The organism is Brotomerdimonas butyrica, assembly GCF_025567305.1.
Taxonomy (GTDB): domain Bacteria; phylum Bacillota; class Clostridia; order Peptostreptococcales; family Anaerovoracaceae; genus Lentihominibacter; species Lentihominibacter butyricus.
Map to the genome: position 1 here is coordinate 57,672 of NZ_JAOQJP010000012.1, position 42,627 is coordinate 100,298.

A 42,627-nucleotide genomic window follows, 5' to 3' on the forward strand; every position below is an offset into this window, starting at 1 on the left:
TCAAGTCTCTGGCCCGCTTCATTTTCAGTAATAATCAATTTCACCATGTTTATGATTATACAACAACTCCTCATCTAAATACAATTTTTTGTACCAATTATTATAAATAAATTTTATACCATTGTTTATAAAATGGTGTTAAAATCATAGCAGCAAATAACAGACTCAGGAGGTCATCATGTTCAGATCCATACAGACAAAGACAATGTTTTTTCTAGTTACGCTCGCCATATGCCTTACTGTGATCATAGGTTACATGACTGTGTTTGCAATGGACTACGCTATCGAAGGGCTGAAGCATGATGATATGCGCGACAAAGTCCTGACCGCATCGCGAGCCGTTTCACAGGAGCTGGAAGGCAGGACTTCTCCTGACACGTCAGTGCTCGACACCATCGACCGCGGCGACCTCGCCTGCCACTATTTTTTCATCAATGCCGACGGAACGATGAAAGGATGCAGTGACGAGGAGACGCCATATGACCTTGACTTCTCCGGAAAATCAAACGTCCAGAAAGTTTACAAAAACGGAAAGTACTATATATCCGCACTCGCTCCCGTACAGACCGGCGAACCCGGCTGGTTTCTATGTGCCGAAGAGGCAAAGTCCGACTACATGCAGACGGTGACCAATATCAAGACGATCATCATCATAGCCATAATAATCATCATACTGATACTCTGGCCTGTGGGCAAAAAAATATCCTACGAAATACAGGCTCCGATCAAAAAACTCGCAGAGGATGCCGAACGCATCGCCGACGGCGACATCAGCCGCGGCATACAGGTATCCGAGGGCACCGAACTCGCGGACATCGCGGATTCATTCAATCTGATGCTCAACAAGCTGAAGGACACTATGCAGCAGGTCCTCGACAAATCTGCTGAAGCAGTATCGATGCAGGAGATCATGGCGTATGTGGACGAGACATACAACAATCTGCCGACGGGGATAATCAGCATAAACAATATCGGCGAGATCACTACCTTCAACAGTACGGCTGAAGAGATCACCGGCATCCATCCCGATGACATCATCGGTATCAGCATCAGCAACCCTACGCCGCCGCAGATAAAGAAACTCATATCCGAGCTCAAGAGATGCCTGAGCCGCGGCTCGCTGCAGATAAAAACGATAACCGATATAAGAAATATCTCCGGCGAAACTATACCTGTCGAATACAGCATCAATATCCAGTTCGGACTCCAGGGAGAAGTCATCGGCGCCATCTGCGTGTTCCGAAAGATAGAAGACATACACAGCTTCGAGGAAAGCGCCAACAGAGTCAAGACCATGGAGACGCTCGGAGAGATCGCGGCAAGCATGGCTCACGAGATCAAAAATCCGCTGACGAGTATACGCGGCAATACACAGTATCTCGAAATGATGCTGAATGAAAAAGGTATGGAGTTCGACGAACTTGACATCATCATGCATGAGACCGACAGACTGACCAACATGCTCAATCTGCTGCTGAATTACGCCCGCCCGCGTCTGCCTGAGACAGAAAAGCTGCACATCGAGGAAATCATGCAGTATGTAGTCGATCTTACGAGCAAGGACAGGAGCGACAGTGTTTCCGTCAAGTGCGAATTCAGCAGGACGCCTCGCGTGATGATCGACAGAGAAATGCTGGAATCCGTATTCATCAACCTGATGCTGAACGCATCACAGGCTATGCCTGACGGAGGCTGCATACACCTCAAGACCAGCTTCGACAAAAACAGGAACATGGTCTGCGCGTCTGTCAGCGACACAGGCAAAGGGATACCGCCGGAAATATCCGAAAAGATATTCGACCCGTTCTTCACGACAAAGGATACCGGTACCGGACTGGGACTTCCTATCGCACTTCGCACGATCAAAGCTCACCACGGCATCATAGAAGCCGAAAGCATAGAAGGCGAAATGACAAAATTCACGATAATGCTCCCGGCTGTAATCGAAGAGGAGGATGACTGATAATGAACAACAAAACTATACTGGTCGTTGACGACGAACAGAACGTACGTCAGCTGATATGCAAAGTCCTTGAAAAAGAAGGCTTTACCGTCCTGACCGCATGCAACGGCAGCGAAGGACTGGAGATTTTCCATAAAAACAGCATCGACCTTATAATAAGCGATATCAAAATGCCTGAAATGTCCGGCATAGAATTCCTGCACAAGGTGAAAGAAGAAGAACCCGGCATCGGCTTTATCCTGATCACCGCATTTGCAACCACAGAAACTGCGATAGATGCGATACGAAGCGGCGCTCAGGACTATATCACCAAACCGTTCGACCTCAAAGAGATCGTCACGACGGTACGCAAGATCCTGCTGACAGCAGACAGCGGCGATGACCTCAACTACAGACTCAGCGACTCAGATGATAGCAAAACGACAAGCAACAGCCCCGTTATGCAGCAGGTATACAAGCTGGCAAAAAAAGTCGCAGTCTCCGACTCCACAGTCCTGATACTGGGTGAGACCGGTACCGGAAAAGAAGTCATATCGACAGCCATACACCAGTGGAGCCGGCGATGTGACAAGCCCATGATAAAAGTCAACTGCGGCGCCATCCCCGACAACCTCCTCGAAAGCGAGCTGTTCGGCTATGAAAAGGGTGCATTTACAGGAGCATCTTCATCGAAACCGGGGCGCTTCGAGATCGCAGACGGCGGGACCATATTCCTCGATGAAATAGGTGATATATCGCCCCAGCTGCAGGTGAAGCTCCTTCGCGTGCTGCAGGAGCGCACCTTTGAACGCCTCGGAGGGATAAAGCCGGTATCCGTCAACGTGCGCATCATCGCAGCCACGAACCGAGACCTGAAGGAAGCTGTAAAGGCCGGGGAATTCCGCGAAGACCTTTACTACAGACTCAATGTCGTCCCTATCCAGCTGCCGCCTCTCCGCAAACGAAAGGAAGATATCGAAGATCTCGTCAACGTGTTCCTCAGATCTTCTGCAGGCATCTCCGGATGCGCAGTCAAGAGCATGAGCCCCGAAGCCATGGCGTGCCTAAAAAACTACAACTGGCCGGGCAATATAAGAGAACTCGAGAACATCATTGAACGATGTGTCGTGATAACAGAAGACGACATCATAGGTGCAGACAGCCTGCCGCCTGAGATCATTTCATATGCGCTTGAAACCGAAAACAGCAGCGATGACATAGACAAAGAAAGCTCACAGTCAGTTCCGCTTTCTCACGCAGACGGCACCGCATCCACACCGCCATCTGCATCTGCCGTCAGCACATCAAAAACGGCCGACTCACTCAGCAGTGCCATCGACGACCGCGAACGCGAAGTGATCGTCAGAGCGCTGAAGGAACACGGCGGCAACAAGACAAAGACCGCGCTCGCTCTCGGCATCAGTCGCAGATCGCTGCACCGCAAGATACAGAAATACGAGATCACCGAAGCATAAAGTCATAGATAGCACAAAGATCGAAAACAGAAACGCCGTGCTGCAGCCATCATCAGGTTTTGCAGCACGGCGTTTCCGCTTCGCCATAATATTTATATCATCCAGTTATACACATGATCTCTGTGATCATCATACGCCAGACATCTGACATCGTGTACCGTTACGCGCCATATCTTATGCGTGTACGGGTTCACCCTTTGCTTCTTCATGCTTTTCGGTTTCATCATCGTCGAGTGTGCTTTCTTCATTTATCATAGCTTCGACTTCAGGGGACCAGAGATGTCCGAATGTAGTGTCGCCCTTGAAGAAATCTTTTCCGTAGCAGAGCAGGCATGCGAGTATACCTACTGCAAGTCCCCATGCAGAACCCTTTATAACGAGAACTCCTGCGATGACACCTGCTATACCGAGATCCTTGAAGCTCTTAGCCTGCTGCACACCGATACGGACACTTACGAAGCCCTGAACGACGAGCGTCAGTGACAGCGCTACCGACAGTATCGGCTGTACCAGCGATACGATAGGCATGAGCCAGTAGCCTGTGAATGTACCGAATCTGAAGCATGCAGCTCCTCCGAATATCGATCCCATGCTCTTCTTGCCTTTTTTGTATCTTTCACATACGACTACCTGCATTGCTGCCCACAGAGGTCCGCACATCGTCAGGTCAGGTCCGATAACGCCCATGATAGTGTTTCTGATCCCGAAGATCAGATGAGCTCTGTTCGGATCATAGTCGATCTTTTCATCAGGTCTTGTCACATCTGCATCGTGTACGAGAGATTTGCTCTGTACCACGTCACCGAAGAGTACTATGTAAATAGCGAGGACTGTAGGTATCGCGCTGATAAACATCTTTATGCTTGGCCATCCGAGTGTTCCCCATGGCACCCAGTCAGTCCAGAGAGCCGCAAAATCAGGATGTGAGAACCCCCATTCTATCGTAGGGAAAGCCGTCTCGCCTACGAGCGGAGCCACGATGACTGCGATCAGTACTGCAGGAAGGATCCCCAGGTTGGCTATAGTCTCAAAGAATTTGTTCTTAGTGCTCAGTCTCTTGAATCCGTTCGAGAACAGCAGGTAAAATGCTATTACCAGACAGATCGTAGTCGTATAAGGCATTGCCGCGAACTTCGTATCGTCGCTGAATATCATATATATCGCCGATATACCTGCCCCGAGTATTACGCCTGACTTGATTGCCGGCGGGATAAGATTTACGAGCTTTCCTGCTATCCCTGTAACACCGAGAACTATCGAGAACACACCGAGAGTTATCTCAAATGCGCACAGTGCCTGCATCCTGGCCTGTCCTTCAGGGAAAGTGAGGCAGTATGCGACCAGAAGAGGTATCGCCGGAGTTATCCATCCGGGAACTACCGGGTCACCCAGGAAAGTGTGCCATGTATACAGGAAACCATTCAATGTGACGATCGCCAGGGCAACGCTGAACGGCATCCCCAGGTTTTCCTGCAGAAGAGGTATCGCACCAAGACATACAGCGCACATCAGCAGCCCCTGTATGTAGTCTGCGATCTCAAAACGATAATGTATGAACGGAAGACGGATCTTGAACGGTCCGGCTTTGATATAAGGCTGTTCCTGCCCGTAAGGCATATACTCTTTCATCTCTGCACCTCCAATAGTAAATATGATCATTATTTCTCCTGAAACAACTGTACCTGATGTTTCACCGATATATAAAGCAACTTCTGTGCCATTATGGCATACTTTATTTTATTTTTTTATGCAAAGAGCCGGCACACTTCATTTCTCCCCTTGCATCCACTGCGTTTGAGTGTTTTGCAAAACGCAGACCCGTTTTGATCCGAGGGTCTCCATCATGCTCTGCACGTTCTGCCCACCGGGCGTGCACAGTGCGCGCCCGGTGTCTGAGCGCCCGCTTTTGTGCCACTTATGGCACACTGCGCGGGCGCCTGCCTGCTCCGCAGATGACCCGCTTCATTGTGAAGAAATTTTCATCAAAATCATATCGTTTGGATTTGAGAAAGATTCTGAAATATGTTAAAGTATATATGTATGCAATGACAGTAAATCTCAGGCAGATCCACTTTGCCCGTATTTTCGTCACTGCTGCATACTTGTCTTGTTAAGGAGTATATGGATGAAAAAATTAAAGGACTTTTTTTACAATAAAAATGATATAATAATCGTACTTATAATACTAGCAGTAGCTGCGCTGATAATATACACGAGGATCGGGGCCATCATGGACTATCCCGCAAAGCTTGCCAAACAGGCCGCGGCAACAGCAGAAACGACGACGACAGAACCGGCTTCTGCTGAAAAGGAGAAAATATCAGTGACCATCGAGGACTCAGACACAGCTTCGACTGTGGCGCAGAAGATATATGATGCAGGACTCATATCATCTAAGTCCGAATTTGAGGAATATATCACAAGCTCCGGCAAAGAATCATCTATCAAAGCCGGCACATACGAGATACCAATTAGCTCTTTACAAGAAGAGATCTTAAATATTATAACTGAGTAGAACCATTTAATAAGGAGGCAATCATGGCTCTAGTTACTACAAAAGAGATGTTTGAAAAAGCATTGACACAGGATTATGCAGTAGGTGCATTCAATGTCAACAACATGGAGATCATTCAGGGTATAGTAGAAGCTGCACAGGAAGAAAAGGCTCCTCTGATCCTGCAGGTTTCCGCAGGTGCGAGAAAGTACGCAAAACCCGCATATCTTTTAAAGCTGGTAGAAGCTGCTATAATGGATACAGGTCTTGACATCGCGCTCCACCTCGATCACGGTGAAGATTTCGACATATGTAAGAAATGCGTAGATGACGGATTCACTTCCGTAATGATCGACGGTTCGAAGCATCCTTTTGAAGAAAACATGCGTCTTACAAAGGAAGTCGTAGAATACGCACACAGCAAGGGTGTTGTAGTAGAAGCCGAGCTCGGAAAGCTCGCAGGTATAGAAGACAACATCAAGGTAGATGCAAGGAACGCTACATTCACAGACCCTGAAGAGGCTGCTGAATTCGTTGAAAAAACAGGTGTCGATTCTCTGGCTATAGCTATCGGCACAAGCCATGGCGCATACAAGTTCAAGGGTGAACCTTACCTTGACTTTGAAAGACTCAGAGAGATCCACAAGCTTATACCTGATACACCTCTCGTTCTTCACGGCGCATCGACAGTACTTCCTGAATTCGTATCAAAGTGCAATGAATACGGCGGAAACATCCCCGGAGCTCAGGGAGTGCCTGAAGATATGATCAGAACAGCTACAAAAGACGGTATATGCAAAGTAAACATCGATACTGACCTGAGACTTGCGATGACTGCGGAGATCAGAAAGCATTTCGTAGAGCATCCTGCTGATTTTGACCCTAGAAAGTATCTCGGACCTGCAAGAGACGCCATCAAGCGCATGGTACAGCACAAGATCAGAAACGTTCTCAATGCATCAGGCAAGAGATAGATCTCCGATCATAAAAAGATTTGAATGGATAATGAAAAAGCGTATGTATGCCTGTATTTCAGGCATTGCATACGCTTTTTATGATTCTAATGATCACATCTCAGGGTATGTCAGAGTTCATGATCAATTTTCCTCTATCCAGTCTGTCAGCTTTTTAATATCATCTATATTCCCCAGAACATAAATGACATCATCCTCCTTGAATTCATAATATGGATCGATATCACTCAGTATCTCACTGTTACTTTCAATTGCGATAAGCTTTACAGCAAATCTTGTTTCGATATCCACATCGTAAACAGTTTCCTCTTCCATTTCATATGCAACAGTTAGCTTCGCTATACCTACTTTGTCATTGAGCTGTGCAAATTCAGGCATATTAGCTTCTTCCATACGCTTTGCGAGCCTCTCGGCCATATCACGTTCAGGATAAACCACTTTCGCTCCAAGCTTTTCAAGTATTTCACCATGCTCTGCACTGGTAGCCCTTGCAACTACTTCCGGTATTCCCATCGATACAAGATGAAGTGTAGTAAGAATAGAAATATCCATCTGTTCACCTATACACACTATCGCAATATCGCAATTCTGTATACCCGTCTCCATAAGAGAAGCTTTGTCCAGATTTTTTATCACAAGCGCATTTTCTGTATACTCTCTCATATCTCTTATCTTTTCTTCATCTTGATCAAGGATCAGCAGATCTGCATCCAGTTCTGCCAGTGCTTTTGCCAGTGCATATCCGAATCTGCCAAGCCCCACTATGCCATATGAAACGTTATCATCTTTATATCTGCCAAACATTTTTACACCTCCAGCTTTATCCTATAGAAATATTTCCTTCCGGATAACTTGTACGTTCTCCTTTTATAAAATACCATACTGTAGCTATCGTCAGCGGACCGAGCCTCCCTATATACATTACTATTATAGAGAGCAGTTTCGCACCGATTCCAAGATTTGTCGTTATGCCTGTTGATAATCCTACAGTACCGAATGCGCTTGTGACCTCAAAGAGAGCATCCATTAGTGAAACATCCGGCTCCATGATCAGCATCAGATATGTTCCGACAAGGATCACACCGACAGCAATCATGGTTATAACCGATGCTTTTCTGAAAGCATCTTTAGGTACAGAGTAGTGGAAAGCCTCCTCCATCTTGTTTGTTGCAGACGATTTTATTCCCTGCAGCAGTACAAAAAATGTGCTGGTCTTTATTCCGCCTCCTGTAGAGCCCGGCGAAGCGCCGATAAACATCAGAACGATCAGTATAAGCAGCCCCGGGTCTGAAAATCTGCCAAGAGGATAAGTAGAAAACCCTGCTGTTCTCGCTGAAACACTGAAAAAAAATGCTCCCAGCCATGTGACGTCTTCTGTAAGCTTTATCAGCAGTGTCCCCGTCACGATAAGTATCAGACTCACTGAAATCACGATTTTCGTGTGCATAGAAAACTTTCTCCACCTGAACTTTTTTGTGATCATTTCTCTTATTACCAGAAACCCTATTCCACCGAAAAAGATAAGTATGCATGTAACCAGGTTAAGAAACACATTGTTACGATACGGAATGAGATTCTGAAAGCCGCCCAGTATATCAAATCCGGAATTATTGAACGCAGCAACTGAATGAAAGAGACTTATTCCTGCAGCCTTAAGCGGTGGATAATCCTGGATGAATACAAATGAACTTAACAGAGCTCCTGTCAACTCGAAAACCATTGTCGTTAAAAAGATGCTTTTTATAAACTTCACCATCCCTTTTCCTGTAGTCAGGTTCATCGCATCTTTTATTATATTCCTGCCTCTTAAATCGACTCGCTTTCCTACCGCTACTATCACACCTGCGCCTACAGCCGTAACACCAAGTCCTCCTATCTGTATAAGAAATCCAAGAAAAAACTGACCAAGAGGTGTAAATGTATCCCCCGCATCAACAGCAATAAGCCCTGTCACACATACTGCGCTTGTAGAAGTATAAAGGGCATCAATATAGTGAAGCGTGACCCCGTCTCGGATACAGCAAGGCAGCATCAGCAGCCCTGATCCCAGCAGTATCGCAGCCGCGAAACCGATAGCCACTATCCGCACGGTCGACAATTTTTTTATTTTATTAAACATATATATTTGTAATTTCTCCTGTTATATATTCAGTAACTTTAAAATTTGAAGCTGAAAAACCGCCCCTTATGTATACGCTATACCGATATCTGCAGGTATATCAAAATCCGGAAAACCAGTTCCCGTTTCTAGTAAGATGTGAATATTTTTAAAAAAACAAACCGCTGATCTTATAAGAGCTATACAGCAAAACGACAGCGCTGCTGCCCTCATATCAATAAAATCACTTTTGTCAGTTTCTTCTGCTTCGTTTAACATAAACCCTCCATCACGCCCATTATAGCACAGAAATTTGAGAAGTACAGTTAAAATAGTGTTAAAATTTTTTGTTAAAAATCGCGCCCGCCATTCAGGCGGGCGCTGTATATGCAAATCAAAGTTCCTCAAGCATGTCATGCTTCAGCTTCCACAGGTTGTATGAAAGATCGACATAGTATGTCTGCGGGTTTTCAAAACGCTTCATCTCGTCCCACATGGCATCGAGCTGCTGAGCGCAGTAAGCCTTGATCTCATCGATCGACGGTGACTCATACACACACTTGCCGCCTTCAAAGATCTGCTTCCTCAGGTTTCTCACATAATAGTTCTTGATCTTCTTGCGCTTCCACACTGCCTTGGGATCGAAGATCTCGTATTCATCGTTTTCAGGGATTATCTCTCCGTCAAGCACGATGACGTCAGCAAGCGCTCTGTGGCTGTCCTTGTCAAAAAATCTGTAAACGCTCTTGAATCCCGGATTAGTTATCTTTTCGATGTTTTCGCTCTTCTTTATCTTCGGTATCATCTTGCCGTTCTTTTCGAGAGCAGACAGCTTGTACACTCCGCCGAATACAGGCTCCGAGCCTGCAGTTATCAAACGTTCTCCTACGCCGAAGGAATCGACACATGCACCCTCTGAGAGGATATCTCTTATCAGATATTCGTCAAGAGAATTAGATACCACGATCGAACATTCCTGAAGTCCTGCATCGTCGAGCATCTTTCTCGCTTTCTTTGTGAGATACGATATATCTCCGCTGTCTATCCTTATGCCCATCTTTTCAGGCTTGACTTCCTTAAACACCTTGATAGCCGCCGGAACACCTGATTTAAGCACGTTGTAGGTATCCACCAGCAGCACGCAGTTCGTAGGATATATCTCGGCATATTTCTTGAATGCCTCGTACTCGTTGTCGTACATCTGCACCCAGCTGTGCGCCATCGTTCCCATAGCCGGCGTGCCGTACTCTCTGTCCGCGATAGCACATGCAGTTCCCGCACATCCGCCTATGTACGCAGCTCTGGCTCCGTATACAGCGGCAGACACTCCGTGCGCACGTCTCGTGCCGAACTCCATGACAGGTCTTCCTGCAGCTGCCCTGGTTATCCGGCTCGCCTTTGTCGCGATGAGGCTCTGATGGTTTATTATCAGCAGCAGCATAGTTTCGATGAACTGCGCCTGCATCACAGGGCCTCTTACCGTGATCAGCGGCTCTCCCGGGAAGATAGGTGTTCCTTCCGGCACCGCCCACACATCGCATGTGAATTTAAAATCTGCGAGATATTCGAGGAATCTTTCATCAAAAAGCTTCTTCGCTCTCAGATATTCTATATCTTCATCAGTGAATTCGAGGTTTTTCAGATACTCTATCAGCTGTTCAAGACCTGCCATGATGGCGTATCCGCCCCCGTCAGGTATCCTTCTGAAAAACATATCGAAATACGCTATGTCATCAGCCATATCACTGCAGAAATATCCATTCGCCATGGTTATTTCATAAAAATCAGTCAACATTGTCAGGTTCAGCTTCTCTATCATTTAACTGTTCCTCCATCTTACCTTTCTCTGTAATTACTATACATGATGACGCTATAACTATCGCTCCTCCTATCAGCTGCATCACTCCCACGGATTCTCCCAGCAGGATCCATCCGAAGACTGTGGCAGTAACAGGCAGGAAATTCGAAAACATTGCTGATATCGTAGGCCCCAGGACCCGCAGTCCGTTTACCATTATCATGAAACCAAGTCCGCCGTTCACCAGTCCGAGATATATCACCTCTAACGTCACAGCCGGCGTGAATGTATCCATCGGCGGCATAGTATGAACAGCATACGGTCCGACCAGCAGCAGCGTACAGAACAGCTGGTTGAACGCCATAGTAGTCCCTGAATAATTCGATGACAGTGATGCCGTCATGAAATTATAGATGTTCCACGAAATGACTGCTCCGAAAGCCAGCAGATATCCGGTCATTCGCCCGTGCAGCAAAGTCCTGAAATCAGCGCCGATCACTATCGCTACACCTATTATGCATATTATTACTCCCATTAACATCTTCCATGTGAATTTCCTTCTGAATATGATACGTTCAGCTATTATAGAAACGGCAGGAACAAACGATAATATTATAGTGATAAGTGATACCGGCAGATAATCCATCGCTGTGTATTCACAGAAGAAATACAGGATCTCGCCTGTCAGTGAACACAGTATAAAAAAAGGGATATCCTTCGGTCTTACGATCGTCTTCCGATCCTGCTTGAGCTTGATTCCAAATACAAGCAACGCACCTACCAGGTATTTAAGAAACAGCAGGTTCATCGGTTCCAGTATGTTCAGCGCATCTTTTGCCACTACGTAGTCGAGTCCCCAGAAACACACCAGAAGACACATCAGTAAAAATGCCGTGCTTTTTTCTCTCAAAAAATTCACCACCTAATCAACTAAATAAAAAAACACAAAATAAGTACGATTTTAAATACTTTTTTCAGCACGTCATTTATTATTATATCATCTATTTCAAGACACTACAATCTTTTATAAATTTTACCAGTCAAAACCCGATGCATATCTTCCGGTCAAAACTCGCCGCAGCTCTTCCGGTCAACACGACCTTAATGCTCACGACCGCTTCACAGGCACTTCGCATCCGATCCTGCACGTTTTCCCTTAACAAAAAGCGAGGCCGCGCAATGAAAACACTTTTTCATGCGCGGACCTCGCTGTACTATTCGCCGGCAAACCTGCAGCTTTGCATTATTCCGCAGGAACTCCTATTATCTCACCTGAAATGAATCCTTCTATTTCTTCAGGAGTATATCCTGCCTCTTTTAAAACATCTATGCTGTTTTCACCTAAGAGCGGAGACGGTTTCCTGATGTATCCCGGCGTCTTGCTGAACTTCACAGGTATTCCGAATGCCGTGAATCGCCCTACGTTAGGATCATCTATATCGATTATCATATTTCTTGCCAGCATCTGAGGATTTGTCATGTCATCGACAGGATCTACTATGACTGATGCCGGTATATTGAACTGCCAGAATCTTTCCAGAAGCCAGTCTGACGTCTTTTCCCTGAAAACGCTCTGCATCAGTTTTGTAAACTCTGCAAAATTGCTGCATCTGAGGTCATTCGTAGCATAAAGGGGATCGTCTTTGAGCTCAGGCATCTCAAGCGCATCGCAGAAATCAGGCCACATTGATTCATCGTTTATTCCAACTGCTATAAAATCATCTGCACAGTAGTATGTATCATACGGTACGATCTCTCTCGGTTTTGCGTTACCTGTCCTGCTTATTTCTTTCCCTGTAAGGGCATATGCCAGCACTGCATCTTCGATAGTCGCAAACATCGTGTCCAGCATAGCAACATCGATCCTTCGTCCTTTGCCCGTTCGCTTCTTGTCATAGCAGGCCAGTGTGATTGCAAGCGCCATTGTGAGGCCTGTATAACTGTCGGCTACTGAAGCTCCGGAGCGAAGCGGCGGGAATTCTGGAAATCCTGTCATTTCCATAAAACCGCTCATACATTCGATAACATTGTCATATGCCGTGTTTGCTCTCAGCGGACCTGTCTGCCCGAATCCCGTTATCGAGCCGAAGATTATCTCCGGATTGATCTTCTTCATCTCCTCATAACCGAGTCCCAGCTTGTCGAGTGTCCCGAACTTGAAGTTTTCCAGTACGACATCTACTTTCCCGTAAAGCCTCTTTATTATCTCCTTGCCTTCAGGAGCTCTCATGTCAACTGCGATGCCTTCCTTGTTGCGGTTGTATACTGCAAAATATCCGCTGTTTCCGTTTGCTGCATACGGGTTCCAGAATCTGGACTGATCACCTGTATCGATACGCTCCACTTTGATCACTCTTGCGCCGTAATCTGCCAGATTCATGGCACAGTACGGACCGCTGTATGCCTGTGTGAAATCAAGTACTGTTATTCCTTCTAATGGTCTCATTTTCTTCCTCCTTCACACATTACGATATTTTCTTCCATCAATCCTGCGATCTGTTCTTCCGTATACCCGATATCTGCCAGGAGCTGAGCTGTGTCTTCTCCCAGAAGCGGCGCTGAACCTGCCGGTACATCATCTATACCTGATATTTTTATAGGGGAACCAGGCATCCTTATCTTTCCGATCTGCTTATCTTCCACTTCTACTACCATGTTTCTGGAATTCAGCTGTTCGCTTTCAAATGCTTCAGGTACGGTGTATCCAGGTCCGCTCGGAATGTTATACGGTCTGAGCAGGTTTTCTATCTCCCACTTTGTCATGTCCTTGAATTTATCGGCGATGATCTTTCTCAGACTTGTATCATAATTCTCTCCGCGTGATTCATTAGTAGCGTACCTCGGATCATCGAGCAGCTCTTCCATATCCATCGCTTCGCAGAATTTCTCCCACTGAGCATTAGTGGAAACAGCTGTCGATACGATACCGTCCTTGACCTCGAAGGTATCATACGGTGCTATACTTCTGGAACGGTTTCCTTCTCTTTCAAAGCGTTTGCCCGACATTGCCGCCTCTACGACACTGTCCTCGAGTGCAGTGAACATGCAGTCCGAAGATGCTATGTCTATCTGCTGCCCTTCTCCCGTGACATCTCTTGCCATAAGTGCACTCACTATCGCAAATGCAAGGAAAACTCCTCCGTACTGATCCGCCATCCTCGATCCGTGAGCCGTAGGCTTATCTTCAGGATATCCCGTGATCTGCATCAGACCGCATAGTGCTTCTGCAGTGAGATCGTTGCCTGCGCTGTTGCTCAGCGGACCAGTCTTGCCGAATCCTGTGTGTGAAGCATATATTATGGCCGGATTCAATTTGCTCATCTCTTCATATCCGAGACTGCACCTTTCCATCTCTCCTGCCGGAAACGATTCGCATACTACATCAGCATGTTCTATAAGTTTAGCGATCACTTCCTGCCCTTTTGCACTATGTCTGTCAACACACACACTTCGCTTTCCACGATTCATATATGCATGATACGCACTGCCTTTTTCGTTTTTTGGAAAGCTGTTTCTGAGAACATCCCCGCCTGTTCTATGGTCCTCTATCTTTATGACCTCCGCACCAAAGTCAGCAAGAAGCATCGTTCCGTAGCTGCCTGTATGGCCCTGAGTAAAATCTATGATTTTCACTCCGTCTAATATTCTGGTCATTTTTTCCCTCCGCATTTTCTCCAGTACTGTTTTTCTATTCTAGTCCACAGGATTTGCTATAACGAATGTAACGTCACCCTTTACCGTAAGTACAGGTTCGTCGAAAACTTCCGAACGATCTGTCTTATGATCGTATTCGGATGTCTTATACATTTCATATCCGTATACTCTCGATCTGTTGCCCTGTTTCTTCAGCCAGCATACGATCTCAACAGCATCCAGCATATGTACAGGTCTGAGGATATTTCCCTCTGTGCGTACGAACAGTCCGCCGTCTCCGCCATCTCTGATGTTGCTGAGCTCAGTGCAGCAGTCGATGCATTTTTCCATGAGTTTGCATCCTGAGATCATTTCTCCCGGATAATGCATATCTTCACCATGGATGGATGTTCTGAATTTCAGTTCTGTAACATCACTGCCTTTTTTGACTTCACTAACGAGATCTCTTCTTTCCGCTTCAATTTTAGCCATTTTTTATCCTCCTTTTAATACCTTAAAAATATATTTTTTTACCTTTTAGAATATGAATCCGCATACCAGGAATCCTATCAGTGCGATAATTGCTGATAATACCGCATATGGGAACTGCGTGAATGCGTGCTCGAGATTCTCGATTCCGCATGCCTGCGATGTCAGTACCGTAGCGTCTGAATAGAAGCATGCGTGGCTTCCGAATGTACCGCCTGATACTATAGCCCCGAACACGATCAGCGGATTTGCTCCACCTGCCAGTGCCAGCGGGATAAGGATAGGAACTGTCAGTGCCGGTATGCCCCAGTTGCTGCCTGTGATGAATGACAGTGCTGCAACGACTACGAAAGTGATCGCAGGGAACAGGTCTGCATTCATGTACGGAAGCACTGCACTTATAACGAAATCCGGAAGTCCTATGCCGTTCATCGAAAGCTGTACTGTAAGCGCACCTATAGTTATGAACATCATCGGCACCATCGATGCGAAGCCTGATGCGAACCCTTCGCAGAATCCCTCGAACGAAAGTGCTTTCGTCGGCAGATACATTATCAGCATCACGATAATCGCTGCTGCCAGACCTATGAGTATGTCTCCTGTTACCAGTGAAACTGCGATAACGACAGCCAGAGGGATGACGAAGAACCATATGTTCCCGCCTTTTCCGTCCTGATCCATTCCTTCGGATTCCATCAGTTTATCGAATTCAGTTATGCCCTGATTGTATTTATCACTTTTTTCCGAATATACTCTGCCTGTCTCTGCAACTCTCTCATACGCTTTTTTCATTCCGAACATCTTTGGAATGACACCCAGGATAACGAGCGGCACCACCAGTACTGCGACCCATCCGTAAAGAATAAACGGCAGTGACTGAACATATATATCCATTCCACTTCCGTATGCAGCCATGCCGGCCTCATCTCCGACTACTCCCGCATAGAACACTGCCCATGTGGAAAGCGGTATCAGTACGCATACCGGAGCTCCTGTCGAATCGATAACATATGCCAGCATTTCTCTAGGCGATTTGTACTTGTCACATGTTTCTCTCAGCGATGTGGACACCGTTAAAATATTGAGATAATCATCCATAAATACGATGATTCCGAGCACCCATCCGATCATCAGCGTTTTCTTTTCTGAATTTGCGAACTTGCGGAGTATTTTACCGAATCCCAGTGCGCCTTTCGAGCGCTGAAGCAGGAATGTGAATCCGCCCAGCAGACCGAATACGAGTATCATCCACATATTGTCGGCTGCCGTAACTGAGAAGCCGTCAAGCGTAGCTCCCAGTACATTCCACTTGTCAGTCATAAAGAATCCGATCACTGCTCCCAGCAGGAGCGCTTCGAACGTTCTTTTGGTCGCCAGTGCGAATACAATGATCACTACCGGCGGTATCAATGTTAATAGCCCAAAATTGTCCATGACCTTTCTCTCCTTCTCTTCTTAAATTACATACTGTTGATGTAACGGCAATTCTTAAGAACTTTTTCTTGATTGTTTCGTGCACGCCTATATAAATTGCACAAACCATGCCAAGCATAAATATTTTTGAATTTCATTGAAATTTCAACAGTTTTTAAAATTTCTGAAATATCAGCCTATTGTTTCGGTGTTTTTCTGCAACGTTTTCTTGCTCTACTCCGATCACTAATTTGCCGCCGGTATAAAATATTCCCTAAACATCGCGTTTATGCCGCTTTTCGGGCAATAAAAAAGTTGCATTCTCGCACCTTTGCCGGTTCCAGAAATGCAACTATTGCAAATTCAGCTGTGTTTTCTAAATAATTTCGTCCTTTTCAGCTATACATTTATGTGCTGCTTCCTCAGCTTGCGACTTATCGTCGACTTGTCTACATGCAGTTTTCTTGCGACTTCAGCGGCATTAGAATATTTTTCGAGATAGCTCATCAGCACTTCGCGTTCATACTCATCCATCAGCTCACCGAGAGTCACATTGTCTTCCGCTACGATGCTGTTTGAGTTTCGGCTGCCGGAAAACAACAGGTTCTTGACCTGCCTGGCTGTTATGTGCTCGCCGTCATAGCTCACCATCAGTCGTTCTATCATGTTGCGCAGCTCTCTTATATTGCCGTACCACGGAGCATGCGCAAGCTCATCCAGTGCCTCCTGCGACAGAGTTTTTTTGATATTGTATTCGTCGGAGAATACACATACAAAATACTCTGCCAGTGCCTTTATGTCCTCCTTGCGTTCCCTGAGCGGCGGTATCTCGACAGGCACGACATTGAGCCTGTAATACAGGTCCTCTCTGAAATCTCCGTTCTTTACGGCTTCCTTGAGATTTACATTGGTCGCTGCGATTATGCGGACGTTGACCTTGATCGGTTTCTTTCCGCCTACGCGCATCAGCTCCCTTTCCTGCAGCACTCTGAGCAGCTTCGCCTGCAGTCTGAGCGGTATCTCCGTTATCTCGTCAAGAAACAGCGTTCCCTCATTTGCTATCTCGAACATGCCCGGCTTGCCATTCGAATCCGCACCTGTAAACGCGCCCTTTTCATAGCCAAACAGCTCTGATTCCAGCAGATTATCGGGGATCGCAGCGCAGTTTATCTTTACGAAAGGCTTGTCGACCCTGTTGCTCATGTTGAATATGTAATTGGCTATCACTTCTTTGCCTACACCCGATTCGCCTGATATCAGCACCGTAGTGTCGAGCCTGGCAACACGCCTGACGGTCTGCAGTATATCCTTCATCTTATCGCTCTTTGCTATTACGTCAGACTTCCTCGACTTGCTCTTCGCACGCAGATACTCGAGTTCCTTCGCCTGCTTTTCCGAAAGCTTTTTAGTCTCGTCGAGGATCTTTTCCAGGACCTTCGTCTCAGTGATATCTCTTTCTGTACATATCACCAGCTCTATATCATCATCGTTGAAATAGGGGACTGCTGTCAGATAAAGACTGCCTCCGTTTGCCAGTCTCTGTATCATGCGGCACTCTTTCCGGTCCTCTATCGCCTTGAGCACCGACGACTCGTCCACGTAGCCTACAGCCTGCAGCTCCTCCATATTCCTGCCAAGGATATCATCGATAGCCATACCGCCTCCGGTACGCTCCGACTCCTCATTTAGCATCAGCACCTTGCCTTCTCCATCCGTTATGAAAACGCCGACTTTGAGGGTATTCAATATATTCAGCATCTCCTGATAATGTTCGACGATAAACTGTTTTTCAGTAAACTTTCCCATATTCAGTTACCTCCCTGACATAGTGTTTCTCAGAATGATTTTTTCCAGAATTGATTTAGAATCGATAGAATTATATGAAGCAATTAATGTGCCAATGCAAAAATATGAGTGTGTGAGTCTTTAAATTATATCAACTTCCAATGCAAAATTGCAACTATTTTGTAACTCATAATGTGTTATAGTCTAGCGGTGCAAATCAACATTATAATGTAATCAGTAATAATGGAGGGATTACATTATGGAAAAATTCATCATCACACCGAAGGAAGACAAGACAGTTACAATGACAATAAGGATCGACAAGACTCTTCAGGAAGCGTACAACAGCTTATCGCTAAAGACGAACCGCTCGCGCAACGAGCTCATCAATCTGGCTCTGCGCTATGCGCTCAATCATATGGAGGTAAAAGACAACAGATAATTTACATAGCAAAAAGAGCAGCGCTGCCTATCTACCATGTGACAGGCTGCTCATTTTTTATTATGCATGAAAACAGACGACCGGATATCCCGCTCGCCCGTCTTCAGTTAATGTTTGTTTATCAGGAATTGTAAACTATATTTCCATTTACGATCGTCATGATGACCTTCATGTCGAACATAGCCTGTCTGTCTGTTGCGCATTCAAACAGATTATGCTCAGTAATCACCATATCAGCCAGCTTACCTACACCTATCGTGCCCAGCTCGTGCTCTCTGTGAGCTGCATACGCTCCTCCGAGTGTATATGCCTTGAGTGATTCGTGAATGCTCACTCTCTCACCCGGATTCCATCCGCCCTGAGGCTCACCCTCATTGGTAAGTCTCGTCACTGATCTGAATATCCCTCTGAACGGGGAAACATCTACTACAGGGCAGTCTGTGCCGTATGCCAGCACTCCGCCCGTCTTCCTTATGGACTCGAACGGCCACGAATACTTCATTCGCTCTTCGCCAAGTATCTTGTGGAACGGATGCTGATCGAAATCATATTTAGGCATATGCTCAGGCTGAACAGATGCTACCACTCCCAGATTCCCGAAACGAGGGATATCCGCAGGATCCATGGATTCGAGATGCTCTACGCAGTGTCTCAGATCCTTGCGTCCGTAAAGTCTGTACGCTTCCTCGACAGCATCCAGACACAGCCTTGCTCCGGCATCTCCGCAGGCATGAACTCTCGTCTGTATACCTGCCTTATGAAAATCGCATACTTCCTTTATGAAAGTCTCTGGATCTCTCATCGGCGAGCCTTTTTCTCCCGGCATATCTGAATAGTCATCCAGCATATAGCCTGAATATCCCTGCGGCGTGCCGTCTATGAATGCCTTTACGCCATTGCATCTCAGCATCGGGCTGTTATACGTTTTCATTCTCTCCAGTACGCTCTCCAGACCCTCATCGAACATAGGGTAAAAATGCACTCTTGCTGTCAGTTCACCTTTGTCCTCGAGTATCTTGTATCCGGCTTCTCTCACCGGTCCGGCGCCGGCAACATCGCCGAGCGCTGTGATGCCGTATCTGTTGGCTGACTTGATGAAGGTCTTGCTGTACTCAGCGATCTCTTCATCCGTTATCGTTTCGAATAACTTTTCCTGCATCTTGACAGCAGCCATCTCATGCACATAGCCGTCCGGCTCGCTGTCTTCATATCTGCTATATGAGCCATTCAAAGGATCCGGTGTATTCTTGTCTATGCCAAACATCCTCAGTGTCGCACTGTTGACCCATGCCCCATGGCATTCCTTATTGATCAGGAATACAGGAACATTCGGAAAATACTTGTCCAGGCTTTCCTTCGTAGGATTCTTATGACCCGGCCACAACAACGGATCCCATGCTCCACCCATTATGAGTCTCTTGTTCTTGTTATCCTTGTGCAGCTGGCACAGATATCTGGCAGCCTCTTCTTCTGATTTCATATATCTCAGTATTCCATCCATCTCGAGGAGTCCTGCACTTACAAGGTGAACATGAAAATCATTGAATCCCGGCATTATGAAATTGTTGTACACGTCGAATATCTCCGTGCTCGTATCGATATATTTCTTTCCTTCAGATTCAGTGCCTACAAAGATTATCCTGTCTTCATCCGTTATGACATAGCCGTCTATCAGCTGATCCGAGACTGCTGTGTATATGTTCTTACACCTAAATGCTTTTTTACTCATTCTTTATGGCTCTCCTATTCTTCTTCCTCTTCTACGGACAGTACGCCCTTCTTTATTTCCATCAGATAAAGGATACCACATACCGGCCCGAAACAAATAGCAATCGCTGCAAGAACTACCGGCAGCAGTACAGATGACTGCATGATAACACCTGCTCCTATTATGATCGATGCGATAACAGTTACTATCGTCCAGAAGTATGCAAGCTTCTGTTTCCTTGCTTCTGCTTTATTATCCATTACAGACCTCCTTATGCACTTAACTGCGCGTTTTCTTTATAAGTAGCCTTAGCAATAACCACATAAACTACGATGCTGAAGATGATACATGCAAGGTTCGTAGGTATGCCTGCCGGGCACTGAAGTATGAACTGCCAAACCATGTACATAACGATTGCAAGCAGCAGACTCCAGAAACCTGCAGCTGCAGTTTTCTTCTTGTAAAAGAGTCCGAACATGAGTGGTACAAAGAATGCTGCTACCTGGAATCCTCCGATGTAGTAGTAAGCCTTTGAAATACCATCCTGCCAGAAATACGTAGCGAATATGATAATTATTCCTATTGCTGCAATAACTACCTTTGTAGCCACTACTTCGCCCTTGTCTGTGAGGTTCTTGTTTATGAAGCCTCTGTAGATATCGTGAACGACAACTGCACCTGCAATCAGATAGTCTGCACTTACTGTAGACATTACTGCAGACAGCAGTGCTGCAACGAACAACCCTCTAAGACCGATAGGCAGTGTTTCGAATACGATAGCCCAGAATGCCTGTGAAGGTGACTCTGCCGCTACCTCAGGATACTGAACAAGGGCAGCCATTCCTGCCAGTACCATGATAGTGCTGAATGCTACACTGAACAGCATGATACACGAATATGAAACCTTGATGTCTCCTCCTGACTTCGATGATCCGAATCTCTGGTACGACTGTGAATTAGCGTACATAGCAACAGCGCCTATAGCCCACGAAAGCATTTCCATACCACTGAGACCGCCTGAAGGTGATGTCAGGTTTGGATCTATTGTATGAGCCTGCTCGAATATCGGTGCGAATCCGTCAAAATGCATGAACATACCTACGCAGAGCACGCCTGCTGCGATCGACATGATAACGAACTGTACCATATCTGTAACAGCAAGTCCGAACATGCCTGAAAGTGAAGTATATCCTACTATTATAAGCCCTAAGATTATGAATGCCACCCACATGTTTATTCCTGTAACATATGAGATGACCTGTCCGCCTGCTGTGAGCAGTGCAGCCTCATACAGTACCGGACAAAGCATTCCGATAGCCATGATCAGTTTAGTGTTTCTGCTGTACATGTATTCCATAAGGTCAGGCATCGTGATTACCCAGTCAGGCATCCTGTCTCTTACGAGAGGTCCGATCCACAGTGCCAGCGGCAGTCTGAGTATCGTATTAGGAATAACGTATATGAAGAGTATACATATACCCATCGTGGTACCGCACTCAGCCAGTCCTACGATCGACCATGAATCGATCCAGCTCGCTGCACCTACACCGATCAGCACCGGTATAGTCAGTCGTCTTGCTGCTACGAAGTAGCTCTTCATATTCTTGCTTGCACGTCTTCTCATCGTGAGTCCGACAGCAATGATAAAAACAAAGTATAGAACGATTACACCCCAGTCCAGTCCAGACCACATTTTGGTAAAATCTATCATATCATTCCCTCCGTAAATAATTCCTTGAATCAGGATTTGTGTTCGACACGGTATTTGAGCCCCAGGATATGTTCGCTCTGAATACCGAATTCATCGAGATACACATATCTCTTGTTTAAATTCTCGTTTCTGTAAATAACTCCAAGTTCAATTGCGGGTCTATAAAAATTCTGTCTGTTGATCAGTTTAAGGTCTCCCTGTTTACCGTAAAACCGTTTCATTATCTTCATCTGAATATGCTGCTCTGTCTGTCTGAAGATTTCTTCATCCTGCACATTCGTACGGATCAGTTGTCTGTCTTCGCTTTTTTTCCTGCTCACGAGCTTCAGATCTCCACTCTCGTAAATGTCGTACTGAATAGGATGCATCTCGTTGAGGTCAAAGACTACAGCAACCTTCCCCTCACGTGCAGGACCTTTCTTCCTAAAGTAAGCATTTCTGCTGAGGGTATAATGATAAACCAGATAGCAATACGGTACCCAAACGTCTCTCATGGAATCGATTTCAAATTTTATTAGAGGTTTGCCGAAGATGCTGCCGTGCAAAAGCTTCACCTTTTCTTCAACAGCATCCTCGCTGCTGCGTACTATGTCAGTATGCATGAAATTACTTTGCATCTTTTTTTCATTCAACCGTTTTACCATATCGCCACCTGATTCAACCTTTCCAGTTTTTGAAGTAAACTATCCTTCTATCACGCTTTCTTTCCACTTGTAAGGATATCCGGTATCCATCATTCTCTTGAGGAAATCGTCAGGATCAAGTTCATCCGAGAACACGATGCCTTTCTTCAGGTCTGTGTCTCCGAGGATCGTAGTTCCTATAGCGAGCGGCAGTGCTACATATACGAGCGCTGTTCCGTACAATCTCTTGAGCTCAGGGCCGGGAGCATTCATTTTAGGGCAGTTTGCCTTGTAAGTAACTTTCTTTCCGTCCTTTTCACCACTGACTTCAACAATAAGTTCTATGAATGCTCTCTTGTCGGCTTCTGCAAGCTCTTCTTCTGTTGCTCCAAAAATGTTGTTCTGCGGAGGCGGAACCATTGCTGCAACTACATCTATAGGTGCGACTTCTACATCGCCTACCTTCACTTTTTCCTGCGAGCATAACCCTGAAGCGTAGAACATTGCCGGCTGGTACATCATGTAATACTTGAAGTCCAGATCCTTTACGCCTTTGAAAGTAGCCGGCATGCTGTATATCTCTTCATGAGAATGGTGCGTAACAGGCAGTGTTCCTACCGGTTCAGGGAAATCGCACATTTCGATTCCTCCGAATGGCGGATACTTCACATATTTGCCGTCTTCCAGTGCATATGTCGATGATGCACAGTCAACGAGCGCCTGTTTTGGCGACCATCCCGGATTCCATGGGCGGAGTACCCAGTCATAAGGTCCTTCTCCCGGAACCAGATTAGCTTTACCTATTCTCATCTTGATGCTGTCTACTGTATCCAGCTTGTTTGCAAATTTTCTTGCCAGAACGTTTGTCATTCCCGGAGCGAATCCGCATCCGAAGAGTGCTGTAAGTCCTGCTTCTTTGAATTCCTTGCAAAGTGTGAGTTCATCAACAGATTTTCCTTCCAGGAACTCGTCCCAGTAAGGAGCATCGAATGCAGTATTGATATAGTTTGCTCCTGCCTTTAAAGCTCCCTTCATAACGTAAGTTACCATCCAGGGCATAACCATATCTACTACTACATCTACACCTTCAGCTGCTTTTGCAACGTCATCAGGGTCTGTTGCGTTTACTGAACCAGTCTTCACTTTAGAGCTTCCGATTTTATCTGCAACGGCTTTTGCGGTTTCTTCTTTTAAATCCACGAGCCTTATTTCTTCTACTGCTTCCTGTCTTGCGAGGATCGATGCACAAGCACCGCCCTGACCGCCTGCTCCTACGATCAATACTTTCATGTTATAAGTCCTCCTTCATATATTTGATAGGATCCTTTTTGTATCGCGATGCAAATATATAAAGCAAAAGGCGTGCCAACTTGTGAGCTGTTTTTTAGAAACGTTGAATTTCCAACGTTCTATGGGTTTAATTATACTGTAAAGTCACACTATTTCGCATATTTTTTCTTCAAAAACATCAAAAACAGGGTATTTCGTTTCATTTTTAAAACAAAATGCCCCATTTTTGGTTTTTTACCGTCTTTTTTGTTTCATTTTTAAAATACTGCAGTTCCATTTCTGAAACCATGCTATTCAAGGCCGTATTTCTTCATTCGTCGTGACAATGTTGATTTATTGACATTCAGCGCACGTCCGACTTCAGTCGGTCATTTTTTGCGGACAGTTCATACATGCTATCCTTTTCTGTTCTCTGCTCCTGCGTTTGCTCTCGTTTGATTTCTCCCTCCGTATCTTCTTGGCACAAGCAGGACAATACCTTGATGCACCAGAGCCCGGGACATATTCAACGCCGCACACCGTACAATTTTTAGCGGGCATTGCTGCCCACCGTTTTGTAGGTATGATATGTAATTCATCGACAAAGCCGATGAATTTATAGTAAATCTTGATTTCCTGCTTCACTGTTCCGTCTGCCATCTTCTCACGCTCCGAAACAAGTATCTTGTCTATGAGTGCGTTTATAACTGTTGCATCCAGTTCTTTTAAGCCTTGATAATTTCGGATAAGGGCGAGGAAGTCACGGATTCCCCGTGATTTCTCGTAGCTTTCATTAAGAGTTTCCGTCACCTCTTTCAGCCTTGCTTCAATTTCAAGCTGCTCTTTCTGGTATTTCCCCGACATCATCTCAAAATTCCGCTCGGTAATACGCTCCATGACCTTATCCTCGTAGAGAGAGGAAAACAGCCTGTCCAGTTCCGCAAGGCGTTTGTTCAGCTTCTTACGTTCTTTCTCTAATGCTTTCGCCCTGCTCTGGTCTGTTTCCGTGAGCCGCTTTTCTATGGCCCTGACCGCCTTTTCATCATTCACTGCCATATCCGCAAAACAGTTGATGTCGGCAAGAACGGCATTGAATAAATCCCTTGCTTCTATATTGTGGGCACTACACTCGCTTCTTCCGTTTCTTGCATAATTATTACATGAATACTGTACACAGTCGATAATCTCTGGGCGTTTCCTCCTGTGTACGTTCATTGCCCGCAGAGCACATCCGCAGTCCACACACTTGATAACGCCTGCAAAAATATTTACAAATCCTCCCTTGTTCTGTGGAAGCCTACGACTTGTAATAAGCTGTTGGACAATATCAAATTCCTCCTGCGTGACTATTCCCTCATGGGTATTGGGTATCACTTCCCATTCTTCGGGCAGCTTAGAGGGGCGTTTCTTGCTTTTCATATTGGCGGCAATCCGTTTGTAGCCTACAAGATTTCCCGCATATATCGGGCTTCTTAAAATGCTCCTCACGCTGTTCCCACTCCAAATATAGCGTTTGTCCTCGTTCCCCTCAAAATGACGTTCAAAGCCTGTTTCGCCACGCTCCGCCGCATAAGCGGCAGGGCGTAGGATATGCTGTTTATTAAGATGTCTGCAAATTTTGGCAACTCCATTCCCTTTTAATGCAAGGTCGAATATCTCTTTTACAACATGTGCCACTTTATCATCTATCAGCAGATGGTTGTGGTCGGCAGGGTCTTTGATATAGCCATAAGGGGCGGTAGTTCCCATGAATTTCCCCTGTTGAAACCTCGCCCGATATGCCGATTTTATCTTAACAGATATGTCAGCGGCATACATTTCGTTTAAAATGTTGCGGAAAGGCGTGATGTCCATAGCAGATTTATTCAAGGTATCTACGCCGTCATTGACCGCTATATACCTCACGTTATGCTCTGGGAAGAAAACTTCCAGATATAACCCACAATCAAGATAGTTTCTCCCCAGACGGGATAAATCTTTCGTAATCACGCAGTTTATCAGACCGCTTTCAATGTCTTTTATCATATTCTGGAAACTTGGTCTTTGGAAATTTGTACCAGAATAACCATCGTCCACATACGTTTTTGCTATGTGCCATCCCTGCTTTTTCACATAATCCGTGAGGATGGATTTCTGTGTCGCAATGCTCGCACTCTCGTTATCCGTACCATCGTCTTTAGATAAGCGGCAATAAATGCCGACTAAATAGATTTTCTTTTCTTCTTTGATTCCTGCCATACTGTAAAACCTCCGTATCTGTCCTATCTGTTTTCATGCCCCATTGCGTACATTCTAAGCGGACAGCCCCTCATTGTCGAAGGTGTCGCCCTCGGCAATCTTCTTCCGAATATCCTCGGAGATAATCGGGACAAACGCTTCTGTAACGGTCTGTGTGCCGACATATTCACGGCTGATTATCATCTGCACTGGTGCTTTTGGCACGATACGCTTTCTCTTTTTATCTGCTTTCTTATCCTCGCCCATACTTAAATCTTCCTTTCCAGACAGGGCAGGGAAGAGTTTGGAAATGTCCCCGCCCTGCCAATCAGATACCATTAATCCTCGCTGTTTAATTCTTTCTGTAATGCTTTAAGGAGTGCCGCCGCTTCATCAGCGTTCAGCGTGATTCCCTTGCCGCACTTTTCACGGTTCGGGGAAAAGCTGCGGATGTCATACTTCGGCTCTTTCCCATTCCATGAAATGAGATTGATTTCCTTTGTGTAGCCACTGTCGCCCGTAGACAATACTGCGATTTCCTTTACGATTTCATACTGGATTTCTCTCATTCTCCATACCTCAACTCTCTGTATTTACTTCCCGAAAAAAGAAGATTAGCGGCTGTCACGGTTGCGTTTCCTCTGCAACTCACGCTCCAAAAGTTTGATGATGGTTTCCTCCATCTGCTTCGGCGTTGTGTTCTTCGGAAAGTATTTTTTCAGCTTGCTTGTGTTGATTTTCAAGGTTTCTTTCTGGTTGCCCTTTTCCTCCGTCATAATCGCAAATATCGTATCCATGTCAAGCCGCCCGCTCTGGCTTAACTGTTTCATCCGCTGTGCCTGTGAGAGTGAGGGCGTTGCTTCTTCGCTCTCCATCGTGGCAAAGAGGTTTTCCTGCTCGTCTTTCTTCAAGAAGGACAGTTCCACCGCAGGCGTGAGGGCGATTTTCCCCTCGTCCACCATCTGCAAAATCGGCGGTATCAGTTCCGTCAGGCGGATAAAACGCTGCACGGTCATCCTGCCCACGCCGAAGCCCTGTGCCACCTTGTCGTCCGTCCGCAACTTCGTCACAACTTGTGACGAGGTTAAGTCTGTGCGGAAACCCTGCCGCTTCATGGCTTCGGATTTCATCTTGTAAGCAAACGCCCGCTCCGATGGCAGGATATTCTCACGCTGCAAATTGCTGTCTACAAGGGTGATGATGGCTCGGTCACGGTCTAAGGGCAGGACAAACGCAGGCACGGTATTTATCCCTGCAAGTTCAGAAGCACGGACACGCCGCTGTCCTGCAATCACTTCATAACCGTCCCCGTCCTCTTTCGGGCGTGTGATTATCGGCGTGACAATGCCAAATTCCTTGATGCTTTCCGCTAACTCTGACAGTGTTTCATCTTCTGCCACATGAAACGGATTGTCGGGGAACGGGTACAAGTCTTTGGTCTTTAACACCTTAAAATCCTGTTTCTTCATTCACATATCTACCTTTCTTTCGCTCTGCTTCTATGATTTTTCTGCAATTCTTCCAACACTTCGGGCGGTATTTTTGACAGCAGCCGCCCCATCTGCTCGTTGGTTCTCTGCAATTCAAATATCTTCTGATTCGCTTTCTGCACCTTTAGTTCCTGCTCGTACTTTTCATCACGCATACGCCCCGCATAGTCTGATTCCTGCCCAATTCTCTCTTTCAAACTGTCGATATACGCCTGCTGTTTCCCGATTTCCTTAGAGAATTTCTCCACGTCTGGCAGCCATGCAGAGAGTAAATCTAACGCTTTATCCCTTTTCTTCCCTGCGTTAAAGGCGTTGATGTCGGATAGGGCAGACACGATTTCTTCATACTGTTTATCAAGCCTGCCGCCTAATTTATAGAGCCATGTGGGGACGTGTTTCCGCTTGGTTTCCATTGAGGACTGCCCCCGTTCAAGCTGATTCCACCGTGAGGACATCCGCTCATGGTAGGCGGTCTGCCACTCGGATAATGATTTCTGGTTGCCTAAGATAGCTTTCGCTGACAGCTTATTGTCTGGCGTAATCGGCACAAAGCAGAGGTGCATATGGGGCGTTCTCTCGTCCATATGGACGACAGCGGAGAGGATATTCTGCTTTCCAACACGCTCCGAAATGAAGTCAAGAGCCGTCTGGAAATACGCTTTTTGTTCTTCGGGCGGTAACTGGTTCATAAATTCTGGTGAAGCTGTGATGAGCGTTTCCACCATCATCACGCTGTCTTTCCTTGTCCTGCACCCCGCTTCGGCTACCATGCGGTTAATCTCTTTCTTGTAGGTGTACTTTGGTGGTGCTATGAGATGGTAATTGTTTTTAGAGCGTTCCATATCTATATCTGGGTTGCTTTTGTAGGCTTCTTTCTTCCGCTCGTTGTGGCGTTCACAAGCCGCAACGCCGCCCGCTTTTCGTTTCTGGAAACGCAGGATTGCATAAGGCATAGGCGGATTCCTCCTTTCTTTCGGCGGGTGACCGTCCTTTGGGGTGACAGCGGTGACGGTGGTGACAGCAGTTTTGGGATACCCCTGCCGACTGCCGCAACTGTCACCCTCACCCCCTGCATGACGGTCATGTCGATGATGACGGTGTTTTTGGGATACCCCCCTCGCAAGAGCCGTCACCGTCATGCCGCCATTCTTTTATCCGAAGCCGTAAGGCGTAGGATAGCAGGGCACAGCCCTGCCTTAAGGGAGTCCAGAGGGAACGTCTGGCACACGACTTTGCAGGGCAAAGTGTAGTGTGTTACACCCTGTAAACGCAGTCGGAAAAATCGGAATGATTTTTCTGACCGCAGGGGTGGTTTTACACGACCGAAAAGGGCGAGTAAATCTCACGCCTGCATTTTGCGTTTACGGGGTGTTCTCCCGTAGGGATGACAGCGGCAGGGTATCCTAAAATCACTGTCACCACCGTCACTGCTGTCACCCGCAGGGCAGAGCCGCCAGCTTTACATGGCTTTAAGCGTCAATGACAGTAACAGGGGGGTATCCTAATATCGCTGTCACCACCATCACCGCTGTCACCCGCCCTCCTTGCAAGGGCAATCCGCCTGCCGTCTTTCCTGCGGCTGTACTGGTAGCAGATACGGTTCTCGCTTAAAAATGTGGTGCGGTATTCATTCAGCCATTTCGTAATCACCGTGGGTATGGTTTCCGTTTCCCCCATAGCGGCTAACAGTTCCGTTGCCGTGCCTATCCATTCTTCCTTATCCCTCATAAAATCCACCAACCGAAAAAGGACATCTGGTATCGTTTCTTTCGCAAGCTGCTCCTGCGTTTTCCGCTCCACAAGCTCCCAACGGCAATCACGGAAACGCAGCGTGTATTCCTGATAAGGCGTGTCCCTGCCCGTCACATACAGCTTGGCGGTGTCAGACGCACGTTTCTCCTTTTCCAGAACAAAGGTAGCGTCCGCACTCCCCGTTAATCCTGTCGTCCCAGACACCTTGTTGAACACGTCGCTGTCATTCTGCTTTCGGATGTGGTGTACGACAATGACCGCCAGAGAGTGCCTGTCGGCAAAGTCTTTGATGAGGGAGATGTCCCCATAGTCGCTTGCATAGGCATTGTCTTTTGAAGCTGTACGGACTTTCTGCAAGGTATCAATGACAATGAGCCTGCTGTCTGGGTAATCTTTCAGATAATCTTCAAGCTGCACGATAAGACCGTCTGACAGCTTGCAGCTTGCCACGGCAAAGTGGAGCCGCCCGCTTGCTTCGTCCGTCAAACGAAATAACCTGTCCTGTATGCGGCAGAACGTGTCCTCAAGGCAGAGGTAAAGCACATCGCCCTCCATTGTCGGCATATCCCATAAAGGGATTCCCTGCGACACGCATAAGCATAGCTTCAGCATGAGCCAGCTTTTGCCTATCTTCTGTGAGCCGCAGAACAGCGATAAGCCTGTCGGGATAAGGCTGTCCACCACAAAGGATGGTTTCTCAAGCGGTTCATAAAGGAGCGTTTCGGCGTTGACTGTCTGTAACTTCTGCATGGCTTTCCTCCTTTCGGGCGGTGTCTTTGTTTTCGTTGCACATAGGCGTTGACCTCCTTAAAAATAGATTTACTCCCACGGAAAAAAGTGAGAGTATGTAATGCCGCCAATCCCACACAAATAAAAAACAGATTTCTTTTTCGGGCGGTGTCGGTCACGGTTGGAGATATTTCTTCAATTTCCGCCTTTACTTTCTCCTTTGCAATCGCAACAGATTTCTGTATTGCCGAAGCGGTGCAATGCTCCATAGCGGCGATTTGGTAAAAATTGAACTCATACTCGTAGTAGAGCAGGAAACGCCGCCTTTGTATCTCTGGAAGGCTCCCAACCGCCTTATAGAGCGTTTCATTCCGTTCTTCCTCAACCATGCGTTCATCAAGGCTCTTAGGCACACGCAACGCCCGTCTGTAAAGGGTTTCGTCCCATACCTCGTTAAACTCCCTGTGCCGCTCGTCCCATTAGAAAAGATTCCTGTTCCTGCGCTCCATCTGCCGAAACTCCATAAAGAACTGTTCCGACACTTCCAACTCGTGGGATTTGCCCTGCCCGTCCTTAAAGCTGATAAAATACCTTGTGCCGCTTTCCGTGGATTCCTCCCGAAGCGTGTATGCCTTAACCCTGTATGCCATCCTGTTGTCCTCCTGCAAAAAATGAGTGAGGGGATTTCCATCCCTCACCCAGTAGCCCGCAGGATGGCAGGCTGTTTTAGAAGCTATAAAATTTTCCGCAGCTTCTTCCGCAGATGGTCTAACCTCGCATAGATGGCACCAGTCGTCAAATGCACAAGCGGGGCAATCTCCTTTGTGGAATACCCCTGCATTTTCAGCAGGACGATTTTCAAGGTACGCCCGTCCACCGTGACTAATACTTGATAGAGATTTTCGCTCTCAATCTCTTCCAGTAACTCCGCAACCGTACCCACTTCCGCCTGCCGCTCCCTGCCTGCCATGTCCTCAAGATATTCCGCAACGTCATTCGTCCATCGGTAAAACCGCCTGTTGGAATTGAAGTCTGCCCTGTCCGCCATGCGTATCTGCTCAATGGTCGCTTCATCAACGCCGCACTCACGCAGCAGCTTTTCCTCCGCTTCTTTCCAGATACGCCATTTCCTGTCCTCCCGTCCGTGGTTGTATGCCATTCTTACTTCCTCCAATCAGAATTGATTGAGAGGGCAGAGAAAAGCCCCCTCATCTTCCCAAAGGAAAAAACAAGGGGGCTGAACGCCTTAAATTTTAATTTTCTATTATCTTTCTTAGTTTTATTAGGATTCTGGCTTTGCGTTTGTTTACAACGCTCTGGGTTATGCCCAACCTCGCCCCGACTTCACGCTCGGAAAGTCCGTCAAAAAAGATTGCCTGTATCAGCTCCTGTTCACTATCCGACAGCAAAGGCAGGGCGGCTTTCAGCCTGTCCACCATGACCGCATTGACAACGGTTTCTGCAATGTCCACCGCTTCATCAGTGATAAAGTCCAGAGGATTCCCCTCGCTGTCCGTAAATCCGTCGAGAGATAGCAGTCTATTCTTTGTATCTAATTTTTGCAGATAACGCCACCGTTCCTTGTCACGGTAGAAGTCTGTGTATTGCTCCCTCACGACTTCAAGCAGACAGCCTTGAATGGGGATAAACAGCTTGTCCATATAGGTCTGGTCGGATTCCCTGCAACGGCAGAACTCCGTGTAGGATAATTCCACATAGCCGCCACTTTCTCTGATATATACCTTTCTTGGTGCATATTTCACCATAAATACCTCCCATCTGAATTTTTGAAATGTAAAAAATCCAGATGGAGAGGCGGAGAACGACACCGCATATCAGAAACAGCCCTACGGCACTTTCCAACAAAAATCGACAAAAGAAAAACCGCAAAGGCTCTGTGACCTTTACGGTTATAGGAAATAGTAATTCTATTGTATGGAGATTGTACTTCTACTTTCAAGGTGAGAAGTACCGTTGCACTGGCAGAAATTTTTTTAACTGGTTTCCTGCCGTTCTCTGATATGCTATGTATTGATAAATTTTGCTTCGTATGAGCAGATAGATAACTGCCCGAAAAAAGGACATAAAAAAATCCCTCCAAATTTAAAAACAAATTCAGAGGGTAATTTAGGGTATAACAAAATAACCCACCCGAATATCGTTTTTTTTATTTGGTGAGTTTGTTCTTTCAAATACGAAACAAAAAGAGCCGATGATTCGTGAATTGTTCCACAATTTCATCGGCTCTGCGTCTTAAGCGTCTGGCTCTTTGATGACAGTTATCTTCAAGTTGTCAACTTTAATCAATCTTTCTTGTCTGCATTTTGGACAATAAAGGGGATAATTCTCCAAAACAGTGTCCTTCCTAATTTTATTACGGGTTTTGCTCCCACAAACAGGACACAATATCCATTCGCATTTCATCATAATTAGTCTCTAATCCTTTCAAATCTCATTTTATATGACTTTTGCAAGCTGTTAAGCTAACTTGTGGAACATATGCCGAACCTTATCTATACGGCTATTCGGGCGGCGGGGTTGGCAAATAAATTTACCAATAGCTGGCTGGTATCCTTTTAACTCTGTCAAGCAGACTCCCTGCCCATTTGTGAAATAAGTTAAATCGTTCCTGTATTCTTGAATACATCTAGCAGGGATTTCTCCTTTCAGAATGACCTCGTCATTCTTTATCTGAGTACTTACAATATCTGCACAATACCTTGGAGCATCATGATACGCCCGTGAGAGATATTCCTGCGGTGCATAAATTTCAAAGTGGAGATATGGCTCTAATAGTTCTGTCCCTGCTTTTTTTAAAGCCTGCTCCAATACGATAGGGGAAAGCAGCCGAAAGTCTGCGGGGGTACTTACAGGACTATAATACAATCCATATTCAAAACAGATTTTACAGTCTGTCACTTTCCATCCATACAGCCCCTGCTCGCAGCCATAAAGAACCCCCTCCATAACCGCATTTTGGAACGATTGATTTAAATATCCAAGTGAAACTCTGCTTTCATACTGCACTCCGCTTCCAATAGGGAGCGGCTCTATGGACAACCCGACAGAAGCCCAGAAAGGATTTGGCGGGACTTCTATGTGGATGGTATATTCTGCTTTTCTAAGCGGTCTTTCCATATATATAACAGTAGGCTCTTTTATTTCTGCCTCCACATGATATTTTTCCTCAAGGATGGCACAAATGACTTCCATCTGCACATTCCCCAAAAAAGAAAGTATAATCTCATGCGTTGTAGTATCCACATAATATTTTAAAAGAGGGTCGCCATCTGAAATTTCTGTAAGTGCCCCAAGCAATATTTCCCGCTGTTCAGATTTCTTTACTGCAATCGTTGTTTGGAGCATAGGGAGAGGATTTTCAATAAATTTTCTCTGCGGCAACAGTATTTCGTTCCCCAAAATACTGTTTAGCTGCAAAACATCATTTGGTAAAATTACAATATCACCAGAGCAGGCTGTATCGGATGAATATAATTCACCGTTTGTCGGAACACACATCTCTGTGATTTTTATTTTCTCTTTTTCAGATATTCTAATAACATCCCTCAAATGCAATGTTCCGCTATATATACGCACATAAACAAAACGCCGCCTTTTCTCTGAATATTCAATCTTAAAAACCTGCCCGCATAGTTCAGATTGACCTTCAGGCGTTGATGAATAAAATTTACTGGCAATTACTTCTATAAGCTGCCGAATCCCCAGATTGTTTTTAGCGCTTCCGTGATAAACGGGAAATAACGTTCCGTTTTGGAATCTCCTGTTTTCTTCCTGTTCCAGTTCTGACATTTTAAACGGTTTCCCTGACATATATTTCTCTAATAGTTCATCGTTTCCCATAATTACCGCATCCCACTGTTCCATATCGTCATTGTCCGTTACATTTATATGGGGATGCTGCCCAACCTTTTGCTTCACTATAATTTCCGAAGAAAGCTTTGCTTTCATTTCCCGATATACCATTGGCAAATCAATCCCCTCTTGGTCAATTTTATTGATGAAAAAAATTGTCGGAATCTTCATTATCTGTAGTGCATGAAACAGTATACGGGTCTGTGCCTGTATGCCATCCTTTGCAGAAACTAATAATACTGCTCCGTCTAATACGGATAAAGAACGGTATACTTCCGCCAAAAAATCCATATGGCCTGGCGTATCTATAATGTTGACTTTTACATCCTCCCACTGAAAAGATGTCACTGCTGTCTGGATAGTGATTCCCCTTTGACGCTCCAAATTCATTGTATCTGTCCTTGTTGTGCCTTCATCTACGCTCCCTAGTTCTGCAATTGCACCACTGGTATACAATAAACTTTCCGTTAATGTTGTCTTTCCTGCGTCAACGTGAGCCAGAATGCCTAAGTTAATTATTTTCATGTGATTTTCCTCCTATCAACACCCAAAAAAGGGCATAAAAATACCCAGTGATAAATACTCCTATCACTGGGTAAATAACTCCAATAGCCCCAAAACACTTATATGTTTTCGGGCATATAAAATTACATGATAAAAGTATTCTTAAACTGGGTACAAAAAACTAAGCCCCATATTAAAAGTGAAACGGGACTGCTACTTTTTGTTCCCACTATCAAATTGACAGTTTATTTAAGAATACCTTGCCGCATATTTATTAACTCCTTGTATAATACTGAATCTAATTATATTCCTTAACCCTTTATTTGTCAAGCTGACAAACTAAAGCAGAAAAAGCGGCAGGATTTCCCCCTGCCACTAATCATCTGTTTATGCAAAAATAATTTCCTTTTCCACAATCTCCCTCGCACAAGCCCTTATGTTATTGAGGCATCCTGTCCATTCTAAGGCGTTTTCTGCCTTTAGCTGTTCCGTTATGCCCTGTGCCTGTTTCATACCCTCTATGAGCCTTTCAAAGCGTTCCTGTGCCTGTCTGTTGATGTCGGCAAGGTAGGCGTTTAGCCTGCCGCTTGTAAGAAGATTGGTGTATGTAACTTTACGGTACTGTTTTAGATAATCTAAATGCCGTTGCCCCCAGATGCCTATTGCCTGTTCTTCTTCGGCGGGTACAGTTAAGCACGGTATCAAATAATCCCCTTGCCTTTCGTATTTGCCGCCCAGTTCCTCAAATAATGATTTTGCCATTGTCTGTTACCTCCACATTCTTTTTTATTTTGAATGTCCGCAAAATCCGTCCTACATCACTGGCTCTCTTATATTTTGCCAGCATAGACTCCAGTATGCTTTTTTCATATGCATCCATCAGCTCCTCGAGGCTCCTGCCCTCGATACCTGACAGATCAGCTCCTGACAGGTCCGTAGGGACACCGATCGCCCTTTCTGTCTGCCGTTTAGTGATCACCTCATCATCAGAGCTTATCATTAGTCTTTCTATAACGTTTTCGAGCTCTCTTATGTTCCCCGGCCAGTCAAAATCCTTCAGGACTTCCATCGCTTCCGGTGAAACCACTTTGCTGAGCTTATATGTGACATTGAACTTTTCTGTAAAATAATCAACAAGAGCCTTTATATCCTTCTTCCTTCCCTTCAGCGGCATCAGCTCTATCGGCATGACGTTCAGTCTGTAATAAAGATCTCCTCTGAACGTGCCGTTTCTGACCGCTTCTTTGAGATCGCGGTTCGTAGCTGCTATGAAACGTATATCTACCGGGATCGTCTTTGTTCCACCAACATGCATTATCTCCCGCTCCTGTATGGCTCTCAGCAGCTTCGACTGCAGATGTATCGGTATCTCTCCCACCTCGTCGAGAAACAGCGTACCGTGATTGGCCATTTCAAACAGTCCGGCCTTCCCGTTTTTGTCAGCGCCGGAAAAGGCGCCCTTTTCATATCCGAAAAGCTCTGACTCCATGAGGTTCTCCGGTATAGCAGCGCAGTTGACCTTTATAAAAGGCTTGCCTGCTCTCCCGCTGTTCTGATATATGAAATTCGCGAAGACTTCTTTTCCCGTTCCGGACTCCCCTGTAAGCAGGACTGTCGCATCGAGTTTGGCGACTCTCGTGGCTTTTTCCGCCAGCAGCTTTGTCTCGAAATCTTCAGCGATCATGTTGCCCCACATGACGATATTCTGCTTTCTCAGGTATTCGATCTCGTCTTTTATCTTCGCATTGTCCTTGTTCTTTTCTTCCAGAAGCTCTTTAAGAGTAAGAGTTTCCGTTATGTCACGCTCCGTGCATACGACTACATCGATGCCTTTATCGCTTTTCAGCGGCGTTCCAGTGACATAAACTTTGTCTCCGTCTCCGAGGTTCTGTATGATCATCTCCTCTTTGCCGCTCTCTATCGTTTTCAGCGAAACCGATTCCTCGATAAATCCCATGCGCTCGAGCTCCCGCATGTTCTTTCCGACTGTCTCACTTTGCTCAAGTCCGCCTGTCTTGCACGACTCGTTGTTGAGCAGTAGCGTTTTCCCGTTGCCGTCTGTGATATAGACGCCGACTTTAAGACAGTTGAGTATACCCAGCAGTTCCTTATAATTCTTTTCTATGAATTTCTTGTACATCTTCTTCTCCAACACGTTTCGGGTATTCTGCCCTGTATCATCACCTTGCCTTCAGCATTTTTTTCAGGAACTCTCCTGTATATGAGCCTTCGACCTCTGCGACTTCCTCCGGCGTCCCCTCCGCCACGATCATGCCGCCTCTGAATCCTCCGTCCGGTCCAAGGTCGATGATATGGTCTGCACGCTTTATCACGTCGAGATTGTGCTCTATCACTACTACCGTATTTCCCGCGTCGACCAGCTTGTCCAGTACCGTTATCAGTCTGTCTACATCTGCGAAATGCAGCCCGGTCGTCGGTTCGTCCAGGATATACAGGGTCTTTCCCGTGCTCTTCTTGGAAAGCTCTGACGCGAGCTTTATCCTCTGCGCCTCTCCTCCTGAAAGCTGCGTGCTTGGCTGTCCCAGCTTGATATATCCCATGCCTACATCGAGCAGCGTCTGCAGCTGCCTTGAAATGGCGGGTATATTCTGAAAGAACTCTGCGGCCTCTTCTATGTTCATATCGAGCACGTCAAAAATACTCTTGTCCTTGTACTTGACCTCGAGCGTCTCGTGATTATAGCGTTTTCCCTTGCAGACTTCACAAGGCACATATACATCCGGCAGGAAATGCATCTCAATCTTGATTATGCCGTCACCGCCGCAGGCCTCGCATCTGCCGCCCTTTACATTGAAACTGAAACGGCCTTTGCCGTATCCTCGCAGCTTCGCCTCCGGCAGCTGTGAAAACAGATCTCTTATATGCGTGAACACTCCCGTATATGTTGCCGGGTTTGATCTCGGCGTCCTGCCTATCGGAGCCTGATTTATGTCGATGATCTTGTCGATATTCTGCAGACCGTTTATACGTTTGTATTTACCTGGCTTTTCCTTGCTTCCGTACATCTCAGCAGCAACAGCCTTGTACAGTATCTCGTTGATCAGGCTGCTCTTTCCCGAGCCTGAAACTCCTGTGACGCATACGAGCTCGCCCAGAGGTATCTTCACATCTATCCCCTTCAGATTATTCTCGGCAGCGCCCTTGATCTCCAGGAATTTTCCGTTGCCTTTTCTCCTCGTTTCGGGAACTTCGATCTTCTTCTTTCCGCTCAGATACTGGCCCGTTATAGATTCAGGGCAGTTCATGATGTCTTCGACCGTGCCCTGAGCCACCAGCTCTCCGCCGTTGACTCCGGCCTCCGGACCGATATCGACTATGTGGTCAGCTGCATACATCGTGTCTTCGTCATGCTCCACGACTATAAGCGTATTGCCTATATCCGTCAGTCTTCTCAGCGCTTCCAGCAGTTTTTCATTATCCTTCTGATGCAGTCCTATGCTCGGCTCATCCAGGATGTAAAGCACTCCGACAAGTCCCGATCCTATCTGAGTCGCCAGTCTTATACGCTGTGATTCCCCTCCCGACAGCGTCGCTGCCGCTCTCGAAAGAGTCAGATAGTCCAGTCCCACATTTGCCAGAAATGTGAGTCTGCCCTTTATCTCTTTGATGATCTCCTCTGCTATCTTCATGTGTGTCTCCGAAAGCTTCAGATCTGACACGAACTCTATCGCTTCGGCAACTGACATATCGCAGAATTCCATTATATTCTTTCCGCCCACAGTGACTGCCAGCAGTTCAGGCTTCAGCTTGTTGCCTTTACATACAGGGCATTGCGTGATGCGCATGTATTTTTCCATCTTTTCCTTGATCCACTCGGAGCCGGTCTCTCTGTACCTCCTCTCAAGGTTATTGATTATACCCTCGAAAGTGTGATTTCTGTTCTGCGTGTCGCCGTTTCTGTTGGTATAAACGTACTGCAGCTTTTCATCACCGGTACCGTAAAGCAGCACCTGCTTGAATTCTTCCGGCAGATCCTTATACGGAGTATCCAGGCTCGCACCGTATTTCTCTGCAAGCGCATTTATCACCTGCCAGTAGAAGCTGGTGTACTCCATCGTTGCAAACACGTTGCTCAGACACTTCTCGTTGATGCTCTTGTCCGTATCTGTTATTATCAGATCCGGGTCGATACGCTGTATGAAGCCGAGCCCGTTACACTCAGGGCATGCTCCCAGCGGATTGTTGAACGAAAACATCCTCGGTTCGAGTTCCTCTATGCTGACTCCGTGCTCAGGGCATGCGAGGCTCGTGCTGAAGGTCTTTTCCTCAGGCCCTTCACCTTTGTCGACGATCACCTGCACCAGTCCGTCACCATGGGCGATCGCAAGTTCACATGCTTCCGCCAGCCTGCTCTGGACTCCGTCCTTGACTTTTATCCTGTCTACGACTATCTCTATCGTATGTTTGAATGTCTTCCCGAGCTTTATCTCTTCTTCTCCCAGGATCCTGATCTCACCGTCGACCCGCACTCGCGTAAATCCTTCCTTACGGATCCTTTCGAGTATTTTCTCATGCTGTCCTTTTTTCTGTCTTACCACAGGCGCCATCACTGTCAGTTTCGTTCCCTCGCCTTCCAGCATCAGGAGTTCGACTATCTGATCTATAGTCTGGCTCGTGATCTCTCTGCCGCATACAGGGCAGTGCGGTATACCTATCCTCGCATACATCAGCCTGAGATAATCGTATATTTCAGTTACCGTTCCCACCGTGGAACGCGGATTCTTGTTTGTAGTTTTCTGGTCTATCGAGATCGCCGGTGACAGTCCTTCTATATACTCCACATCCGGCTTTTCCATCTGCCCCAGGAACTGCCTCGCGTACGACGACAGACTTTCCATGTACTTTCTCTGCCCCTCAGCATATATCGTGTCAAATGCCAGAGATGACTTTCCCGAACCTGACAGGCCTGTCAGCACGACAAGCTTGTCCCTCGGTATGGTAACGTCTATATTTTTAAGATTGTTTTCTCTGGCTCCCTTTATAATTATATCTTTTGCCATTTTACCTTCCTGTTGATCCTCTTATTCCCTTTTCTTCCGCCATTTCATGCTGTCTGTCGACGGAGTTCATTCTCCCTCTGCCGACAGGCATGCTTACCGACAGGCATGCTTACAGTCTAGCCTTGTATTCGAATATCACATCTCTGAGCTCGGCGGCACGCTCGAACTGCAGGTCTGCTGCAGCCTGTTTCATTTCCTTCTCGAGTTTGCCGACGTATGCCTTCAGCTCTTTCTTCGTGAGCTCGAGCGGACTCTTTCCTTCGTATTTTCCTTCATCCTCCGCAGCCTTAGTGGCTTCTATGACGCTTCTGACCGCTTTCTTTACAGTGTGCGGAACGATGCCGTGATCTTTGTTATACTTGTCCTGTATAGCGCGTCTTCGCTCCGTTTCGTCGATAGCCGACTTCATCGCCGGACTTATGCCGTCACAGTACATTATAACGCGGCTGTCGGCATTTCGTGCCGCTCTTCCTATAGTCTGTATCAGCGAGGTCTCCGTTCGAAGGAAGCCTTCCTTGTCGGCATCGAGTATGGCCACGAGTGAAACTTCAGGTATATCGAGCCCCTCTCTAAGCAGGTTTATGCCTACCAGCACATCGAATGTCCCGAGTCTCAGATCTCTTATTATCTCCATTCTCTCCAGCGTATCTATCTCCGAATGCAGATACCTCACCTTTATCCCGACGTTTTTCAGATAATCCGTCAGGCTCTCTGCCATTTTCTTCGTGAGCGTCGTGATGAGAGTTCGCTCTCCTTTTGCTGTAGTCTTGTTTATCTCACCTATCAGATGGTCCATCTGACCTTCTGTGCTGTGCATCTCTATCACAGGATCCAGCAGCCCTGTCGGCCTTATTATCTGCTCTGCCGAAATGCCGCCGCTCTGCTCTTTTTCATAAGGCGCAGGCGTTGCACTGACGTAAACTATCTGATTTATGAGATCGTTGAATTCTTCAAATTTCAGCGGTCTGTTGTCAAGCGCCGACGGCAGTCTGAAACCGTAATCCACCAGAGACTGCTTCCTCGACCGGTCCCCCGCATACATCGCCCTAAGCTGCGGAAGCATGACATGCGATTCATCTATTATTATCAGAAAATCATCCGGTATATAGTCTATCAGCGTATACGGCCTGCATCCCGCTTCAAGTCCCGTTATGTGCCTCGAGTAGTTCTCTATGCCTTTGCATGTGCCGACTTCTCTGAGCATTTCCACATCGTATCTCGTCCGCTGCTCTATACGCTGCGCTTCGATCAGCTTGCCGCGGTCTCTGAACCACTGGATGCGCTCCTCGAGCTCTTCATTTATCGTCTGAGCAGCTCGCTCTATCTTCTCCTTGCTCGTCACATAATGCGATGCCGGATATATCGCCACGTGATTCCTGAGTCCCACGATCTCGCCAGTGACAGGATTTATCTCCTTGATGGTCTCGACTTCATCTCCGAAAAGCTCTATCCTGACGGCATTTTCAGCTCCCGCCGGATATATGTCGATCGTATCTCCTCTGACTCTGAAATTGCCGCGATCCATCGCGATATCATTTCTCGTGTACTGGATATCGACGAGCTTTCGCATCAGCTCCTGCCTGTCCTTCTCCATGCCCGGCCGCAGAGAGATCACCTGATTTTCATAGTCTATAGGACTTCCCAGTCCGTATATGCACGATACACTCGCTACTATTATCACGTCTCTTCTTTCGGAAAGCGCTGCAGTTGCGGAATGCCTGAGTTTTTCTATCTCTGCATTGATGTCCGAATCCTTTTCTATATACGTGTCGGTCGAAGCCACGTACGCCTCCGGCTGATAGTAGTCGTAGTAGGAGACGAAGTATTCCACTGCGTTCTCCGGAAAAAATTCCTTGAACTCGCCGTGCAGCTGAGCTGCCAGCGTCTTGTTATGGGATATCACGAGCGTCGGTTTCTGCACTTTCTCTATGAGCTTCGCCATCGTAAAGGTTTTCCCTGATCCGGTCACGCCCATAAGCGTCTGTGCACGTTTCCCGTTCTTTATTCCGTTCGCAAGGATCTCGATCGCCTGAGGCTGATCCCCCATCGGCTCGAAATCCGAATGCACTTTGAATTCCGTCATTTATATCATCCCCCTTTCAGAGGTCATCCAATCCAAAAATATATCATGCGAGGCGCAAGACCCGCGGGTATTATAACGAGCAAGCTCGTCGCAGCGCGTTTCAATGGTTTCTTCATTGCGGCAACGCTGCGTATTGATGTACGAGACCCGCAGGCATTATAACGCGCAAGCTTGTCGCGGCGCGTTTCAATGGTTTCTTCATTGCGGCAACGCCGCGTATTGATGTACGAGACCCGCAGGCATTATAACGCGCAAGCTTGTCGCAGCGCGTTTCAATGGTTTCTTCATTGCGGCAACGCCGCGTATTGATGTATGAAACCATTATAACACCTCCATTTTTAATTGTAAACGCACGTTCGCACGCCAATTAAAACTATCTCCACATCTCCTATAACGCTACAAAATTTTGTTATGCAATCATTATGCATTCATGATTTTACTGCCGTGCTTTTATCAAAACACGAAATGTATGAAAACCACCTTCCGAACAGGTATTTTGTTACAGTACATTGTACTTTTTTGAGCCGATTTCAGCTACTTCCGTAAATAAACCTTAGACAGGTTCAAGCCCTCATGTAAAGAGCTCCCGTTCAAGGGAAATATGCCTGCTATTTAAGGTTGATTTGCATATCTATGCATTCATAGCACGTTTTATGCACTGGATATGTATATACATTTTTTTCCATATTCGCACTGTTACGAAACACCTTGAAACCGGGCGGTTTTTATGCATTTGACATTTTTTGCCATCAAAATCCTCCTGCAATTCCTCATACGATTCCTGCCGCCATTCCACCAGCAATCCCACTCGCGATTTTCGCCAACCAGCTCCACAAGCACACTTCACAAATCAGCTCGGCCATATCGTTCCACCGCTAGCCGGATCCCCCTTTTTCATCCGCCAGCTCTTCCGGTTCTGCCAGTTCTGCCAACTACGCCAGCTCTTCCGGTTCAGCTAGGCCAGTCATCTCAGCAAGCTCCACCAGCACACCTCGCCCGTCGCTCCAGCCATAATAGGGTAGAGTGAGTATACTCACCCTCCCATTGCACCGTACGTACGGTTCTCGTATACGGCGCTACATCAATATAGAATCAAATATTGCT

General features: G+C 46.4%; 36 protein-coding genes and 1 pseudogene (1 of these 37 cut by a window edge). 5 read left to right on the plus strand and 32 right to left on the minus strand.

Features of this window, described 5'->3' with window-relative positions:
• On the minus strand, positions 1-38 hold the 5' end (the start) of the coding sequence (locus OCV59_RS09570; RefSeq protein ID WP_262584288.1) for an RluA family pseudouridine synthase. 925 nt of this gene lie to the left of the window's left edge; the window shows 38 of its 963 coding nt (coding positions 1-38); its start codon is at positions 36-38; its stop codon lies off the left edge, out of view.
• A gap of 140 nt (positions 39-178) precedes the next feature.
• On the opposite strand from OCV59_RS09570, the gene OCV59_RS09575 reads away from it, so the two are divergent.
• On the plus strand, positions 179-1,963 hold the full coding sequence (locus OCV59_RS09575; RefSeq protein WP_147594265.1) for a two-component system sensor histidine kinase NtrB: 1,785 nt from the start codon (positions 179-181) through the stop codon (positions 1,961-1,963).
• Between the two features lie 2 nt (positions 1,964-1,965).
• Positions 1,966-3,417: a sigma-54-dependent transcriptional regulator gene (locus OCV59_RS09580; protein ID WP_147594266.1), complete on the plus strand. Its 1,452-nt coding sequence runs from the start codon at positions 1,966-1,968 to the stop codon at positions 3,415-3,417.
• 174 nt (positions 3,418-3,591) lie between these two features.
• Here the strand turns inward: OCV59_RS09580 and OCV59_RS09585 are convergent, their stop codons facing one another.
• Positions 3,592-5,046 carry a solute carrier family 23 protein gene (locus tag OCV59_RS09585; RefSeq protein ID WP_147594267.1) on the minus strand — a complete coding sequence of 485 codons (1,455 nt, stop codon included), beginning with the start codon at positions 5,044-5,046 and terminating at the stop codon, positions 3,592-3,594.
• Positions 5,047-5,542: 496 nt separating this feature from the next.
• On the opposite strand from OCV59_RS09585, the gene OCV59_RS09590 reads away from it, so the two are divergent.
• Both OCV59_RS09590 and fba read left to right on the plus strand, forming a co-directional pair.
• Positions 5,543-5,932, plus strand: coding sequence for an MltG/YceG/YrrL family protein (locus OCV59_RS09590; protein ID WP_147594268.1), 390 nt, complete (start codon positions 5,543-5,545; stop codon positions 5,930-5,932).
• 23 nt (positions 5,933-5,955) lie between these two features.
• The gene (gene fba, locus OCV59_RS09595; RefSeq protein WP_147594269.1) at positions 5,956-6,885 is read left to right on the plus strand and encodes a class II fructose-1,6-bisphosphate aldolase; all 930 of its coding nucleotides are present in this window, start codon (positions 5,956-5,958) and stop codon (positions 6,883-6,885) included.
• Between the two features lie 123 nt (positions 6,886-7,008).
• On the opposite strand, the gene OCV59_RS09600 is transcribed toward fba, so the two are convergent.
• The 10 genes from OCV59_RS09600 to OCV59_RS09645 form a co-directional block, all read right to left on the minus strand.
• Complete coding sequence (locus tag OCV59_RS09600; protein WP_147594270.1) at positions 7,009-7,689, minus strand: potassium channel family protein; 681 nt, start codon at positions 7,687-7,689, stop codon at positions 7,009-7,011.
• Positions 7,690-7,705: 16 nt separating this feature from the next.
• A complete protein-coding gene (locus OCV59_RS09605) occupies positions 7,706-9,004 on the minus strand; it encodes a TrkH family potassium uptake protein (protein WP_147594271.1) in 1,299 nt (432 codons plus the stop codon).
• Between the two features lie 66 nt (positions 9,005-9,070).
• On the minus strand, positions 9,071-9,262 hold the full coding sequence (locus OCV59_RS09610; RefSeq protein ID WP_147594272.1) for a hypothetical protein: 192 nt from the start codon (positions 9,260-9,262) through the stop codon (positions 9,071-9,073).
• Between the two features lie 115 nt (positions 9,263-9,377).
• Positions 9,378-10,802: a nicotinate phosphoribosyltransferase gene (locus OCV59_RS09615; RefSeq protein WP_147594273.1), complete on the minus strand. Its 1,425-nt coding sequence runs from the start codon at positions 10,800-10,802 to the stop codon at positions 9,378-9,380.
• Entirely contained in the window at positions 10,768-11,691 is a 924-nt protein-coding gene (locus OCV59_RS09620; RefSeq protein ID WP_147594274.1) for a DMT family transporter, read from the minus strand. The genes OCV59_RS09615 and OCV59_RS09620 overlap by 35 nt, the downstream gene beginning before the upstream one ends.
• Positions 11,692-12,024: 333 nt before the next feature.
• The gene (locus OCV59_RS09625; RefSeq protein ID WP_147594275.1) at positions 12,025-13,227 is read right to left on the minus strand and encodes a CaiB/BaiF CoA transferase family protein; all 1,203 of its coding nucleotides are present in this window, start codon (positions 13,225-13,227) and stop codon (positions 12,025-12,027) included.
• Complete coding sequence (locus tag OCV59_RS09630; RefSeq protein ID WP_262584292.1) at positions 13,224-14,435, minus strand: CaiB/BaiF CoA transferase family protein; 1,212 nt, start codon at positions 14,433-14,435, stop codon at positions 13,224-13,226. The genes OCV59_RS09625 and OCV59_RS09630 overlap by 4 nt, the downstream gene beginning before the upstream one ends.
• A gap of 39 nt (positions 14,436-14,474) precedes the next feature.
• Positions 14,475-14,906: a hotdog family protein gene (locus tag OCV59_RS09635; RefSeq protein WP_147594277.1), complete on the minus strand. Its 432-nt coding sequence runs from the start codon at positions 14,904-14,906 to the stop codon at positions 14,475-14,477.
• Between the two features lie 45 nt (positions 14,907-14,951).
• Entirely contained in the window at positions 14,952-16,337 is a 1,386-nt protein-coding gene (locus OCV59_RS09640; RefSeq protein ID WP_147594278.1) for a Na+/H+ antiporter NhaC family protein, read from the minus strand.
• Between the two features lie 378 nt (positions 16,338-16,715).
• A complete protein-coding gene (locus OCV59_RS09645; protein ID WP_147594279.1) occupies positions 16,716-18,122 on the minus strand; it encodes a sigma-54 interaction domain-containing protein in 1,407 nt (468 codons plus the stop codon).
• 238 nt (positions 18,123-18,360) lie between these two features.
• Between OCV59_RS09645 and OCV59_RS09650 the strand changes: the two genes are divergently transcribed.
• A complete protein-coding gene (locus OCV59_RS09650) occupies positions 18,361-18,543 on the plus strand; it encodes a ribbon-helix-helix domain-containing protein (RefSeq protein WP_147594280.1) in 183 nt (60 codons plus the stop codon).
• Positions 18,544-18,664: 121 nt separating this feature from the next.
• Here the strand turns inward: OCV59_RS09650 and OCV59_RS09655 are convergent, their stop codons facing one another.
• The 20 genes and pseudogenes from OCV59_RS09655 to uvrB all read right to left on the minus strand — a co-directional run bounded on the left by OCV59_RS09655 (position 18,665) and on the right by uvrB (position 41,523).
• Positions 18,665-20,272, minus strand: coding sequence for an amidohydrolase (locus OCV59_RS09655; RefSeq protein WP_147594281.1), 1,608 nt, complete (start codon positions 20,270-20,272; stop codon positions 18,665-18,667).
• A gap of 14 nt (positions 20,273-20,286) precedes the next feature.
• Positions 20,287-20,511, minus strand: a complete 225-nt coding sequence (locus tag OCV59_RS09660; RefSeq protein ID WP_147594282.1) for a hypothetical protein — start codon at positions 20,509-20,511, stop codon at positions 20,287-20,289.
• Positions 20,512-20,522: 11 nt separating this feature from the next.
• Positions 20,523-21,962 (minus strand): sodium:solute symporter family protein, encoded by a 1,440-nt coding sequence (locus tag OCV59_RS09665; protein ID WP_147594283.1) that lies wholly within the window; start codon positions 21,960-21,962, stop codon positions 20,523-20,525.
• A gap of 29 nt (positions 21,963-21,991) precedes the next feature.
• On the minus strand, positions 21,992-22,606 hold the full coding sequence (locus tag OCV59_RS09670; RefSeq protein WP_147594284.1) for a hypothetical protein: 615 nt from the start codon (positions 22,604-22,606) through the stop codon (positions 21,992-21,994).
• 39 nt (positions 22,607-22,645) lie between these two features.
• Positions 22,646-23,875, minus strand: a complete 1,230-nt coding sequence (locus tag OCV59_RS09675) for a saccharopine dehydrogenase family protein (protein ID WP_147594285.1) — start codon at positions 23,873-23,875, stop codon at positions 22,646-22,648.
• Positions 23,876-24,235: 360 nt separating this feature from the next.
• Positions 24,236-26,092: a recombinase family protein gene (locus OCV59_RS09680; protein ID WP_001820670.1), complete on the minus strand. Its 1,857-nt coding sequence runs from the start codon at positions 26,090-26,092 to the stop codon at positions 24,236-24,238.
• A gap of 54 nt (positions 26,093-26,146) precedes the next feature.
• Positions 26,147-26,338, minus strand: a complete 192-nt coding sequence (locus OCV59_RS09685) for a hypothetical protein (protein ID WP_001820669.1) — start codon at positions 26,336-26,338, stop codon at positions 26,147-26,149.
• A gap of 71 nt (positions 26,339-26,409) precedes the next feature.
• Complete coding sequence (locus tag OCV59_RS09690) at positions 26,410-26,640, minus strand: YdbC family protein (protein WP_001206986.1); 231 nt, start codon at positions 26,638-26,640, stop codon at positions 26,410-26,412.
• Between the two features lie 45 nt (positions 26,641-26,685).
• Positions 26,686-27,540: a ParB/RepB/Spo0J family partition protein gene (locus tag OCV59_RS09695; RefSeq protein WP_000743700.1), complete on the minus strand. Its 855-nt coding sequence runs from the start codon at positions 27,538-27,540 to the stop codon at positions 26,686-26,688.
• An 8-nt stretch (positions 27,541-27,548) separates the two neighbouring features.
• Entirely contained in the window at positions 27,549-28,514 is a 966-nt protein-coding gene (gene mobV / locus OCV59_RS09700; protein ID WP_001820668.1) for a MobV family relaxase, read from the minus strand.
• Positions 28,515-29,037: 523 nt separating this feature from the next.
• Entirely contained in the window at positions 29,038-30,063 is a 1,026-nt protein-coding gene (locus OCV59_RS09705) for an AAA family ATPase (protein WP_001170964.1), read from the minus strand.
• A gap of 458 nt (positions 30,064-30,521) precedes the next feature.
• Positions 30,522-30,692, minus strand: coding sequence for a hypothetical protein (locus OCV59_RS12080; RefSeq protein WP_000331638.1), 171 nt, complete (start codon positions 30,690-30,692; stop codon positions 30,522-30,524).
• Between the two features lie 83 nt (positions 30,693-30,775).
• Positions 30,776-31,201 carry an RNA polymerase sigma factor gene (locus OCV59_RS09715; RefSeq protein WP_000323895.1) on the minus strand — a complete coding sequence of 142 codons (426 nt, stop codon included), beginning with the start codon at positions 31,199-31,201 and terminating at the stop codon, positions 30,776-30,778.
• Between the two features lie 94 nt (positions 31,202-31,295).
• Entirely contained in the window at positions 31,296-31,808 is a 513-nt protein-coding gene (locus OCV59_RS09720; protein ID WP_000241709.1) for a sigma-70 family RNA polymerase sigma factor, read from the minus strand.
• A gap of 471 nt (positions 31,809-32,279) precedes the next feature.
• Positions 32,280-32,469: pseudogene (locus tag OCV59_RS09725) on the minus strand (cysteine-rich KTR domain-containing protein).
• 51 nt (positions 32,470-32,520) lie between these two features.
• Positions 32,521-34,440 carry a tetracycline resistance ribosomal protection protein Tet(O) gene (tet(O), locus tag OCV59_RS09730; protein ID WP_000691758.1) on the minus strand — a complete coding sequence of 640 codons (1,920 nt, stop codon included), beginning with the start codon at positions 34,438-34,440 and terminating at the stop codon, positions 32,521-32,523.
• A gap of 366 nt (positions 34,441-34,806) precedes the next feature.
• Complete coding sequence (locus tag OCV59_RS09735; protein ID WP_001129922.1) at positions 34,807-35,181, minus strand: TnpV protein; 375 nt, start codon at positions 35,179-35,181, stop codon at positions 34,807-34,809.
• Positions 35,162-36,559 (minus strand): sigma-54 interaction domain-containing protein, encoded by a 1,398-nt coding sequence (locus OCV59_RS09740; protein WP_147594286.1) that lies wholly within the window; start codon positions 36,557-36,559, stop codon positions 35,162-35,164. The genes OCV59_RS09735 and OCV59_RS09740 overlap by 20 nt, the downstream gene beginning before the upstream one ends.
• Before the next feature lie 40 nt (positions 36,560-36,599).
• On the minus strand, positions 36,600-39,440 hold the full coding sequence (uvrA, locus tag OCV59_RS09745) for an excinuclease ABC subunit UvrA (protein ID WP_147594287.1): 2,841 nt from the start codon (positions 39,438-39,440) through the stop codon (positions 36,600-36,602).
• 109 nt (positions 39,441-39,549) lie between these two features.
• On the minus strand, positions 39,550-41,523 hold the full coding sequence (gene uvrB / locus OCV59_RS09750; protein WP_147594288.1) for an excinuclease ABC subunit UvrB: 1,974 nt from the start codon (positions 41,521-41,523) through the stop codon (positions 39,550-39,552).
• Between the last annotated feature and the right edge of the window lie 1,104 nt (positions 41,524-42,627).

Excerpts from the sequence above, each read along its gene's own strand:
- OCV59_RS09605 (WP_147594271.1), bottom strand. The coding sequence starts at position 9,004 with ATGTTTAATAAAATAAAAAAATTGTCGACCGTGCGGATAGTGGCTATC.
- OCV59_RS09690 (WP_001206986.1), bottom strand. The coding sequence starts at position 26,640 with ATGAGAGAAATCCAGTATGAAATCGTAAAGGAAATCGCAGTATTGTCT.
- OCV59_RS09695 (WP_000743700.1), bottom strand. The coding sequence starts at position 27,540 with ATGAAGAAACAGGATTTTAAGGTGTTAAAGACCAAAGACTTGTACCCG.
- OCV59_RS09660 (WP_147594282.1), bottom strand. The coding sequence starts at position 20,511 with ATGGATAATAAAGCAGAAGCAAGGAAACAGAAGCTTGCATACTTCTGG.
- OCV59_RS09645 (WP_147594279.1), bottom strand. The coding sequence starts at position 18,122 with ATGGGAAAGTTTACTGAAAAACAGTTTATCGTCGAACATTATCAGGAG.
- OCV59_RS09740 (WP_147594286.1), bottom strand. The coding sequence starts at position 36,559 with ATGTACAAGAAATTCATAGAAAAGAATTATAAGGAACTGCTGGGTATA.
- OCV59_RS09705 (WP_001170964.1), bottom strand. The coding sequence starts at position 30,063 with ATGCAGAAGTTACAGACAGTCAACGCCGAAACGCTCCTTTATGAACCG.
- OCV59_RS09630 (WP_262584292.1), bottom strand. The coding sequence starts at position 14,435 with ATGACCAGAATATTAGACGGAGTGAAAATCATAGATTTTACTCAGGGC.
- OCV59_RS09590 (WP_147594268.1), top strand. The coding sequence starts at position 5,543 with ATGAAAAAATTAAAGGACTTTTTTTACAATAAAAATGATATAATAATC.
- OCV59_RS09720 (WP_000241709.1), bottom strand. The coding sequence starts at position 31,808 with ATGGTGAAATATGCACCAAGAAAGGTATATATCAGAGAAAGTGGCGGC.
- OCV59_RS09685 (WP_001820669.1), bottom strand. The coding sequence starts at position 26,338 with ATGGGCGAGGATAAGAAAGCAGATAAAAAGAGAAAGCGTATCGTGCCA.
- OCV59_RS09600 (WP_147594270.1), bottom strand. The coding sequence starts at position 7,689 with ATGTTTGGCAGATATAAAGATGATAACGTTTCATATGGCATAGTGGGG.
- OCV59_RS09615 (WP_147594273.1), bottom strand. The coding sequence starts at position 10,802 with ATGATAGAGAAGCTGAACCTGACAATGTTGACTGATTTTTATGAAATA.
- OCV59_RS09675 (WP_147594285.1), bottom strand. The coding sequence starts at position 23,875 with ATGAAAGTATTGATCGTAGGAGCAGGCGGTCAGGGCGGTGCTTGTGCA.
- uvrA (WP_147594287.1), bottom strand. The coding sequence starts at position 39,440 with ATGGCAAAAGATATAATTATAAAGGGAGCCAGAGAAAACAATCTTAAA.
- OCV59_RS09640 (WP_147594278.1), bottom strand. The coding sequence starts at position 16,337 with ATGGACAATTTTGGGCTATTAACATTGATACCGCCGGTAGTGATCATT.
- OCV59_RS09635 (WP_147594277.1), bottom strand. The coding sequence starts at position 14,906 with ATGGCTAAAATTGAAGCGGAAAGAAGAGATCTCGTTAGTGAAGTCAAA.
- fba (WP_147594269.1), top strand. The coding sequence starts at position 5,956 with ATGGCTCTAGTTACTACAAAAGAGATGTTTGAAAAAGCATTGACACAG.
- OCV59_RS09585 (WP_147594267.1), bottom strand. The coding sequence starts at position 5,046 with ATGAAAGAGTATATGCCTTACGGGCAGGAACAGCCTTATATCAAAGCC.
- OCV59_RS12080 (WP_000331638.1), bottom strand. The coding sequence starts at position 30,692 with ATGGCATACAGGGTTAAGGCATACACGCTTCGGGAGGAATCCACGGAA.
- OCV59_RS09665 (WP_147594283.1), bottom strand. The coding sequence starts at position 21,962 with ATGATAGATTTTACCAAAATGTGGTCTGGACTGGACTGGGGTGTAATC.
- OCV59_RS09610 (WP_147594272.1), bottom strand. The coding sequence starts at position 9,262 with ATGTTAAACGAAGCAGAAGAAACTGACAAAAGTGATTTTATTGATATG.
- OCV59_RS09715 (WP_000323895.1), bottom strand. The coding sequence starts at position 31,201 with ATGGCATACAACCACGGACGGGAGGACAGGAAATGGCGTATCTGGAAA.
- OCV59_RS09735 (WP_001129922.1), bottom strand. The coding sequence starts at position 35,181 with ATGGCAAAATCATTATTTGAGGAACTGGGCGGCAAATACGAAAGGCAA.
- OCV59_RS09655 (WP_147594281.1), bottom strand. The coding sequence starts at position 20,272 with ATGAGTAAAAAAGCATTTAGGTGTAAGAACATATACACAGCAGTCTCG.
- OCV59_RS09680 (WP_001820670.1), bottom strand. The coding sequence starts at position 26,092 with ATGGCAGGAATCAAAGAAGAAAAGAAAATCTATTTAGTCGGCATTTAT.
- OCV59_RS09580 (WP_147594266.1), top strand. The coding sequence starts at position 1,966 with ATGAACAACAAAACTATACTGGTCGTTGACGACGAACAGAACGTACGT.
- OCV59_RS09625 (WP_147594275.1), bottom strand. The coding sequence starts at position 13,227 with ATGAGACCATTAGAAGGAATAACAGTACTTGATTTCACACAGGCATAC.
- mobV (WP_001820668.1), bottom strand. The coding sequence starts at position 28,514 with ATGCCTTATGCAATCCTGCGTTTCCAGAAACGAAAAGCGGGCGGCGTT.
- OCV59_RS09575 (WP_147594265.1), top strand. The coding sequence starts at position 179 with ATGTTCAGATCCATACAGACAAAGACAATGTTTTTTCTAGTTACGCTC.
- OCV59_RS09670 (WP_147594284.1), bottom strand. The coding sequence starts at position 22,606 with ATGGTAAAACGGTTGAATGAAAAAAAGATGCAAAGTAATTTCATGCAT.
- OCV59_RS09650 (WP_147594280.1), top strand. The coding sequence starts at position 18,361 with ATGGAAAAATTCATCATCACACCGAAGGAAGACAAGACAGTTACAATG.
- uvrB (WP_147594288.1), bottom strand. The coding sequence starts at position 41,523 with ATGACGGAATTCAAAGTGCATTCGGATTTCGAGCCGATGGGGGATCAG.